The 57671-nt window shown below is 31.9% G+C and carries 51 protein-coding genes and 1 pseudogene (2 of these 52 only partly in view); 15 read left to right on the top strand and 37 right to left on the bottom strand.

Annotation, left to right across the window (positions count from 1 at the left end; genetic code table 11):
* From Z054_RS0106695 to Z054_RS0106665, 7 genes are all read right to left on the bottom strand, one after another.
* Positions 1–464: the 5' portion of a hypothetical protein gene (locus Z054_RS0106695; protein ID WP_024769309.1), read on the bottom strand. It extends 1567 nt beyond the left edge of the window; the window shows 464 of its 2031 coding nt (coding positions 1–464); its start codon is at positions 462–464; the stop codon falls past the left edge of the window.
* Positions 465–629: 165 nt separating this feature from the next.
* Positions 630–1376 carry a 3-oxoacyl-[acyl-carrier-protein] reductase gene (gene fabG / locus Z054_RS0106690; RefSeq protein WP_024769308.1) on the bottom strand — a complete coding sequence of 249 codons (747 nt, stop codon included), beginning with the start codon at positions 1374–1376 and terminating at the stop codon, positions 630–632.
* Positions 1377–1518: 142 nt separating this feature from the next.
* Positions 1519–4500, bottom strand: a complete 2982-nt coding sequence (locus Z054_RS0106685; RefSeq protein ID WP_024769307.1) for a M16 family metallopeptidase — start codon at positions 4498–4500, stop codon at positions 1519–1521.
* 420 nt (positions 4501–4920) lie between these two features.
* A complete protein-coding gene (locus tag Z054_RS0106680) occupies positions 4921–5517 on the bottom strand; it encodes a hypothetical protein (RefSeq protein ID WP_024769306.1) in 597 nt (198 codons plus the stop codon).
* 159 nt (positions 5518–5676) lie between these two features.
* Entirely contained in the window at positions 5677–6462 is a 786-nt protein-coding gene (locus tag Z054_RS0106675; RefSeq protein ID WP_024769305.1) for a hypothetical protein, read from the bottom strand.
* 168 nt (positions 6463–6630) lie between these two features.
* The gene (locus Z054_RS0106670) at positions 6631–9372 is read right to left on the bottom strand and encodes a CHAT domain-containing protein (protein WP_152538481.1); all 2742 of its coding nucleotides are present in this window, start codon (positions 9370–9372) and stop codon (positions 6631–6633) included.
* Between the two features lie 8 nt (positions 9373–9380).
* On the bottom strand, positions 9381–9767 hold the full coding sequence (locus Z054_RS0106665; RefSeq protein WP_035090789.1) for a hypothetical protein: 387 nt from the start codon (positions 9765–9767) through the stop codon (positions 9381–9383).
* Between the two features lie 115 nt (positions 9768–9882).
* Between Z054_RS0106665 and Z054_RS0106660 the strand changes: the two genes are divergently transcribed.
* Both Z054_RS0106660 and Z054_RS0106655 read left to right on the top strand, forming a co-directional pair.
* A complete protein-coding gene (locus Z054_RS0106660; protein WP_024769302.1) occupies positions 9883–10446 on the top strand; it encodes an RNA polymerase sigma factor in 564 nt (187 codons plus the stop codon).
* The gene (locus Z054_RS0106655; protein ID WP_024769301.1) at positions 10443–11240 is read left to right on the top strand and encodes a tetratricopeptide repeat protein; all 798 of its coding nucleotides are present in this window, start codon (positions 10443–10445) and stop codon (positions 11238–11240) included. The genes Z054_RS0106660 and Z054_RS0106655 overlap by 4 nt, the downstream gene beginning before the upstream one ends.
* 83 nt (positions 11241–11323) lie before the next feature.
* Here the strand turns inward: Z054_RS0106655 and sucD are convergent, their stop codons facing one another.
* The 8 genes and pseudogenes from sucD to Z054_RS0106620 form a co-directional block, all read right to left on the bottom strand.
* On the bottom strand, positions 11324–12196 hold the full coding sequence (gene sucD / locus Z054_RS0106650; protein WP_024769300.1) for a succinate--CoA ligase subunit alpha: 873 nt from the start codon (positions 12194–12196) through the stop codon (positions 11324–11326).
* A 74-nt stretch (positions 12197–12270) separates the two neighbouring features.
* Positions 12271–12687 (bottom strand): nuclear transport factor 2 family protein, encoded by a 417-nt coding sequence (locus Z054_RS32420; protein ID WP_241461395.1) that lies wholly within the window; start codon positions 12685–12687, stop codon positions 12271–12273.
* A pseudogene (gene lpxD / locus Z054_RS27960) lies at positions 12670–13608 on the bottom strand (UDP-3-O-(3-hydroxymyristoyl)glucosamine N-acyltransferase); the annotation flags it as partial. The pseudogene lpxD (Z054_RS27960) and the gene Z054_RS32420, both read right to left, overlap by 18 nt.
* A 24-nt stretch (positions 13609–13632) precedes the next feature.
* Positions 13633–14199 (bottom strand): elongation factor P, encoded by a 567-nt coding sequence (gene efp, locus Z054_RS0106640; RefSeq protein WP_024769298.1) that lies wholly within the window; start codon positions 14197–14199, stop codon positions 13633–13635.
* A 42-nt stretch (positions 14200–14241) separates the two neighbouring features.
* Positions 14242–15024 carry an acyl-ACP--UDP-N-acetylglucosamine O-acyltransferase gene (lpxA, locus tag Z054_RS0106635; RefSeq protein ID WP_024769297.1) on the bottom strand — a complete coding sequence of 261 codons (783 nt, stop codon included), beginning with the start codon at positions 15022–15024 and terminating at the stop codon, positions 14242–14244.
* A gap of 12 nt (positions 15025–15036) precedes the next feature.
* Positions 15037–16440 carry a bifunctional UDP-3-O-[3-hydroxymyristoyl] N-acetylglucosamine deacetylase/3-hydroxyacyl-ACP dehydratase gene (locus tag Z054_RS0106630; RefSeq protein WP_024769296.1) on the bottom strand — a complete coding sequence of 468 codons (1404 nt, stop codon included), beginning with the start codon at positions 16438–16440 and terminating at the stop codon, positions 15037–15039.
* Positions 16433–17461 (bottom strand): UDP-3-O-(3-hydroxymyristoyl)glucosamine N-acyltransferase, encoded by a 1029-nt coding sequence (lpxD, locus tag Z054_RS0106625; RefSeq protein WP_024769295.1) that lies wholly within the window; start codon positions 17459–17461, stop codon positions 16433–16435. The genes Z054_RS0106630 and lpxD (Z054_RS0106625) overlap by 8 nt, the downstream gene beginning before the upstream one ends.
* 24 nt (positions 17462–17485) lie before the next feature.
* A complete protein-coding gene (locus Z054_RS0106620) occupies positions 17486–18715 on the bottom strand; it encodes an HD domain-containing protein (RefSeq protein WP_024769294.1) in 1230 nt (409 codons plus the stop codon).
* Positions 18716–18860: 145 nt separating this feature from the next.
* Here Z054_RS0106620 and porX point away from each other — a divergent pair, with 145 nt between their 5' ends.
* The 4 genes from porX (at position 18861) to Z054_RS0106600 (ending at position 22635) form a co-directional block, all read left to right on the top strand.
* Positions 18861–20411: a T9SS response regulator signal transducer PorX gene (gene porX, locus Z054_RS0106615; protein ID WP_024769293.1), complete on the top strand. Its 1551-nt coding sequence runs from the start codon at positions 18861–18863 to the stop codon at positions 20409–20411.
* Between the two features lie 48 nt (positions 20412–20459).
* Entirely contained in the window at positions 20460–20861 is a 402-nt protein-coding gene (gene tsaE / locus Z054_RS0106610; protein ID WP_024769292.1) for a tRNA (adenosine(37)-N6)-threonylcarbamoyltransferase complex ATPase subunit type 1 TsaE, read from the top strand.
* 95 nt (positions 20862–20956) lie between these two features.
* Positions 20957–22159: an alanine dehydrogenase gene (locus tag Z054_RS0106605; protein ID WP_024769291.1), complete on the top strand. Its 1203-nt coding sequence runs from the start codon at positions 20957–20959 to the stop codon at positions 22157–22159.
* A gap of 101 nt (positions 22160–22260) precedes the next feature.
* Positions 22261–22635, top strand: a complete 375-nt coding sequence (locus tag Z054_RS0106600) for a DUF4258 domain-containing protein (RefSeq protein ID WP_024769290.1) — start codon at positions 22261–22263, stop codon at positions 22633–22635.
* Position 22636: 1 nt separating this feature from the next.
* On the opposite strand, the gene Z054_RS0106595 is transcribed toward Z054_RS0106600, so the two are convergent.
* The 7 genes from Z054_RS0106595 to Z054_RS0106565 all read right to left on the bottom strand — a co-directional run bounded on the left by Z054_RS0106595 (position 22637) and on the right by Z054_RS0106565 (position 27880).
* A complete protein-coding gene (locus Z054_RS0106595) occupies positions 22637–24538 on the bottom strand; it encodes a tetratricopeptide repeat-containing sensor histidine kinase (protein ID WP_024769289.1) in 1902 nt (633 codons plus the stop codon).
* A gap of 305 nt (positions 24539–24843) precedes the next feature.
* Positions 24844–25365 carry a GNAT family N-acetyltransferase gene (locus tag Z054_RS0106590; protein WP_024769288.1) on the bottom strand — a complete coding sequence of 174 codons (522 nt, stop codon included), beginning with the start codon at positions 25363–25365 and terminating at the stop codon, positions 24844–24846.
* Positions 25366–25371: 6 nt separating this feature from the next.
* Positions 25372–25902 carry a GNAT family N-acetyltransferase gene (locus Z054_RS0106585; RefSeq protein ID WP_024769287.1) on the bottom strand — a complete coding sequence of 177 codons (531 nt, stop codon included), beginning with the start codon at positions 25900–25902 and terminating at the stop codon, positions 25372–25374.
* Between the two features lie 51 nt (positions 25903–25953).
* On the bottom strand, positions 25954–26415 hold the full coding sequence (locus tag Z054_RS0106580) for a GNAT family N-acetyltransferase (RefSeq protein WP_024769286.1): 462 nt from the start codon (positions 26413–26415) through the stop codon (positions 25954–25956).
* 29 nt (positions 26416–26444) lie between these two features.
* The gene (locus Z054_RS0106575) at positions 26445–26750 is read right to left on the bottom strand and encodes a DUF1272 domain-containing protein (RefSeq protein WP_024769285.1); all 306 of its coding nucleotides are present in this window, start codon (positions 26748–26750) and stop codon (positions 26445–26447) included.
* A 12-nt stretch (positions 26751–26762) separates the two neighbouring features.
* A complete protein-coding gene (locus Z054_RS0106570) occupies positions 26763–27212 on the bottom strand; it encodes a pyridoxamine 5'-phosphate oxidase family protein (protein ID WP_024769284.1) in 450 nt (149 codons plus the stop codon).
* An 8-nt stretch (positions 27213–27220) separates the two neighbouring features.
* Positions 27221–27880, bottom strand: a complete 660-nt coding sequence (locus tag Z054_RS0106565) for a pyridoxamine 5'-phosphate oxidase family protein (protein ID WP_024769283.1) — start codon at positions 27878–27880, stop codon at positions 27221–27223.
* Between the two features lie 83 nt (positions 27881–27963).
* Between Z054_RS0106565 and pdxR the strand changes: the two genes are divergently transcribed.
* Positions 27964–29469 (top strand): MocR-like pyridoxine biosynthesis transcription factor PdxR, encoded by a 1506-nt coding sequence (pdxR, locus tag Z054_RS0106560; RefSeq protein ID WP_024769282.1) that lies wholly within the window; start codon positions 27964–27966, stop codon positions 29467–29469.
* Positions 29470–29564: 95 nt separating this feature from the next.
* On the opposite strand, the gene Z054_RS0106555 is transcribed toward pdxR, so the two are convergent.
* The 3 genes from Z054_RS0106555 to Z054_RS0106545 all read right to left on the bottom strand — a co-directional run bounded on the left by Z054_RS0106555 (position 29565) and on the right by Z054_RS0106545 (position 31827).
* The gene (locus Z054_RS0106555; protein WP_024769281.1) at positions 29565–30134 is read right to left on the bottom strand and encodes a pentapeptide repeat-containing protein; all 570 of its coding nucleotides are present in this window, start codon (positions 30132–30134) and stop codon (positions 29565–29567) included.
* 19 nt (positions 30135–30153) lie between these two features.
* Positions 30154–30531 (bottom strand): VOC family protein, encoded by a 378-nt coding sequence (locus Z054_RS0106550; RefSeq protein ID WP_024769280.1) that lies wholly within the window; start codon positions 30529–30531, stop codon positions 30154–30156.
* A gap of 123 nt (positions 30532–30654) precedes the next feature.
* Positions 30655–31827 (bottom strand): proline dehydrogenase family protein, encoded by a 1173-nt coding sequence (locus Z054_RS0106545; protein ID WP_024769279.1) that lies wholly within the window; start codon positions 31825–31827, stop codon positions 30655–30657.
* Positions 31828–31977: 150 nt separating this feature from the next.
* On the opposite strand from Z054_RS0106545, the gene aroB reads away from it, so the two are divergent.
* Positions 31978–33048 (top strand): 3-dehydroquinate synthase, encoded by a 1071-nt coding sequence (gene aroB / locus Z054_RS0106540; RefSeq protein ID WP_024769278.1) that lies wholly within the window; start codon positions 31978–31980, stop codon positions 33046–33048.
* Between the two features lie 75 nt (positions 33049–33123).
* Here aroB and Z054_RS29940 read toward each other — a convergent pair whose 3' ends face one another.
* Positions 33124–35862 (bottom strand): ATP-binding protein, encoded by a 2739-nt coding sequence (locus tag Z054_RS29940; RefSeq protein WP_024769277.1) that lies wholly within the window; start codon positions 35860–35862, stop codon positions 33124–33126.
* Positions 35863–36063: 201 nt separating this feature from the next.
* Here Z054_RS29940 and Z054_RS0106530 point away from each other — a divergent pair, with 201 nt between their 5' ends.
* Positions 36064–36777: a hypothetical protein gene (locus Z054_RS0106530; protein WP_024769276.1), complete on the top strand. Its 714-nt coding sequence runs from the start codon at positions 36064–36066 to the stop codon at positions 36775–36777.
* Between the two features lie 65 nt (positions 36778–36842).
* On the opposite strand, the gene Z054_RS0106525 is transcribed toward Z054_RS0106530, so the two are convergent.
* The gene (locus Z054_RS0106525; protein WP_024769275.1) at positions 36843–38945 is read right to left on the bottom strand and encodes a M12 family metallo-peptidase; all 2103 of its coding nucleotides are present in this window, start codon (positions 38943–38945) and stop codon (positions 36843–36845) included.
* A gap of 578 nt (positions 38946–39523) precedes the next feature.
* Here Z054_RS0106525 and uvrA point away from each other — a divergent pair.
* From uvrA to Z054_RS0106505, 4 genes are all read left to right on the top strand, one after another.
* Positions 39524–42352, top strand: coding sequence for an excinuclease ABC subunit UvrA (uvrA, locus tag Z054_RS0106520; protein WP_024769274.1), 2829 nt, complete (start codon positions 39524–39526; stop codon positions 42350–42352).
* A 24-nt stretch (positions 42353–42376) separates the two neighbouring features.
* Positions 42377–43066 (top strand): LOG family protein, encoded by a 690-nt coding sequence (locus Z054_RS0106515; RefSeq protein WP_024769273.1) that lies wholly within the window; start codon positions 42377–42379, stop codon positions 43064–43066.
* Positions 43067–43227: 161 nt separating this feature from the next.
* Positions 43228–46056, top strand: a complete 2829-nt coding sequence (locus tag Z054_RS0106510) for a gluzincin family metallopeptidase (RefSeq protein WP_024769272.1) — start codon at positions 43228–43230, stop codon at positions 46054–46056.
* Positions 46057–46258: 202 nt separating this feature from the next.
* Positions 46259–48673 (top strand): alpha-ketoacid dehydrogenase subunit alpha/beta, encoded by a 2415-nt coding sequence (locus Z054_RS0106505; RefSeq protein WP_024769271.1) that lies wholly within the window; start codon positions 46259–46261, stop codon positions 48671–48673.
* A gap of 4 nt (positions 48674–48677) precedes the next feature.
* On the opposite strand, the gene Z054_RS0106500 is transcribed toward Z054_RS0106505, so the two are convergent.
* The 3 genes from Z054_RS0106500 to Z054_RS0106490 are packed head-to-tail and all read right to left on the bottom strand — an operon-like array spanning position 48678 to position 51056.
* Positions 48678–49289: a hypothetical protein gene (locus Z054_RS0106500; RefSeq protein ID WP_024769270.1), complete on the bottom strand. Its 612-nt coding sequence runs from the start codon at positions 49287–49289 to the stop codon at positions 48678–48680.
* A gap of 60 nt (positions 49290–49349) precedes the next feature.
* Positions 49350–50165: a hypothetical protein gene (locus Z054_RS0106495; RefSeq protein WP_024769269.1), complete on the bottom strand. Its 816-nt coding sequence runs from the start codon at positions 50163–50165 to the stop codon at positions 49350–49352.
* A 48-nt stretch (positions 50166–50213) separates the two neighbouring features.
* Positions 50214–51056, bottom strand: coding sequence for a 1,4-dihydroxy-2-naphthoyl-CoA synthase (locus tag Z054_RS0106490; protein WP_024769268.1), 843 nt, complete (start codon positions 51054–51056; stop codon positions 50214–50216).
* Positions 51057–51216: 160 nt separating this feature from the next.
* On the opposite strand from Z054_RS0106490, the gene Z054_RS0106485 reads away from it, so the two are divergent.
* Positions 51217–51627, top strand: a complete 411-nt coding sequence (locus Z054_RS0106485) for a hypothetical protein (RefSeq protein WP_024769267.1) — start codon at positions 51217–51219, stop codon at positions 51625–51627.
* Between the two features lie 49 nt (positions 51628–51676).
* On the opposite strand, the gene Z054_RS0106480 is transcribed toward Z054_RS0106485, so the two are convergent.
* The 7 genes from Z054_RS0106480 to Z054_RS0106450 all read right to left on the bottom strand — a co-directional run bounded on the left by Z054_RS0106480 (position 51677) and on the right by Z054_RS0106450 (position 57389).
* A complete protein-coding gene (locus Z054_RS0106480; protein ID WP_024769266.1) occupies positions 51677–52186 on the bottom strand; it encodes a ferritin in 510 nt (169 codons plus the stop codon).
* A 93-nt stretch (positions 52187–52279) separates the two neighbouring features.
* Entirely contained in the window at positions 52280–52591 is a 312-nt protein-coding gene (locus Z054_RS0106475; protein WP_024769265.1) for a hypothetical protein, read from the bottom strand.
* A gap of 100 nt (positions 52592–52691) precedes the next feature.
* Entirely contained in the window at positions 52692–53525 is an 834-nt protein-coding gene (locus Z054_RS0106470; RefSeq protein ID WP_024769264.1) for a CvfB family protein, read from the bottom strand.
* A 110-nt stretch (positions 53526–53635) separates the two neighbouring features.
* Positions 53636–53977 carry a DUF2853 family protein gene (locus Z054_RS0106465; protein ID WP_024769263.1) on the bottom strand — a complete coding sequence of 114 codons (342 nt, stop codon included), beginning with the start codon at positions 53975–53977 and terminating at the stop codon, positions 53636–53638.
* Between the two features lie 105 nt (positions 53978–54082).
* Positions 54083–55807 carry a 2-succinyl-5-enolpyruvyl-6-hydroxy-3-cyclohexene-1-carboxylic-acid synthase gene (gene menD / locus Z054_RS0106460; protein WP_024769262.1) on the bottom strand — a complete coding sequence of 575 codons (1725 nt, stop codon included), beginning with the start codon at positions 55805–55807 and terminating at the stop codon, positions 54083–54085.
* A gap of 63 nt (positions 55808–55870) precedes the next feature.
* The gene (locus Z054_RS0106455; protein ID WP_024769261.1) at positions 55871–56962 is read right to left on the bottom strand and encodes a chorismate-binding protein; all 1092 of its coding nucleotides are present in this window, start codon (positions 56960–56962) and stop codon (positions 55871–55873) included.
* 1 nt (position 56963) lies between these two features.
* Positions 56964–57389 carry a PaaI family thioesterase gene (locus tag Z054_RS0106450; protein ID WP_024769260.1) on the bottom strand — a complete coding sequence of 142 codons (426 nt, stop codon included), beginning with the start codon at positions 57387–57389 and terminating at the stop codon, positions 56964–56966.
* An 87-nt stretch (positions 57390–57476) separates the two neighbouring features.
* Between Z054_RS0106450 and Z054_RS29935 the strand changes: the two genes are divergently transcribed.
* Positions 57477–57671, top strand: partial view of a TetR/AcrR family transcriptional regulator gene (locus Z054_RS29935; protein WP_024769259.1) — the beginning only. Its footprint extends 369 nt past the window's final position; the window shows 195 of its 564 coding nt (coding positions 1–195); its start codon is at positions 57477–57479; its stop codon lies off the right edge, out of view.

Genomic DNA, 57671 nt, shown 5'->3' with positions numbered 1-57671 from the left:
TCTGTGATCACAATTGTGGGTGCAATTGTATTTTTATGAATTTGCTCTAATTCTTCTAACGCTTTCGATATATTGGTCTGCTTTTGATCAAAAGAAAAACGTAGAGAATCATTTAATTTATCAGAAAATGAATAGTAAGTAATATCAAACCTTTCATTGAGTTCTTCATTCTCTGCAATTTGATTTGCAAACTGAGTAACTTCCTGATCTTGCTTAAGATATTTTATTGAAGAAGAATTATCCACTGCAACCACCAAAACCGGTTTCTCTATATAGTAGGTATTCTGTTTGAAGGTAGGGTTAATTAACAACAATAGCAGTGCAAAAACACTAAGGAAACGCAAAAAAGCAAAAAACAGGATATTTTTTTTCCTGTTTTTTGTCTTATACCAATATTGAAACAATGCAACAATTAATGCTGTTATAAAAGCGGCTATGATCAATAAGATTATTTGTGTTTGCATTCTATAAATTACAATATACGATGGTTGAGTTACGGATTACAGTTTATTTTAGAGTGTTAAGTGCAACTCTTTTCATACAAGTTGAAATTTAATGACTTTAAAATCAAAAAATATTAAAATATTCAAAAAAAAATGATTCTGAAATCGCTAATCGTAATTCTAAAATCAGGTAAGCATTCCTCCATCCACATTAAGTACTTGTCCTGTAATATATGCGCTTAAATCACTTGCCAGAAACAAACATGTATTTGCAATATCTTCTGGACTACCGCCTCGTTTTAGCGGAATAGCATTACGCCATCCTTCGACAACTTTTTCGTCAAGTTTTTCAGTCATTTCAGTTTCAATAAAACCAGGTGCAACTACATTACTTCTAATATTTCTAGATCCAAGCTCTAACGCAACAGATTTTGAAAAGCCTATAATTCCAGCTTTTGAAGCTGCATAATTAGCTTGACCTGCATTACCTTTTACTCCAACAACAGAACTCATGTTTATTATACTTCCTTTACGTTGTTTAAGCATAGTTCTTTGAACAGCCTTAGTCATATTAAATACGCTTTTCAGGTTTACTTCGATAACTTTATCAAAATCTTCCTCACTCATACGCATTAAAAGGTTATCCTTTGTAATACCTGCATTATTCACTAAAACATCAATACTACCAAATGTTTCTAAGACATCTGCAGCTAATTCCTGCGCCTGATCGTAATTTGCAGCATTACTTTGATATCCTTTAGCTTTTATTCCTAATCCATTTAATTCTTTTTCTAATGTCTTAGCTGCTTCAACAGAAGAACTATAAGTGAAAGCAATATTGGCTCCTTGCTGTGCAAAAATTTCTGCTATTCCTTTGCCAATACCACGAGTAGCTCCAGTGATAATAGCTGTTTTACCTTGTAAAAGATTCATTCGTTATGTTCTAATTTTTGTGGTATCTAAACCAGTTATAATTTGCAATGTGAATTCAAATATAAGAATTACAAACAGGTCAACAGCAATAAACCCTGTGATTTCTCACAGGGTATATAAATTAATAATCGTTTATCTGATTTTACAGTTTTATATCTTCATTTTTCTTCTCGTAATTAAAAAGATAATCAACATCCATTTCTTTAACTACACCTAATTTAGATAACGCATCCATATTTACATCTTTTTTATTACCAACTACAAGTACGTTATAGGTTTCTCCTTTTATATTTTCATTAAAGAAAGACTTAAGATCTTCTAGAGTCATATCTTTAATGGTATTATACATCTCTTCTCGATTATCATTATCGATTCCTCTTTTTTTCAACCCTTCATAAGTCCAGAAAATTTTAGATTTAGTTATACGCTGAGCAGCAATTTTCTTTAATGTTGCTTCTTTTGCAGCGTTAAACTGTTCTTCTGCTTCTGGCATATTAGTCATTAAATCCATCATTGCATCTACTGCCTGAGGCATTTTATTTGCCTGGGTACCTATATATGCATATACATAATTAGAATCTCCTTTTTCTGATGCTGTTGAATATGCAGAAAATGCAGAATATGCTAATGATTTTGACTCTCTAATTTCTTGAAACACTATAGATGATAATCCACTACCAAAGTATGTATTAAACAATCTTGAAGCTGCCATTTTACCAGAATCAAACTCTGATCCTTTTGCCAAAAATATCATTTCACTCTGTACCATATCATAATCAACAAAATACACATTACCTCCGGTTTCTTTTTGGACGTATTTAACTTCTTCTGGATAGTCTAACAATTCACCCTGAATCTTATGATTTTTGTTTATAGAAGCTATTGCCGCATCTACATCTTTACCATAATAAAATATACGTTGTTTAAAATTACGAAGCTCTTTAATTTTATCTACTAATTCCTGTGGATTAACAGCCTGCAACTCTCCTATTGTATAGATATTACGTAAAGGAGAATTATCACCATACATACCATAGCTCATCAACCCATTCCACAAAATGTTTCCTTTTTGTGTTTTCGAATCCTGACGTCCTTTTGCGATCTGATCTACATATTTCGCATATGTTTCCTGGTTAGGAACTGCATTAGTCCATAAATGCTCTAATAAAGCCAAGCCTGCATCAAGGTTTTCTTTTAACCCAGAAATACCGACATAAGTTTTATCAGAACCTGCATTTACAAAATAATCAATTCCTAGTTTATAGAATTCCTTTTTTAGCTCTTCTGGAGAGTATTTATCTGTACCTAAATAATCTAAATATCCTGTTGCCAGAGAAACTTTACGATCATTATCTCTTCCCATATCAAAAATGATACTAAGGTTAAATAAGTCATTATTAGGGTTATCAATATAGGATACTTTTAATTCACTTGTTGTCTTAGTTTCTTTAATCGCTGATTTATAATCAATATACTTAGGGGTTAAAGCAGGAGTTTCTTGCTGAGTAAATGCCTTGATAAATTCTGATTGTTTATCTCTGTTTAACTCTACAGGAGTAATACCAGGGTTTTCTACTTTAGTAATGTTTTTATCTTCTCCTTTACGCTTGTATATCACTACATAATTATCCTTATAAAAAGAATTTGCAAAATCTACTAATTCTTGTTTTGAAACTTTCTTAAGTTCATTTAAAAATTCGACTTTATCTTTCCAATCTTCTCTATGAATAAATGCATTGTAATATGCCGAAGCTAATGCAGTATTATTTTCATATTCTCTTGTTTGGCTAAGTTTTAAGTCATTAACCACTGCAGAAATCATCCACTCGTCAAACTCTCCTTTTTTTAACTTATCGATTTGAGAGAGCAATAAATCTTTCACTTCATCCAGAGTCTGATCTGCTTTTGGTGATCCATAAAATTGATGGTATCCATAATCATTTAAAAATGTTGGTGAACAACCTGCATTTTGAACCGCTTGCTTTTGATTTAAGTTCAAATCAATTAGACCAGCATTACCATTAGCCAATAACATATCTGCTAGTGTTAGAAGTTTTTCTTCTTTTGTTCCTATAGCACCTGAACGAAATGCTACAGAAACAGATTCTGCAGTAGGTCCAAATACTTCTTTAATAACCGGACTGGTTATTGGTTCTTCTTTTGGCAATACAGGATGAACAACTTCTTTCTTCTCAAAACCACCAAAAGCTTTGTTTACTTTCTGTATAGTTTGATCAAAATCAATATCTCCAACCAATACCATAGCCATATTATTAGGAACATAATACTTGTCAAAATAATTATGTATCGCTACCATTGAAGGGTTTTTAAGATGCTCAGAGGTTCCTATTGTTTTTTGTTGCCCATATGGGTGATTGGGAAACAACCCTTCTAGCATTGCAGCATATGATTTCCACCCATCGCTATCCTGTCCTCTATTAAATTCTTCATAAACAGCTTCTAGCTCTGTATGAAACAAACGCAATACCAGTTGACTAAATCGCTCACTTTCTACATTAAGCCATTTATCTAGTTCATTAGCCGGGATTTTGTTTTTATATACAGTCTCTTCAAACCATGTATGTGCATTGGTTCCTTCTGCTCCTAAAGAACTAATCATTTTATCATATTCATTAGATATAGATATTTTTGAGGCTTCAAAAGAAACTTCATCAATCTTCTTGTATATCTCCTTCTTTTTATCTTCATCTGTTTCTGCTTTATGTTGTTCATATAAATCAGAAATCTGTTGTAGTAATACTTTTTCTTTTTCAAAATCCTGAGTACCTATCTCATCAGTACCTTTAAAAACCATATGCTCTAAATAATGAGCAAGCCCTGTAGCTTCTTTAGGGTCATAATTTGAACCAGCTCGTACGGCTATAAAAGTTTGAATTTTTGGTTCTTCTTCATTTTTAGCTAAATATACTTTTAAGCCATTCTCCAAGGTATATAATCTTAACCCTGTTGGATCGTTAGTAACAGTTTCATAGTTGAAACCTGCTGTGTCGGTATGTTGTTCGACTTTAATTTCTTGCGAAACACTCGTTTCTGATGATGATTTTTTACAATTGCTAAGACAAATAACTGACAGCAATAACAAAACCGTTTTAATTAATTTCATATGTTATTTTAATTGTTTTATGGTGTCTTGTAAACACACCAGAGTTGATTATATGAGTTAGTTTATAATTAATGTACTATAATACGTGTAGTAATTATCAATGTTACAAATATTAAGAATATTTTAACAGGAATAAAATTTTCCAAGAAGAGTAAATTATGGGTAGTAAGCTGCCTCGATACTGGTATACTAAATATTCAATAAAAAAAAGGTTTCTCAATAAAAACCCTAGATACTCAAACTTTTCTGCTTATAAGAAGTTAAGCTTGGTAAACTGAGCTGTACGAAATTAAACGAGGAGTTTTCAAAATGCTTCTGTAGTACAATTAGATTACATTATAGGATTTTCTAAAAAAGGAAATACTGGTATTGAAGATATATTAATACAAAAAAAATCATTAAATACATCAAATAGAATTTTTACAATTCTTTTATTTTTAAATATTCAAGAAAAAAATCCGCTGGATAATAAGATAAGTATTCTTCATTGGTTATTAACCTTTCATAACCTTTTAATTTTTTGCCAATAGGTTTTACTGTAAATTTTTTATTGTTAGCAAATACTAAAGCATTATAAACAAATTCTGAGCAATACAACCCCAAATTGGTTTTAGGGTCAAAATCAAAATGAATCTTTTCTTTTTCAAGTTTTTTTATATACTCTTTCAATCTTTCATATTCTTCTTTACTAATTGGCAATGACCAAATTCTATTATCTTTATTATTTGGTGAAGACCAAAAGAAATCTATTCTTTCTTTAATTAAAGAAGACCCAAAACCATTTATACTATCATAGCTAACATTGTAAACATACGCATCTATATCTTTGCTAAAAGTGATACCAATATGTGAAATGTCGTTAGGAGTTGAATTGTATTTTAAAACTAAATTACCCTCTTTACTTTTTGAGTTTCGTGATACAATATATAAATGCCCATCATAATTAGTACGATCACAACTTAATAACATAAGAGTTAGTAAAAAGAATGCAGCTATTTTGACTAAATAAATTTTCATAATTGTGTATAAAACGAATTCTAAATATTATGTTCCAGTAATTAAATGTAATCTGTATTTTTAAATAGCGTGAGTTTGAATTATGAAAGCTGTTTTAGTTTCATAATTCAAACTCACGCTATCTAAAATTGGGTTATGCTATTTATACAAACCAATCCCTTATTTATTGTCTGGATCTGTATAGGTATAAGCTGTTGAGCTTGCAGTCACTCCTGTAGCTATGGTCCCCGCCATTGTACCGCCAACATCTGCAGCACCTACTATTAACCATTGCCACCATTTTCTCTTCTTTGCAAGTGAATTATCAGCTACTCTTACAGAGCCATAATAATTATACCAGTAACATGTTGAGTATCTCGCCGTAGAAATAGCAGATAAAATTGTTTTTCTCTCCTCTCTAGTGTAATCTTTATTTCCAAGAGCATTATTCTCGAATCTAATTAAATCCCTCTGAACTGTATCAAAATTAGGTTCTCTCTCCGAATATGCGCTATCAAACAGATAATCAATTAAAACTTTTAAATCATTTTTTGCACGTGATGACAATCTCAGGTCGTTTATAATGTTATGAAAATTATTTCCAAAATCATCAATTCCTCTCAATATATCTGATGGATCTACAGGGGTTTCCTCACCCTCAATACTTAAAAATCTAGGATTCTCATTTGCTAAACCTTCAACAATACTAACTATTTCATCTACCGACAATCTTTTTCCCGAATAGTTAAGAACAAATTCATTTAATATTTCATTATGTATTTCACCAACATAATTATAAGGGTTTTTCGAATCAGCTATTGTATTACAATATTCAGTAGCATTTTTAGAGCTATCAGAAATAGTTTTTAATTGATTTTCTTGTAAATCATTATTATTATCTTCTGCACAAGAAAACAGTAAAAAACCTAAAAGGAACGTTATTATAATTTTTGATTTGTGTAACATATTTATTATAATTTTAATTGTATTAATACTATAAACATTTAAAGACACTCATAGTGTATGTCCATTCTTCGCGAAAGAATTTTTATGATATAATTAGAAAAGAAAAGATTCTCTTTTAATAATTATGCTGTCCTGTGACCATAACTAGTATTTTGTTACCCAAAAAAATTATCTTTTTTTGATAAAAAACAGTAAAATACTGATTATCAATACTAAAAAAAGGAATGAAATAATCCCATAGAAGAGATTATTGGATGGAAATAATTTGGTTTCTGAATCACCAATTAATACAAATGTTGCCCAATAATGTGGAGAAGCGTCTGATAAAGAAGTAGAGTTTATATATTCAATTTTGGCATTATGCAAAGCTTTAGATTTAGTTTGCCCCTTATCTAAATTACTATAAAAGCTTTCCATTATTTGAGCTGTAGATTTATCATTAGCATTCCATAGAGATGAAATCACCGTATTAGTCCCTGCATAGAAAAATCCTCTAGCCAAACTCATAACACCTTCTCCTTTAGCTATTTTTCCTAAAGACGTATTACAAGCACTTAATACCACTAATTCTGCTTGATTTCTGGACGTATATAACTCATGATATTCTAGACTAGTATCATTAAATGCTATTTGAAGGTTATCCGAAAAATTAGCATGCGTAGCCAGGTGGATTATTTTATGATTCGTTGTTTTGGATAAAAAGTTTTGTTTAGATGCTTCCTTTTCTAGGTAACTATTTAAGGATATATAATTATCTATAGCATTAATTTCATTGATACTGTTGGTAATATCATCTAAATCACTATGTGCAAAAGTTACTGGAGCAAAGGCTACTAAATCCATAGATGGTTTTCTCTTTACGGTAGCATTATGCTGTAAAAAAGACATAGAATACCCATAACTTATTTCGTTGTCTTCTATAAGATATCGATTGGTATTCTTATCTACTACTAAGGATTCAAAAGGAATATATTGTAGAGTACCATCAGGAATTATAATAAGGTGTTTTTGATTCAAAGACGTTGAGATTTTGCCTTTTGGAATCAATAAAGTATATAATTCGGAAGCTATTTCCTGAAATCTTAATCTATCTTCTTCTGTCTCAAAAGGTTTAGATAATTGATTTCTGTATGTTCTGATTAGCTTTTCTACAGCTTTTAATTCGCTTATTCTTATTATTTCTGTTTTGGTATTAGAAACCAAAACAGCATACAATTCACTAAAAGAATCATCATCATCATCCCTATTACTAACATAAGATATGATAACACTGTCTTTATCTAAAGTTTCTTGAATTTTCTTTAAATCAATTATGCTAGTCGTTTCTTTCTCTTTGTAATAGTCTGGAAATGCTATTTGTAAAGAATCTTCTTGTTTCTGATATTCTTGTTTTAATTCAAAACGCTTATACTCTAACTTCTTAATACTATCTCTATTTTTCTGAGAAGAAATTAAATTTTCTAAATCTAGAATCTGTTTTTTAAGCTCATTTTCTTGTTCTAATATTTCACCTGGTAATTGCCATTTATCAGTATTCTTAAGGATATCTTCTGTTAAAAGTAATGCTTTCTTTTTTTCTGAAAAGTAAAAGGCTTTTTCTTCTTTATCAAGAATTTCACAAACCAGTATTCCTTTTAGATAAATTTCTGAAGCTTTTTTTCGCCAGTTTAATCTTGATTCTTCTTCCTTACTAACATCGAGTAAAATATCAACTAATTTATCTGCTGATAACAAATTAGAAAGCGCAAGTTCAATATGTTTACTATTATTTTCTTTCTCATATAATTTTATAAGAATAGTTGCTTTCTGGATCAAGGCTAATAAAACATAGTACTGATTATCCGAAATCATTAAATCATTCTGCCTAGGTAAAGCTGAGATATTCTGATCCAGACGAATACTCTCAATTAAAGATTTTTGAATATTAACAAGTGCATCGTGATACTCATTCTTATCTAAATAATAATTACTCAATTGATGGTATACAATAGACTTCTCTTCTCTTCTTCGAGAATATTTCAATCCATTATTCAAAAAGAAGAGAACGCTGTCTTTTTGTGTTTCATCTTTAGCATCTATATACAATCTTCCAAGGTTGGTATACGATGTACATATAAAAGTAGAATCATTATCCTGTATGGCTTTATTTAGGTTTCGATAGCTATAATACCTGGCTTTATGAAAATCTAATCTTTCTTCGGTAGAATAATAATTTGCATAGTCATTGTTCAAAGTACGATAATCGTTTAATGAATAATCTTGAACAAGAAGAAAAAGTTGATTAGTCTTATTCATCACTTCAAACATTTGGTCCAGACTCTTTTTAGTGTCTATCCCAAATAAAACATGATAATAATCTATATATTTTTTTATTAAAAGTTTCTTTTTATCAAATTTTTCTAAACCAGTAACCCCACGAGAATAGTAATCTTTTGATCTAAAAAAATCTCCTCTTTTATAATAATACTTTCCTAATTCGCAAAATGCCTTGGCGGTACTATACTCATCGGTATTAATATCAACTACTTCTTGATAACAAGTTATAGATTTTTCAAAATTCTTTACAAGGGAATAAAAAAGCCCTAAATTATATAGAGCTTTTGCATACATATTATTTCTTAAACTTAACTTTCGGTATACTGATATTTCGTATTCTACATAGTTAATTCCCTTTGTATATAAATCTTCTCGATAGAGTTTTCTAGAAAATTCATGAGCGATTTTAATACTATGTAAATACTGTTCTTTTTTCTCATAAAGGTCTATAATACTATCAACTTCTTTTTCAATACTAGAAATAGTGATGTCCTTACGATCCCATAAAGATTCGTAATATTCATACAGGTCCTGAGCATTTCCACTTATTGTTATGCACAAGAATCCTATCCATAGAAATTTATACGATTTCAATATTAATCTTACTTATAGTCTTTACAGTTAGCATTCAATGTCACTTTATCCATATCTTCTTTATCAGGATTGGTAAGTGGTGCAGGATCTTTTGCATAATAAATTTCAGCATTTACTACCCAAACTTCAACATCGTCATTATCCTTAATTTCACATTCTTCCCAACTTAACAGCAGCCCGGTGCGGATGTAATTGCCACGAACTTTTTCCTTATTATATTCCGAAGTCCCTTTTCTATATTCAATTAAAACTTCCATAGTTCTAACAGCACGTACCTGCTTCACATCTGTTTTTTTAGTAACATCATAAGGTATATCAGTATCATATGTACAACTTACTACAGACAAAAATGCACATATAATCAATACTATATTCAAAAAAAAACTTCTTTTCATCACTATAATTTTATAAATTAATTTACTTTCACCTTATCAGTTACCAAAACATCAATTTTGTTACCCAAACGAAGATAAAAAAATTATTTTCGCATAATAGATTCACAATTTTTTGATGACGGAAAAAACACAACACCTTACTAGTTTACTTAATAATGATTCTAAAGGAATCATGAACATCTATAACCTGGTATTTCCTAGAGTTAGAAAATTTATTATACAAAATAAAGGACAACAACAGGATGCCGAAGATATTTTTCAAAAGGCTTTGTTACAGATTACCGTTCGATACCGTAAAGAAAGATTCGAAATCAAAAGTAGTTTTGAAGCCTATTTATTTACCTCTTGTAAAAATTTATGGCGTAGAGAATTAAAAAAATTAAAAAACAGGGTAACAAATAGTGAAATTATTGAACTAGTACCTGCTGAGCGTAATCTCGCATTATCAATTCTAGAACAAAAAAGATGGGAATTGTTTACCGAAAAATTGAGTTTAATCTCAGATAATTGCAAAAAAATATTAACCCTATTTTTTAATAATACTTCTTATAAAGATATTGTAAAAACAATGGGTTATAATTCTGAAACCGTTGCCAGGCAGCGTGTTTTTAAATGTAAAGCAAAATTATCTGAAGTAATCAAAAACGATGAGCGTTATAATTCTCTAAAAAAACTATGAGTATAGATGAACATATATTAATTCAGGATTTTCTAAATAACAAACTCACAGAAAAAGAAAGAGATCTGGTTTTGTCAAGAATGGAAAGTGATAAAGATTTTCTTGAAAAAGTTAATTTTGAGAAACAACTCATTCTTAATTTAAATGATTCTGAATGGAGTATTAGTAGTAATATTCATCACCCTGAAATTGATGAGTATGAGAAAATACTTAGAAGTGAATCAACTCAGACACTAAAAGACACATTGTATGCTGTAAATTCTAAATATCAGCTAAAAGAAAATAAAAGAAACCGGTCTTGGATTCTATACACTGGTATCGCGGTTATTTTGGTTATCATTGGTCTTACTCTTTTTTCTCCTTTTAAAACTTCTCCTAATGAACTATACGCATATTATTTAGATTTATCAGAACTACCTTCTTTAGTAGACCGGGGCAATAGTGAACAAAAATTACTAATCAAAGCGCAAAAATTATTTGAAGCTAAAGAATATGAGCAATCATTGGGTATTTTAGAGAAGGAGTTTTCTACTGCTCAAGAGAATAGAGCAACCATATATCTTTATACTGGAATTTCTCAAATGGAACTAGGGCAATTCGATAAAGCAGAAATCAGTTTTAATACGTTAATAGAAAACAAATTTATAGACAGTCCTAAAGGACAATGGTATAAAGCTTTATTATTTCTCAAAAAGAATGACTTGTCAAAAGCAAAAAACATATTACTTCAAATCACAGAATCTTCAAGTAATTACAAATTTAAAGAAGCATCAGAACTTCTAAGTAAGCTATAAAAAAAAACTTATAATGAATTTTCATTATAAGTTTTTTTTAAGCGATAAACTAATCCCTTTTTTTGAGACCAATCGTATAATTTCTAACCGAGTACTTCGGCTACTTTTTTACCTATTTCTGCAGGAGAGTTTACTACATGAATTCCGCATTCTCTCATAATTTCTTTTTTTGCTGCTGCAGTATCTTCACTACCTCCAACAATAGCTCCGGCATGTCCCATGGTACGTCCAGCAGGGGCAGTTTCACCAGCAATAAAACCTACAACAGGCTTAGAGGTTCCACTTTCTTTTATCCATTTTGCAGCATCTGCTTCTAATTGACCTCCTATTTCACCAATCATAACCACACAGTCTGTTTCTGGATCATTGATCAATAATTCAACCGCTTCTTTTGTAGTGGTACCAATAATTGGATCACCACCTATTCCTATTGCAGTAGTTATTCCAAGTCCTTGTTTTACTACTTGATCTGCTGCTTCATATGTTAGTGTACCTGATTTTGATACAATACCAACATTACCTTTTTTAAATACAAACCCTGGCATAATACCAACTTTTGCTTCCCCCGGTGTAATTACTCCTGGGCAATTTGGACCAATAAGTCTACATCCTTTATCACTAATATAGTTTGATGCTGTAATCATATCCGCAACGGGAATACCTTCTGTAATTGTAATAATTACTTTTATTCCTGCATCTGCAGCTTCCATAATTGCATCTGCGGCGAAAGCTGGTGGTACAAAAATAATTGTAGTATCTGCATCTACTTCTCTAACTGCATCTTCAACGGTATTAAAAACTGGTTTATCCAAATGAGTTTGTCCTCCTTTTCCGGGAGTCACTCCTCCAACAACATTTGTTCCATACTCGATCATTTGACCTGCATGGAAAGTACCTTCACTACCTGTAAATCCTTGTACAATAATTTTTGAATCTTTATTAACTAAAACACTCATTGCGTTATGATTTTTTATTTTTTTAGAGCTCCAAAAGTAAGCTTTTGAAAATTATGGTTGAAATGAAAAACTAATTATTTTGAAATAAATGACATTATACTTTCTGGAGCATTATCTACTTGTTGACTTATTTGATATCCTTTATATAATTTATCATTCTTAAGTTCCCAAATTGTAATAAAATGAGCTATTGGATCTTCTTTATCTGGTGCTTCGATAGTTTGAACATAATATGTATATCGTATAGTCACTGTATTCCCTTCGGCTATAAGGTGACTAATTTCGCATCTCAAAGTTTCAAAAGACAGGGCCATTTCATTAAACATGCCCATAATATCATTAAAATCTTTCTTGTTGAACCCAAAACTGCTATTCCAATACAATTCAATTTCAGGATGTAAATATTCAGAAAAGGCTTCAGTATTATGAATAAGATCTGTTTCATAAAAAGACCGTACTATATCCTTAACTGTTTTCTCATTTTTTTTCAATTTATCTATCAAATCAGGAATTTGTCGTATTGCAGCAATCTCCTTGTATTTTTTTCTAAAATCATCTGCAGGAGTACCAAAATAACTCTTATTAGCTTCTAAAGATTTACTCACTCCTGATTGCGCAGAAATAATAGCTTTACTACCAATAGTAATAGCACTGGTAATACCAACTTGCCCCCAGATCGTTACTTCATCTTCAATAACAACACAACCAGAAATGCCTACTTGAGAAGCAATTAAACATTTTTTCCCTATTACAGTATCGTGGCCAACATGTACTTGGTTATCTATTTTGGTTCCTTCTTTTATAATAGTATCTCCGGTAACTCCTTTATCTATAGTACATGACGATCCCAAATCTACATTATCCTCTATGATCACACGACCTCCAGAAATTAATTTATCAAATCCATGAGGCCTTTTCTGATAATAAAAAGCATCTGTCCCCAAAACGGTACCTGCATGTATCGTAACATTATTACCAATAATAGTGTTATCATAAATGCTTACATTGGCATGAATAAGGCAATTATCACCAATATTTACATTATTCCCAACAAAACTACCAGGTTGTATAATTGTATTTTTACCTATTTTGGCTGTTTCTGAAATCAAAGAATCAGCTTTTTTAAATGGCCTAAAATATGTTGTAAGTATATTAAAATCTCTAAAAGGATCATCAGAGATTAGGAGTGCCTTACCTTCTGGGCATTCTACTTCTTTATTAATCAAAATTACTGTTGCTGCACTTTGCAATGCTTTATCGTAATATTTGGGATGATCAACAAAAACTATATCTCCTGGAGAAACTACATGTATTTCATTCATCCCTAAAATAGGGAAATTAGAGTCCCCTACATACTCTGACGATATAATAGTGGCTATTTGCTGTAAGGTATGCGCTTGCGGAAATTTCATTCTAAAAATTCGGAATATAAAATGTTATTCTTTTATTCTTTCTTTATACGTCCCTTTTTCTGTTTCGACCTTAATTTTATCTCCTTCATTAATAAAAAGAGGTACCATTACTTCTGCTCCCGTCTCTACGGTAGCTGGTTTAGTAGCATTGGTTGCCGTATTTCCTTTAACACCTGGCTCTGTACCTGTTACTTCAAGAATAACACTGGCAGGCATTTCTACAGAAAGAGGCATTTGGTCTTCAGAATTGATAATAACAGTTACCACTTCTCCTTCTTTTAATAATCCAGGAGCATCCAAAGTGGATTTCTCTAATGTGATTTGATTATAATCCTCGGTATTCATAAAATGAAAAGTATCTCCCTCTGCATATAAGTACTGAAACTTGTGTGTCTCTACTCGCACATCATCTATCTTATGTCCTGCAGAAAATGTATTATCAATTACTTTTCCAGTAGTTACACTTTTTAGTTTTGTACGTACAAATGCAGGTCCTTTACCAGGTTTCACATGTAAAAATTCAATAACTTTAAAGATGTCGTGATTGTATTTGATACACAATCCATTTCTGATATCACTAGTACTTGCCATTATTCCTTAATTTCTTATGATTATTATCTATTATCGAATTATTTAATTAGAGAAATATCCTTTCATAATTCCTCTCTGAGAATTTTTAATAAATTCTAAAACCTCATCTCGTTCTGGAGTTGCTTCCATTTCGGCTTCAATAATCGCTACTGCTTGAGTATTATTATAATTCTGTTGGTATAATATTCGATAAATATTCTGTACTTCTCTTATTTTTTCTGTTGTAAATCCTCTTCGGCGTAAACCTATAGAATTAATACCTACATATGATAAAGGTTCTCTGGCAGCCTTAACAAATGGAGGGACATCTTTACGAACCAATGATCCTCCTGTTACAAATGCATGATTACCTATACTGCAAAACTGCTGTACCGCAGCCATACCAGCCAAAACAACATAATCACCAACATTGATATGACCTGCTAGTGTGCTGTTATTAGAAAAAATACAGTTGTCACCAACAATACAATCGTGGGCTATATGGCAATATGCCATGATCCAACAATTTTTTCCTATTTTGGTTTTCATTCTATCGGTCGTCCCTCTATTGATTGTAACACACTCTCGAATCGTAGTATTATCTCCAATTTCGGTTATGGTATCTTCATCATTAAATTTTTTATCCTGAGGAGTAGCAGAAATAACAGCTCCTGGAAAAATACTACAGTTTTTTCCTATGCGTGCTCCTTCCATAATAGTAACATTAGAACCTATCCAGGTTCCTTCTCCTATCACCACATTATTATGTATGGTTGTAAAAGGTTCTATTACAACATTTTTTGCAATTTTTGCTCCTGGATGAACGTATGCTAATGGTTGATTCATCTATTTTATTGATTATTTTGATTTTACAATTTGCGCCATAAGTTCTGCTTCGGTAACTAATTTGCCATTAGCATAGGCAAAAGCCTGCATATGACAAATACCACGACGAATGGGTGTGATAAGTTCTAATTTAAATATCAAGGTATCGCCTGGTAATACTTGCTGTTTGAATTTTACTTTATCTATTTTCATAAAATAGGTAAGGTAATTTTCTGGATCAGGTACAGTACTCAATGCTAAAATACCACCTGTCTGAGCCATCGCTTCAATCTGAAGTACTCCTGGCATTACTGGTGCACCCGGAAAATGTCCTACAAAAAATGGTTCATTCATAGTTACATTTTTAAGGCCGACCACATGTTTATCAGACATTTCTAAAATCCTGTCTATTAACAAGAAAGGAGGTCTATGCGGAAGCATACCCATTATCTTATTAATATCCATTAAAGGTTCTTTGGAAAGATCAAATTGAGGAACTTTATTACGTTTTTCAATTTTTATAATCTTCGAAAGCTTTTTAGCAAACTGAGTATTCACATAATGCCCAGGCTTATTAGCAATGATTTTTCCTCTAATCCTTGTTCCTATCAATGCTATATCTCCTATAACATCCAATAGTTTATGGCGTGCAGCTTCGTTTGGGTAATGTAATGTCAAATTATCCAAAATACCATTAGGCTTTATAGCAATAGATTCTTTTCCAAATGCTACTTTAAGTTTTTCCATAGTACTTGGACTTAATTCTTTATCCACATACACGATAGCATTATTTAAGTCTCCTCCTTTAATCAAACCATGTTCTAGCAGCATTTCTAATTCATGTAGAAAACTAAAGGTTCTAGCATCTGCAATTTCTTTTTTAAAATCCGACAGACGCTTTAAAGAAGCATTTTGAGTCCCTAAAACTTTGGTCCCAAAATCAACCATTGTAGTCACCTGATATTCATCAGATGGCATTACAATAATCTCACTACCAGACTCTTCGTCAATATAAGATATTACATCTTTTACGATATATTCTTCTCTTTCTGATTCTTGTTCTACAATACCAGCTTGCTCCAGAGCTTCAATAAAAAACTTACTAGAACCATCCATAATTGGAGGTTCTGATGCGTCTAATTCTATCAAAAGATTATCAATCTCTAATCCTACACAAGCTGCAAGGACGTGTTCTGATGTCTGAATACTGACTCCGTTTTTCTCTAAATTTGTCCCTCGTTGTGTATTTACAACATAATTAGCATCAGCTTCAATAATAGGATTGCCTTCAAGATCGATTCTGCAAAATGCATAACCATGATTCTCGGGTGCCGGTTTAAAAGTTAAATTCACTTCTTTTCCGGTATGTAGGCCTACACCTGTAAGCTTTATCTCCTTTTTAATGGTTCTTTGTTTTCCTACGACAATATCACTCATTATTGTTTATCTTTTTCTCTAGTTTGTATATTCTATCCTCTAATTTGGGAAGATTTTTAAAATGTACATAAGATTTATTAAAGTCAGAATATCCTAAAGCAGGGGAACCCTGAATAGCTTCTCCGTCTTTTATATTTCTTCCTATACCTGATTGCGCCTGAATTTTCACATTATTACCTATAACAAGGTGTCCCGCAATACCTACTTGCCCACCAATCAAGCAATGTTTACCTATTTTGGTAGATCCTGCAATTCCTGTCTGAGCAGCAATTGCTGTATGTTCTCCTATTTCTACATTATGAGCAATTTGTATTTGATTGTCTAGTTTTACTCCTGTACGTATGATTGTAGATCCAAGTGTAGCTCTATCAATCGTTGTACCCGCTCCTACATCAACATTGTTTTCTATTACAACATTACCTGTTTGGGGTACTTTACTATATTCTCCTTTTTCATTGGGTGTAAATCCAAAACCATCGGCTCCTACTATAGCTCCGCTATGAATTACACAATCATTTCCGATTATAGTCTCTGAATATATTTTTGCTCCGGCAAAAACAATTACATTATCCCCTATAGTTACATTGTCTCCTATATATACATTAGGAAAAATCTTGGCGTTTTCACCAATTTTAACATTGTCTCCTATATATGAAAATGCTCCAAAATAAATACTTTCTCCAAAAGATGCTGTTTCAGAAATAAAACTCGGTTGTTCTATTCCTGCTTTATTCATCTTTACCATATTATAGTACTCCAGTAGTTGGGAAAAAGCTTTATATGCATCATCTACCCTAATAAGAGTTGTTTTAATTTCGGACTCTGCCTCAAAGTTTTTATCTACAATAGTTATTGATGCATTAGTAGAATAAATATATTGGGTATATTTAGGATTTGACAAAAAGGTTAATGAACCTTTAGTTCCTTCTTCAATTTTAGCTAGTTTAGATACTTCGACGGTTTCATCCCCTTCGATTTCCCCGTTCAAAATACCCGCAATTTGTGTGGCTGTAAAAATCATTCTAGCAAAAGTATAAAAAATGTGTTAATGTTTGTACTTTGGATAGCACATAAAATATTTGGTTACTGGTTTTGATAGGGCTTCAAGATTAAACTCATCTGTAGCTTTAACTACATCTACAATTTTTCTTGACTTATATAAAATATTTATATTCTGCTTGTTAAGGTGGTAAGCCTGGTTAGAAATAGTCCCTTCAAAAATAAAATAACGAGCTTCTTCATCAGAAATTTTATATTGTTTCTTAAATTTTTCGATATGATTTTCTTTTTTATGATTCTGAAAAGGCTTCTTTTTAATTTTTATTTTCAAAAGATCCCTATCAATAATCATCGAAGACAACGTGCTTAAAACAAAATCTTCTGAACGTGACCATTCTTTCATTGCCGAAATAATATCATAATCATCTAATCTAGAAAATGTTTCCAAAACTTCGGAAGTGAAGTTTTCTGCTGTTATCTTATTTTTGAGAAAAAACGTTAGTGCTTCACTTGCTTTTAGTGTCACCCCAGTATCTGCCAATTCTTTAGCTCTTTTTAATACTCTAATCAATAAATTCTCTGCTACTAAGCTTGTTTTATGAAGATATACCTGCCAATACATTAAACGCCTAGCTAGTAAAAACTTCTCAACAGAATAAATTCCCTTTTCCTCTACTACTAATTCATCATTAACAACAGTAAGCATGGTAATCAAACGCTCACTATTAATATTTCCTTCGGCTACACCGGTATAAAAACTATCCCGTTTCAAATAGTCCAAACGATCCATATCCAGTTGGCTCGAAATCAACTGGTGTAAAAAATTACGATGGTATTCTCCCTTAAAAATCTGAATTGCCAGCGTTAAACTACCGTTAAATTCTTCATTAATCTTCTCCATAAACATGAGGGAAATAGATTCATGATTCACCTCATTTACAATACTATGTTCCATCGCATGAGAAAAAGGACCATGACCAATATCATGTAATAAAATTGCTGCACAAAGGGCTTCCTCCTCTTCTTCAGAAATGGTAACTCCTTTAAAACTAAGAACTCTCACAGCTTTTCGCATAAGATGCATACATCCTAAAGCATGGTGAAATCTAGTATGATGTGCTCCCGGGTATACCAAATATGAGAGCCCCATCTGAGATATACGACGTAACCTCTGAAAATACTTATGTTCGATCAGATCAAAAATTAGTTCATTCGGTATCGTAATAAAACCGTAAATTGGGTCGTTTAATATTTTAAGCTTATTTCTTTTTTTCAAGTTCATCTTGCATTTACGGGAGCAAATATACATATATGCTAGGCATATAAAACATTTCAAAATGAAATTAAATTATTAAAGTTTTCTTAGTAAAGTGAACAAATAGGCTAAATATTAAGTTTATAAACAAAAAAAATAAAATTTGATGAGTAAAATAAAGATACTTTGGGTAGATGATGAGATTGATTTGCTTAAGCCACATATATTATTTTTGGAACAGAAAAACTATGACGTAACCAAGTGTCAAAGTGGTACTGAAGCATTAGATATAATAGACGATAATAATTTTGACATCATTTTTTTGGATGAAAACATGCCTGGACTTTCTGGGATAGAAACATTATCAGAAATTAAGGAAAAAGAAGATAGTATTCCTGTAGTAATGATTACCAAAAGTGAAGAGGAATATATCATGGAAGAGGCAATTGGTAGTAAGATTGCTGATTATCTAATCAAGCCCGTTAATCCAAATCAAATACTTCTAAGTTTAAAGAAAAACCTGGATAACTCTCGTTTAGTTTCAGAAAAAACTACAGCGAATTACCAGCAGGAGTTTAGAAAGATAGCTATGGATATGGCTATGGTAAATTCATACGAGGAGTGGTCTGATTTATATCAAAGACTAATTTACTGGGAACTACAACTAGAGAATATTGAAGATACCGGGATGTTCGAAATTTTAGAATCACAAAAAGTAGAAGCCAATTCGCAATTCTGCAAATTTATCGATAAAAATTATCCCGATTGGTTTGATAAAAAAAATGAGGCACCAATAATGTCTCACACTTTGTTTAGAGAAAAAGTAGTACCCGAAATTAGTAAAAATCAACCTACTCTTTTGGTAGTGATTGATAATCTACGATATGACCAATGGAAAGCTTTTGAACCTACGATAAATAACTATTATAAAAAGGAGCAGGAAATTTCGTATTGCAGCATTTTACCAACAGCAACTCAATATGCCAGAAATTCAATTTTTTCTGGTCTTATGCCCTCTGAAATGAAAAAAATGCATCCTGATCTCTGGTTAGATGATACAGATGAAGGAGGAAAAAATATGCATGAGAATGATTTTCTAACTGCACAATTAAAACGATTGGGCATGGATATCAAACATGAATATTATAAAATCACTAATGAAAGATCGGGAAAAACTTTAGCTGCAAATTTCAAAGGATTAAAAGATAATGATTTAACAGTCGTAGTATATAATTTTGTGGATATGCTTTCGCATAGCAAGACAGAAATGGAAGTTATTAAAGAACTTGCTTCAAACGATAAATCGTATAGATCTTTGACTCAAAGTTGGTTTAGAAATTCTCCTTTACTGGAAATGATACAGCAAGCGCAGCAACTAGGATTTAAATTACTGATAACCACAGATCATGGTACAATAAATGTAAAAAACCCATCTAAGGTAATAGGTGATAAAAACACAAGCCTTAACCTACGATACAAGACAGGAAAAAGTCTTACCTATGAAAGAAAGGAAGTTTTGGAAGCTACAAACCCAAAAGAAGTACATTTGCCATCAATAAATATGAGCAGTTCTTTTATTTTTGCAAAAGGAGATTATTTCTTTGCATATCCCAATAACTATAATCATTATGTTGGTTATTATAGAAATACATATCAACATGGTGGAGTATCTTTAGAAGAAATGATCATTCCTTTTATAGTATTAAATCCAAGATAATTTCAAGATTTTTGTAGTATTCTGGATTTAGAATATCGAATTATTAAAATGACAATAGAATATACCTTGCAGGACCTTCCTGATGTGGCAGAAAAAATAATCTCAAATGCAGCGAGTAAAATAATTCTCTTTGATGGTGAGATGGGAGTTGGTAAAACTACTTTAATAAAAGAAATATGTAAACATCTGGGGGTAAAAGATATTATCTCCAGTCCTACCTATTCTTTGGTCAATGAATATGAAAGTAATAAAGGATTAGTATATCATTTCGATTTCTACAGAATAAAAGAAGAAGAAGAAGCGTATCAAATAGGGTTTGAAGAATATTTGGATTCTGATGCATGGATATTTATAGAATGGCCACAAAAAGTTTCTAGCTTATTGCCAGAAAACTGTGTTACTATTACTATCCATTTACTTGATGATAAAAAGCGTATTCTTTCGTTTTAGACGTATTGATTATTAAGTTTATACTATCAAATAAGCGATCCTATTTGTTTTCTTGGCATTTTTATTCGTAATTTGAGTTACAGAATTTCACGCAAATGAGTACACCAAAATCTCCTTTTACCAAAGAGCAGCTGCTACCGCAGGAAGAAATGATCGAAGTAGCCCGCAAAAAAGGAAAACTTTTTATTGGAATCCCAAAAGAAACCCATTATCAAGAAAAACGAGTATGTCTTACTCCAGATGCTGTGGCTGCACTAACAGCACATGGTCATCGAGTTTTATTAGAAACCAATGCTGGTATTGGAGCTAGTTTTACCGATAGAGATTATAGTGAAGCTGGTGCAGAAATCACTAATGATAAAAGAAAAGTTTTTGGATGTCCGATTATTTTAAAAGTAGAGCCGCCTTCTTTAGAGGAACTTGAGTTTATAAACCCACAAACCGTACTAATTTCTGCTCTACAGCTTAAAACACAGTCCAAAGAATATTTTCAGGGACTTGCTAAAAAAAGAATTACAGCACTTGGTTTTGAGTTTATTAGAGATATCGATGGTGCCTATCCTGCTGTAAGAGCACTTAGCGAGATTGCAGGAACAGCAGCAGTACTCATTGCTTCAGAATTAATGAGTAGTGTCACAACTATGGGGTCAGGATTAATGATGGGTAATATTAGTGGTGTACCTCCTGTAGAAGTCGTTATTCTTGGCGCAGGTACTGTTGGCGAGTTTGCTGCACGTTCGGCTATTGGGTTAGGTGCAAATGTAAAGGTCTTTGACAACTCTATTACCAAACTTCGTTGTATACAAACTAATGTAGGCAGGCCATTATACACATCTACTATTCAACCAAAAAATCTATTAAAAGCTTTACGCCGTTGTGATGTGGTAATTGGAGCTATAAGAGGAAAAAACCGTGCTCCGATTATAGTTACAGAAACAATGGTAGAAGCTATGAAACAGGGAGCAGTAATCATTGATGTAAGCATAGATATGGGCGGATGTTTTGAAACAAGTGAAGTTACTTCTCACGACCACCCTACTTTTGAAAAACATGGAGTTATACATTATTGCGTACCCAACATCCCTTCTCGATATGCCAGAACATCTTCATTATCGATAAGCAATATCTTTACACCTTATTTATTACAAATTGGTGATGAAGGAGGAATAGAAAATGCCGTACGCTTTGATCGAGGACTTAAGAATGGGTTATATTTTTATCATGGAATTTTGACCAGCAAACCTATTGCTGATTGGTTTGATCTTTCTTATAGAGATATAAACCTATTAATTTTATAGCATTTATGTTCTAATTTTTTTACAGTAAACTTTGCAACTCATAAGAGTATAATTCTTTAAAACTTTACTTACTTTTGGCATCATAATATTGCATTCTGTTTATGAAATTAGCACAACGATTATTTTATTACTTAGGTGGATTTGCCATCGGTCTTATTCTTTTATTTTTCTTTTTGGGCGGAAAAAAAGCTTCTTGTGATTATGGTCCCTCGGCCAGGGTTCTTAAAAACATCAGAATAAAGAAAAAAACTTTTTCTGAACAAGCATCAGACAACATGCTGAAATACCAAATAGACACTGCAGATATTGCATTATTATTAACAAATGGAGATGTAAGTTTTTCTAAAAGTAATACCAAACTAGATTCCTGCAAAATCTATTTCATTGAAGGTTCTGTTAAAGAAAAAAATATTAGCATGCTTATTGAAAATTGTGATTCTATTGCCAGAGTTAATGTGTTGGATATTATTCAATAATTTAACTATACTTACTTATTCTTATCGGAAGTTCTACGCAAATTACCGTACCAATACCATAGTTAGAATCTATTTTTATAAGTCCATTATTATCTGATATTCTTTGTTTTATACTTCTTAATCCAACTCCCGAATTGTTTTTTTTAGTATTAAAACCTCTACCATTATCTTCAACTATCATATTCACTATATTACTTTCTTCATGAATTGCAATATTTATGGATACTTCGGTCGCCTGGGCATGCTTATTTATATTAGTTATCAATTCTTGAATAATTCTATAAATTGTTAATTGTAGACTTTCTGATATACTATTTAGTTTTTTCTCAGGATGAATATAATATTTATACTCTATATCTTTACTGGTAGAAAAACCAACTAGTTCTTTCATTAAATCTGTAAAATACAAGTGATTAATATTTTTTGGCATTAAGTCATGAGAAATGGATCGAATTTCATTGTAAGTAGAATCTACACTAGTAATTATGGGCTCTAACTCTGAAGGCAACCTATTCTTTATACGATTCAATCGCATCTTGATAGCAGCTAAACTCCCTCCAATGCCATCATGTAAGTCTTTTGAAATTCTTTCTCGTTCTTCATTTTGACCATCAACATACGCCTTGATTTTTTGCAACTTATGTGTATCTAATAAATTGCTAACCTTTTCCTCGTTTAGCTCTTTCTGATTCGTATATAATAGTTTTTGACTCTTCAAACGTTGTATATACATATATAATATCATACTTAATAGCATGACCAATACTATAGCAATAACGATATGTGTTCTTTGAGTAAGCACCAACTCTTTTTGACGTGCTATTTCTAATTCTTTTTTTGAAGTTTCATATTTAGCCTCTATTTCAAATATTTTTTGATTACGGTTAAAATTATATAAACTATCAATTGCATTACGATATCTAACGATGTATCGCCTAACCTTTTTAATATCGGATTGCAAAGCATATACAAGTATCATATTATTTGCAACTGTAGAAAGTGCCTGATAATTACCAGTCTCCTTAGCCAATTCTTCAGCTTTTTTTAAATAAACTAATTCCTTTTCATAATCTTTTTCTTTATGATATATCACAGATAGATTAATCAGAACCATGCTATATAAATTTATATAGCCGAATTCTTTAGTCAATTTACTTGCTTCAATTAGATATTCTTTAGACTCCTCAATCTTTTTTAATTTGTAATGCATCGCTCCTAGATTGATTAAAATCTTACAAATATTATTGTTGTCTTTTAGTTCCTTATACAACTCTAAGCTTTTTAAAAGATTAGCTTTTCCGTTATAATAATCCTTATTACTATATTGAATCAATCCCAAAGAGTTATATGCAGCTGCCAGTAAATGATCTAATTCTGTTTCTTCGATGATAAGCTGTAGATAATGCTTTGCTTTATCAAAACTCGCTAGTTCTCTATGTACCTCAGAAAGTTTATAATACAATTCATGTTTTTGTTTTGGATTTGGATTATCTTCTATTTTCTGTAGTGCTTCAAAAATTAACTCTACAACTTTTTCCTGATCTCCGCGTATACTATTTAATTGGCTCATTCTTATTACTGAAAAAGCAAACAAAGTATCACTATCAACGGTTCTACTTATATCAAGAGCTTTGTCATAAAACACAACTGCAGAATCTGACTTCGCTAAATTCTCATAAGCGGTGGCTAGTTTTACATAACTACTAACCATGTAGGTATTATTTTTAGATTTCACACTATAGTCTACCATCCCTCGAGCATGTAGTAATGCTTTATCAGATGACTCGTTCTCAATACTATCAAATTGCCTCTCAAGAGTTTTGAAATAATCCTGCTGACTATACAGATGGAACGTTGAAAGAATAAAAACTAGGGTAAGAATATTGTTATGAATGCAATTCATTACACAAAAATAAAGTTAGGTTTATTCACATTGTAGTTACACTCATAAAAAGAAATAAATGAGTTAGGTGGTAATATACTAATTGTTTAGATATAAAATTGATCTCCAAAAGGAATTCGGACAAAAATATCCGAAAAAAGATCACTTTTTACAGAACTACATTCATATTTGGAATAAAAAATTAAAACTGAGTAACTGTAATTTACAATAAAGAAAAGCCTAAATATTCTCCTCTTTTCTTCAAAAATGTGGTTGCTCGACTTCGAATCTTTTATTCAAAAAAAAGCAACACATATCTTTATTCTTTAACTGAGTTTTGTGAAGAAACCAAGTTTCATGGTATACACCCAATATCTTTTTCCTAATCGTTCAATTTCTTTTACTCTTTTAAATCCTTTTTTCTCATACATGATCCGAGCAGCATTCATAAACTCTGATGTATGAAGTGCAATGATTTTTTCTTCGCTCTTTTTTGCATACCTTATACAGAAATCAACTAGTTCTTTTCCTATTCCAAGACCTCGATATTTTGGATCAACACCCAAGAATCGTATATAGCACCAATCAGATTCGTACAATTCTGTTGGGTTTCCATTTGGAATGAAATAAATCATCCCAGCTATACCCGAATCTATTTCACAAATAAAAATTTTACTAATTTCTATAAGATTTAATACATTTTCTTCGCTTTCTAAAATAGCACTCAATATGTTCCAGTTCTCTGTACTTAATACATTTGAAAACTCTGCATATGAAATTTTCCCTAATTGTCGTAATCCATCCAGGTCATTTATATCGGCTACTCTATACTTCAAATCTTTACTCATTAAGAATTATTTCAGTTTAGTTTTCATTGCCCAAAACTCAAAAGTTTCATCGCCAATAGTAAAGTTATGTTCTCCTGCAATTTGATAGCCTTTCTTTTTATAAAAAGCAACAGCTTGTTTTTTTAGTTTCAGATTAGATAACCATAGGTAATTGTGCTTACTATCAACAGCAGCTTGCACAATATACTGATGTAACTTCCCTCCTATACCTCTTGCCTCATATCCTTGTAATAAATATATACGCTGAAGCTTACAAATATTCTCTTCATCAATAAGTTCTGAAGGGGAATCTAATTTTAATTTGGCATATCCAATTGGTAATGAGTTATAAGTGTCAGTAACCAACCAATATAGATTTTCGGGTTTTGTCAAACTATTTTTGATTTTTTCAATAGAAAAAGCCCAATCCAAATAACTTATCAGGTTATTCTTATTATTAAAAAATTCTCCATAAGATTCATCAAAAGTTTTTCTTCCTAAAGACGAAATCTTTTCTGCATCCTCTATAGTTGCTCTTCTTATATCAATCGTCTTCATTTTTTATCATCTTTTCTTCAGTAAATTTATTTAAGTTACTATTTTAGAATCTCAATTATTTCTAATAGTGTAACTGTATGCATAAAAATCTTCATCCTTTACAAATCCAATCTTTTCATACAATCTTTGAGCTGTAGCATTATCTTTTCCTGTTCCTAAATCTACTCTTATAGCTCCAACTTGTTTTGCTAAATCAAAAGCTGAATTAATTAACCGTTCTGCAACTCCTTTTTTACGATACTCAGGTACCACAAATAAATCATTCAAAATCAATATTTCCCCCTGTGATACTGAACTAAATGAATAGTAATTTAATACGAAACCTGCAGGGTTTCTAGTATTATCATCTAAAGCTAAATAGACTGTTGCCTCTTTATTTTGAAGCCTTTCTTTTAGATAAGACCTGTACTTGTTTGTATCTGAAGGCTTCTTATAAAAAACCATATATTGATCAAATAATTGTGTCAAAACATCTAATTCTTCAACAGTAGTTTCAATAATTTTAATATTCATTTTTTGTAGTATGTTACTTAGATTTGTTCTTATCTTTTTCTCGGTTCTATGTTAGTAAACTCTTTCAAAATCTCTTTAAAAGCATTTTTATTAATTGGTTTGTATACTACTCTTGTACCTACAGGGTGTTTTTCAACGCAATTACCCGTTAGGCAATTTACCGGTCGAGTTGGTCTTTTTTCAAAACCACCTCCGCAATTAGGACATACATTATGCAGAACAGTATCCACACAACTAGTACAAAAGGTACATTCATAAGAACAAATCATTGCCTCATCACTATCATTAGGTAAAGCTTTATTACAATGCTCACAATTAGGTCTTATTTCTAACATATCCTTGTTTTTTTATGGTTTGTATTGCTTTAGCGCACTTTGTATTTGTTGCCCTTCAGTAGTTTCTGGATATAAAATATATTTTGGTGCTAGTATTCGCTTTACCTCTTTAACAACAATATTTGTGATTGTTGCGAATGGAAACTTACCACCCGTTATCTGTAACAAAGGGGTTTGGATAGAAGTATAATCTGGATCATCCTTTGCCACAATATTAGCCACTCCTTTTAACTGAAAACCTTTTTGAACAAAGACATCTATAAAACTAACACATACATTATTATTTTCTCTAATATTTTTAACGGTTTGTGGAGAAGCAATATTGGCAATAATAATATTAGTATTACTATAATACGTAAAAACTTCTTTGGGTGATACATTAGGAATATTATCCAATGAAGATGTAGCTAACCAGCATAAAACACTTTTATTAACATATTCTTTTATTTCGGTAGTAAGCATTTCTATTATTATTTATTATTCTTCACATAATTTAATACTGCTTTTGGCACTTCTATATTTTTTGGTAGATCATTATCAGAAATCGCATCAAAAGCTACTTGTTTAATAGGAACTACTCCAGCCCATATCGGTAAATCAAGATCACTAGGTTCATCATTTACTCCTTCTGCTCTTACTTTTGCTGAAGCCGTTTCTATACTAATTTCTAAAACTAAAGTTCCTTTAAATTCTTTTTCGTTTGGTTGCCTCACATTATCCCAATGACCAGGAACCATATGATTAAGTATGCATTCCAGAGCGTCCATTTTTTCTTGTGGATCTTCTACTTTTTTCACTTTACCAAATACATTCACCGATCTATAATTTGCAGAATGATGAAAAGCCGACCTTGCTAATACCAATCCATCAAGATGCGTTACTGATATACTAGCTTCTCCCGCATCCAACAAACTCAACATCATGCGGTTCTTTAGTGATCCATGCAAATAGAGCTTATCATCCTTTCTGGCGTATGCCATAGGAATCACAATAGCCTGATTTTTAAAAACATACCCAACATGACATAAAAATGCATCATCCAATATGGAATTAATAGTATTTACATCGTAATTTGCTCTTTTTGGACCACGAACTACTTTATTAAGTTCTGAAATTGAATATTCTACCATAATTTGTTTTATTTCTTACTCAAAAATAATAGTTTTATGGTGTGTTAAAGTAATCCAGTTTATAAATAATTAGTAGTCCAGTTTTGTTTCCATTTAAAAATAACATAATCCTTGTCAGAAATAGTAATCGCAATCTATACCTTCAATTATGTGATCAGATTATTGGATTCATAAAATCTGGAAAGCTACCGCCTTCTACAAAATTGCCAGGGTCTCGAAAACTAGCTAACGATCTTAACATTCATCGCAAAACAGTAATTTCGGCATATGAAGAACTTATCTCACAAGGATGGGTTGAGGCTATTCCAACAAAAGGTACCTTTGTTACCAGTTCTCTACCTGTAGTTAATCCTAAAAATTTTGTTCAACCAGCTCCAAAAAACAACAGAAAAGAGAAAAGCGGTTTCCCATTCCTGACTCGACCACATTTAATACGTAAAACTAAGAATAAAATCAATCAAAAAATGCTAGTTGTTGATGATGGATGTCCCGATCATAGATTAGCACCTATAGAGGAAATTGCAAAAATATATCGAAACATTACTAAAAAAAGTTACCATGAAGATTTACTTACCTATGGTTCTACATATGGAAATTTAGAACTTAGAAAAGCTTTGGTTACTTATCTTAATCAAACCAGAGGATTGCATATTACTATTGATAATATTTTAATTACTCGTGGAAGCCAGATGGGAATCTATTTAAATGGCCAATTACTACTTTCTGCAAAAAATAAGATTATTGTTGTTGGCAATACCAATTATATGACTGCTGATAATACATTTAGAGAGGCAGGTGCACATATAGAGCAAGTACCAGTAGATAACCAAGGATTGGACACCAATGCCATCGAAAAACTTTGTAAAACCAAACAAATTAGTGCTGTTTATGCTACTTCTCACCACCATCACCCAACTACCGTAACGCTTTCTGCAGAACGACGCATGCATTTATTGCAATTAGCTCAATATCATAATTTTGCAATTATCGAAGATGATTATGATTATGATTTTCATTATAGTAATGCTCCAATTTTACCCTTAGCCAGTAATGATGACCACGGAAATGTAATCTACATTGGAGGGTTCACCAAGATCATCGCCCCCTCTATTCGGATTGGATATTTAGTTGCTCCAAAAGATTTTGTTGACGAAGCTGCCAGGTTAAGACGGATTATCGATCGGCAAGGTGATGCTCTGCTAGAACAAACTCTGGCTCAAATGATTAGTACAGGAGATGTACAAAGACATTGTAACAAGGTTCTTAAAATTTATAAAACACGAAGAGATCTGTTTTGCTCTTTATTAAAAGAAAAATTAGATGATTATTTTGATTTTGAAATCCCTAAAGGCGGAATGGCGATATGGATAAAACTAAACAAAGCATACCATTGGGATACAATATGTGCTGAAGCCGAAAAACTAGACATGGAGCTTAACCCGGATTGGCGTCGCTATGATAATGATAACTCAAGACATAATGGAATTAGAATGGGATTTGCTTCATTAAATGAAGAAGAGATTCGCGAAGTCATTGAGCGATTGGTAACAATTTTTACATCAATTAATATCACATCCAATTCTAATTGATATGATAATCATCAATATATTCTTTTGGATATCGTTCATAAAGAATTTTAAGATGTTGATTTTTCAACCTCTTTATCTTTAAAGCCCTAAAAAAACTACTCAATATCCAAATCATATTTTGTCAACAACCCTATAAGTCCTGATGCACTAAATCTGGCTTTCTTTAGCTTATTGATTTCTGGATCAATTGTAAAGTTTTTAGAGGTTCTAAAATCAACTTTATCGGCAATAGTTCTTTCAAAAATTGCTCCTAATAAATTACAATTAGACAATATTGAACCAGTAAGGTTGGTATCTGTAAAATCTGCTTCTTTTAAGCTACAATCGTTAAACCTAGTATTTTTCATAGAAAAACCATAAAAAGATATATAATCAAGGTTGCAGTGATCAAATTTTACTTCAAATAGAAAATCATTGCATGTACCAAAATCTAATCCCAGCATTTTACAAGCTTCGAAAGTAACTTCCTGAAAAGAAGTCTCTTTCATCATTACAGTATTAAAATTACAGGTATCAAATCTACATTCTAAAAAAGTAACCACAGACATATCTGTCTTAGAAAAATTACAATTTATAAATATGCAATTATCATATTCTCTTGATGGTAATTTTTGATTAGAAAAATCCTGATTTTCAAAGGTTTGATCGATGACTGGATTACTCATAAAAATAGGTGTCAATACGTTAGTTTATTCTCCAGGGTGGATTTTTTCTATTATTTCCAGCAAAATACAAAATGATTAGGTTACCATCAGGATCTTTAAGTCTTGCTTCTCGCCATAACCATCGTTGATCTGTTGGCAGTAAGTCGAATTGCAGTCCTTCACTAGTAAGACGCTCTACTTCTTTATCTAATTTTTCAGTTTCAAAATATATATGTACACCATTATTTCCGGGCAATGCATCAACCAGGTGGATAGAAAAAGTAGCATCACCATCTACACATTCAAAACGCGCATACTGCGGTAATGATTCAACAATAAGATGTAAACCTAGTTTCTTATAAAAAGAAATAGATGTTTCAACATCAAGGGATGGGATGGTAACTTGGTTTAGATTCATTTTTATATTCTTTTTAACTTATAAAAACAGTACTATATACCTCATTTTATCCCATATACATCTTTTAAAATCTGTAAATACGAGAAATTCTGAAATTTCGTTTTCAAAATTTCTAAGGTATACCTATAGTCTTCTTCTTTTCTTCTCTTGAGAAAGTAAATTTAATTCTCTACTGGTTTGTCCAGCAACCGAAGTATTTTCCTCTGCTCTTCGAATTAGGTATGGCATTACATCACGTACAGGGCCAAAAGGCAGGTATTTTGCCACATTATACCCTTCTTCTGCCTGATTAAAACTAATATGATCACTCATACCATATAATTGTCCAAACCAAACTCTAAAGTCATCTTTGGCAATATTAAGTTCTGTCATTAATTTCATTGCCAAGTAACTACTATCTTCATTATGCGTTCCTATAAAAACAGAGATATCTTCTATGTTTTTAAGAATATATTTCATTGTAGTATCAAAGTTCTGATCTGTATGTTCTTTATCTTTACAAATAGGTGTAGGATATCCTTTTTCATTAGCACGTTCGTTTTCTTTTTCCATATACGCGCCACGTACAATCTTTATACCAATCTTAAAATCATATACCCTTGCTTCTTCATGTAGTTTTTGTAAATACTCCAGGCGATCATGTCTATAAAGTTGCAATGTATTATATACTATAGCTTTTTCTTTATTATACTTTCTCATCATTTTAGCCACCAATTCATCTGCAGCTCCCTGCATCCAGCTTTCTTCTCCATCGATTAGTAAAGCTACATCGCAATCATGGGCTTTTTTGCATACCATATCAAAACGTTCTTCGATACGCTCCCACTCTTTTTCTTCTTCTGCATTTAAAGGAGTGCCTTCGGTTTTCTTTTGCCAAATTAAAAAACGACCAAATCCTGTAGGTTTAAATACCCCAAAAGGCATTGCATCTTTTTGATCTGCAAACTCCAAAAGTTTTATCGTTTTCTCTAATACGGCATCAAATTGTGCCTCCTCTTCTTTTCCTTCTACCGAATAATCTAATACAGAACACACCTTTTTGCCATACATGTTATCTACTACCGATAAACAATCTTCTTCACTAACTCCTCCACAGAAATGATCAAAAACAGTTGCTCTTATCAACCCTTGAACTGGCAAATGTGCTTTTATGGCAAAATTTGTAACCGCAGTTCCTATTCTAACCAAGGGTTCATTAGAAATCATTTTAAACAGAAAGTACGCTCTTTCTAGCTCTGAGTCGCTTTTTAAGGTAAATGCAGTCTCAGTATTATCAAACAAATTGTTTTGGTTCATCAAAAGTTAATTTTAAAAATATGCACGTAGAAATATGATTAATTTCTATGCATACATTGCATTTATTTTAAGATATCTGCAAATATAGAACTTGCGAGTTTATTTTATTATAAATTCTGCTTAATTTCGCTCCTCATAATTTAATACTATATGAAGCCCATAGTTTCAAAAGATTCAGTCGTTTATTTTGGTCAGGAATGCTATACTGCATTAAACACTTACCTCTCAACAGCAAACCATTCAAAAATATGTATTCTGGTGGATGATAACACCCATGAACATTGTTTGTCTTTATTGATGAGTAAGATTGAAAAAGAATATGATATCGAGGTTATTGAAATAGAGAATGGTGAAATTCATAAGAATATTGAAACGTGCAGTGGTATCTGGAATGCTCTTTCTGAATTAGGTATGGATCGAAAAAGTTTAATGATCAATCTGGGTGGTGGTGTTATTACAGATCTAGGTGGTTTTATAGCTTGTACCTACAAAAGAGGAATTAGCTATATCAATATCCCAACTTCACTACTGGCAATGGTAGATGCTTCTGTAGGAGGAAAAACCGGTGTTGATCTGGGTAACTTAAAAAATATGGTAGGTGTAATTAGTGAATCCGAAATGGTTCTTGTTGATACAGAATACCTGGGAACCCTACCAGTAAATCAAATGTGTAGCGGGTTTGCAGAAATGCTAAAACACGGCCTTATTCAAGATCGAAGTTATTGGAAAAAAATAAGCGATCTTTCTCAACTTAATTTTGAAGATCTGGATCAAATGATCTATGACTCTGTGGTGATTAAAAACAAGATTGTTTCTGAAGACCCTACTGAGCAAAATGTTCGTAAGTATCTTAACTTTGGTCATACACTAGGTCATGCTATCGAATCTTTCTATCTAACTCATCCAGAAAAACCTACACTACTACATGGTGAGGCAATTGCTATAGGAATGATCATGGAAGCTTATATATCTACAGAACTACTATCCTTAGCAAGGGAAGATTTGCAATATATTGGAGCAGTAATTTTGGCTACGTTTCCAAAAATAGATATTGACGCAGGAGATTATAAAAGTATTATGGAACTTCTTATTCATGATAAAAAGAATGAAAAAGGAAATATTTATTTTGTTCTATTAAATACTATTGGTGAAGCAAAATATAACTGTGTCGTATCTGATGAGTTGATTCTTAAATCCTTTGAGTATTATGCTTCTTCATAATGTAAGAGATACAGTGTGTTTATTTCATGATTAACTAGTGCTGCGATATAGGTTTCATTATCACATTCTTTTTCTTTAAGCAGGGATATCGATTTCAATAATGGTACCTCTATCAATCATAGTATCTATATGCATGTTACCACTTAGCGCCTTAGTACGGGACAATATATTATTCAACCCTATTCCTTTTGAAATGTTTTCTGTATCAAACCCTACTCCATTATCTTCGATAATAAACTTAATTCGTTTGTCTAGTATAGTAAACTGTAAATTTACCTGATCTGCATGGGAATGTTTAATAATGTTATTCATTAATTCCTGGGTAATTCTATATAGCTCAATTTTTATCTTATCTGTTAGTTGATTAAACCTTGATGATGGATAAAAATCATTATTTATAATGAATGAGCAGGTTTTGGATAGATTACTCAAATACTCTTTTATTAATTTCTCAAATGAACTTTTTAGGATTTTTGGAGGTATTAAATCATGAGAAAGCGTACGAACCTCATTATATGTTCCATCAACATTTTTAATTACTTTTTGAAGCTCACGATTAGAGTTATTTGACAACTTAGACAAATCAAGCTTTATTGCAGCAAGATTCCCCCCGATACCATCATGTAATTCTTTTGCTATTCGTTCTCTTTCTTTTTCTTGACCATTGATATTAGCGTTTATTGTTTCTATCTCTTTTCTTGCAATAATTTTTTGTGTTTTTAATCGTTGTCGATAATACATTAATGCAAAAAATGAAACTATAAGAGCTAGGACTCCACCACCTATTATAATATTTCTGATCAGCAATTCTCTCGCTAAACGGGATTTCTGTATACTTAGCTGGTTATTTTTGATTTCTTTTTCTGCAATCTGCAGATTATTTTGCATATTTAACTGTTCGATCTCGCTATGTTTTCGAGCCGCTTTTAATTGAATTATATCACGTTCTTTTCGCTCTCTTTCTAAATCTTTTTCCAGATTTACTCGATATAACTCATTCTTTTGACTATTAAATAAAATGGTTTGATACTCCTTTTCTTTTTGCAAAAATAATATCTCTTTTTCCTTTTTATCGGTATCATACTTTATCTGTATATCTGCAATTTGCTTAATCTTATTAAGATTAAAAATACTATCTTTTACAATAGAGTATTTTTTATAGTACTCTAAGCCTTTTTCATATTTATTTAATTTTTCATAACATTTGGATAACCAAAAATAATTATTCTTGACTTCCATTTTAGATTTCATTACTATAGATGTTTTTAAGCTTTTCTTAAAAAACATCTCTGCCTTTTCGTATTTCTGAAGTTCGTAATAAATTGTACCTAACCTTGTGTATGATTCTATTTCTGGTTTTTTAAATTCTTTCAATTTATCTTCCATATTCAAAACCTGAAGCATTAAATCGAGGGCCTCTTCAATTTCACCCTGATTATACTTACATTCTGCCATAGTATTATAGTAAAGTATCAGTTCTCTAGAGTTACCCATTTTTTTCACCTTATCATGTGCTTTTTCTATATACAACATAGCTTCTTCAAATAGTTTTTGTTTCACTTTTAAAGCTCCCAAGTTCAAATAAGAAACCGCAATACCTTTCTGATCCCCCAATTCTTCGCATAACACCACCCCGTTTTGATAATTTTCTTCTGCTTTGCTAAAATTATTTAATCGGTAAAAAGCTTCTCCAATATAGTTATACAGTACAGATAGTGAACTTTTATCATTTAACGTTTCATAAAAACCTAAACTTTTATATAAATACTCAATGCTTTTTTCATAGCTCCCTTGTTCTATATGTATAGCCCCAATTTTTCTATATATACTAGCTTTCCCCTTTTTATTATTTGTTTTATTTACTACTCTTAAAGCTTTAACAAAATAATTCATAGCTTTCTCATAGCCTCCTTTACCAAGGGAATTTTCTCCTAGACCAGAGTATACAAGTATTATCCTATTATGATATCCATACTGTTCGCATGTTTTTAAAGCATCCATAAAATACTTCTCTGCTTCCTTAAATTTCTCATAGTTGCTAAGAGTTACCGCCCAATTGATATTTATTGCACTACTTGCTCTTGGATTCTTCTTTTCTACCGCTAACTGAAGAGCTCTTTGATAATGCTCACTTATCTTATCTAAATCTCCATGTTGATAAGCGATAATATCGGCAATCTTTACATGTAGATTAATCTGTAAATTTTTATCTTTTAATGATTTAGCTAATTTTAATGCTTCCAGTGCAGAGCTTTCAGCTTCCTCCATTTTCCCTCTTTCAAGATAAATACTCACAAGATTATTAATACTCCATGCAATCTTTTTTTTATCACCTATTTTTTTGCTAATTTTTAATCTCTTAAGATAATATTCCTCAGCTTTGTCGTAATTATTTGTTTTAATATATAACTCTCCCAAGTATCCATATAAATCAACTTCATCTTTTTCACTTTTAACCATAGAAAATACATCTTTTGCTTGTTCAAGATGTTTTTCAGCTTCGTCAAATTTACCCGAGACAGTATATGCATCTCCAATTAGAATATGAGCTCTTCCCATATTTAACTGATCATTATATTTTTCACTTAACAGTATGGATTTGTTTGCATACCTAATGGCTTCTTTTTGCTCGCTGTTCTGGTGACATTTGGCCAATGCTAATAATATAGAAATACGTTCTCTCTCATTAGAATTAGCTAATCTAGTAGTAAGACTATCAATAACATCAAGGTTTTGTGCCTGAACCACTGGAAACGATAAAACAAGTATAAGAAAGATTTTAACGAAGAATTTTGATTTTAAAATATTTTTCAAAACACAAGGGGTATTTTTTGGTGAGTACGCTAAAATAAATAATTCACCAGTTAAATCCTATAAAACTAATTTCGTATACACTATAGCTACTTAATTGATCAGAAGTAGTCTGTGCCTCTTCTATAACTTAATATTAAAAAGTCATATTCTTAGTATTTTATTACATTCGTAAAAGACAAAACACACTAAAATCATAACCTCTTGAGAAAAAAACTAATAAAGCTTCTTAAAATACTATTGTTAAGCATACTTGCATTGGTGATTATTACTGTTACAACTTTGTATTTTTCTTTACATGAAAAACTTCCTGAAGGGAAATCTGGACCAGAAGCTGATGAATTTGCATTAAAAATACTAGATGCCGTTAAACATGATAACTACCTGAACACTGATTATTTGCAATGGACTTTTAGAAGTAAAAATCACTATCTATGGGATAAAAAGTCAAATACGGTAACTGTAAAAACAGAGGATAACTCAGTACTTCTACATTTGGATTCTCCAGAAAAAAACCGAGTACTAAGTACAATGTATTTTAATGATCAGGAAAAGAAAAAAATGGTAGAAAAAGCATTGATGAATTTTAATAATGATTCTTTTTGGTTGATTGCTCCTCATAAACTTTTTGACAAAGGAGCTATTCGTAAATTAGTAACCTTAGAAAATAATACTAAAGGATTATTAGTTACTTATCAGTCCGGAGGAACTACTCCTGGAGACTCTTATCTCTGGAAAGTAGATACAAACTACAGGCCAACAAGTTACAAAATGTGGGTATCTATCATCCCGATTGGAGGTCTCGAAGCTTCCTGGGAAAACTGGACAACTACAAAAACAGGAGCCCACCTCTCTCAACAGCATAAATTACTTGGTTTCGGAATCCCAATAAGTAATCTTAAAACCTGGAATGACTAAGACATAAAAAAAGGGTGAAACATATAGTTTCACCCTAATATAATAGCCCAAATGTTACATTATAATTATTTTATAGACACTTTCTGGGTAACTGTCTTTTTAGAATCTGTTACCTGAATAAAGTACATTCCCGGAGAGAGAGAGCTAACATCAATTGTATGACGATCTTTTCCTCCCGGAGGGGTATCTAAACCAACAACTTTTAGCACTCTACCATTGATATCTTTAATAGATAATGTAGAAGAAGTATTTAATACGTTACTTACTTCAATAGTAAGAACTTCATCAGCTGGATTAGGATACGCTTTGATACTTAGTTCTCCCGAAATCTCATCTCTTTGTAGAGAAACTCGAGTAGCAGAACCACAAGACCCAAGATTTTTCCATCCAGTAGATGTTCTTTCATATAAACTTCCTTGATACGTCACCTTATCTCCTACAGAATATGTTGTACTGCTAGAATATGGCTGCACTCCTGCACATGGATCATTTGGATTAGTTGGGCATGGTCCCAGGTTTTTCCAACCTGTAGATGTTCTTTCATATAAACTTCCTTGATATGTTACTCGATCTCCTACAGAGTATGTTGTACCACTAGAATATGGTTGCACTCCCTCGCAAGTGATTCCTCCACCGTCATTACAGTTACCCGTAGAAGCATAACTATCTTGACTACATTGAATCGTAAAAGAATCCACAGTAGCATTAGACGAGTTTTTAGCCTCCCAGCTTGCTCCTCTAGTAGTTGAAACCTGTCTGGATTGACCAGAATTAATCGAAAACTTAGAGCTATTATTTGTAAAATACTCTAAAGTACAATCTGTATTATTATTAAACGTTACAGTTGCAGAATCACCAGTATTACACCCGGTAGTACCACATGCCTGAAGGCAGCTTGAAGAACTGATCTTGTTACGAATCACATTACCCGGTTGAGTACCAAATCCTTTAGTGAAGTTGATTCCTGCACTAGTAAGATGACAATAACTCATAATAGTACCTCCATCTGATGGGATTGCTGGTCTAGAACAACTACCTTCTACATTATAGCAACCATCAATTGCAGTATTATTACCGTTCCAAACACAAGCTTGAGTATGATTTGAACCCAGGTTATGCCCCATCTCATGCGCAATTACCATTACAGAAAATGAGTATGTAGGTACATTACTAAAAGTTTTATTAATACCAGAAACTCCATATCTATAATTTGACTGACAAACACCACCTAAATATGCCACACCGCCAGAAAAATTATAAGTAACAAAATGTCCAAGATCTGCTCCATTAAGACCATTTTGCTCTCTATAACTTGAATAATCGGATAACCCACTAAAAGGGTTTTGAGAAGTCCACGCGTTTATCTGCGATATTTTCACAGTCACATTATCATTTGAATATAATATAGCTACCTGATTAAATATAGATTGTAAATAATCAGAAGCCTGCTGACTTCCTCCTTTATCCGTTACAACATCATTTCCTATATCAAAGTATACTTTAACACACTTTTCTGCCGCTTTACTGGTAGAAGGATTGTCTGAAAGCTCTTCTTCTGTATAACCTTCATAATTCGCTTCGGTATTACAAGTAAAGTCTTGTAAATGAAGTAAATTATTATCCTCATACATAATGTGTTCTGAACTATTTTCTAATCGTCCCATAACGAGGTTCCCATTACCGCCATCAATACTGATAACCCCAGAAACTTCGCCGTCTAATAAACTAACAGCCGCAATAGAGTTTGTTTTACCTCTTACTACTCCTCTATAATGAGAAACAGTTTTTGTCGATTTAACAACTTTACCCGAGGGCATTTCTACAACTTTAAAATCATCTGTAGCGATATCTACTTTTACTAATTCTAGTACCATCGAAGATTTTTGCCCTGGGATTTCCAAATTCATAGTTTTGGGAGCATTAGACTTCATAGATACTAATTTTTTAGTGTCTAAAGAAAATAAAGTATAATCTTTAACCTCTTTTGGTAATTGAACATTTGCTTTTTGTTTAGCAGTCATTAAACTAAACAAATTAACTTCTTGAAAATCGGAACCCTGTGTTTTTTGTTGTTTTACCAACTCACCAGGTGTATGCTGCCGCTGTTGAGCGTGCATAAAATTTATTACCATGAAAAAGGTAATTGCAATTTTGAACATGTTTTTCATCGTGATTAGTTTTAATTTTGAAGAATTACTCTATTGACTTTATTGGGCTATTTATACTATCAATAGTAAAAACTTCAAAGAGTTTGTGAATAATTAAGTTACTAATTCTGCATGCCGTTTTAACAAAGTTTATGGATAGTTTTAAAAAATAGAAATCATTCAATCTTTTAGTTAAAAAACTAAAAGATTCTCATTACAAGAGTTGTTTGGATAAAAAAAAATATCAAAAAAGAGCATAGTATTGGATATATATACTTCCAAAATTTGGTCATAAAATCAAATAAATACCTAATAATTGACAATAAAAAAATTTGAGAATGCAACCCATTCAAAATTTCACAAAACTTCTTACTTGTTAAAAAAAAATTCTTACATGCACTTTAAAATGAAAGAAAAATAATACATTCAAACTATGTTTTTTCCATACACAAGATATTGTTTTTCAGTTATTTAAAATATTTTAAAAAAAATAAAAAACTATTATATCTAATAAAAATGTTGATTTAACATAACTGAAACTTATCCAATTTCACAAAACGCTGCCAAATAACTACATTTGCAATCTTGGTTTAAAATTTATGGTAGCATCAGAAGAAAATATTGAGGTTTTAGGAGCACGTGTTCACAACTTGAAAAATATAGACGTTACCATACCTCGTGAAAAGTTAGTAGTGATTACAGGTTTATCAGGGTCTGGTAAATCTTCCTTAGCATTTGATACCATATATGCAGAAGGACAACGACGTTATATAGAAACTTTTTCTGCCTATGCCAGGCAATTTTTGGGAGGATTAGAACGGCCAGATGTGGATAAAATTGACGGGCTTTCTCCCGTTATTGCAATCGAGCAAAAAACAACCAGTAAAAGCCCACGCAGTACCGTTGGAACCATTACAGAAATCTATGACTTTCTTAGGTTATTATTTTCTAGAGGAAGTGATGCCTACAGCTATAATACCGGAGAAAAAATGGTAAGTTATAGTGATGAGCAGATCAAGGATCTAATTTTAAAAGATTTTTCTGAAAAAAAAATCAGTATCCTGGCTCCTATTATTCGTTCTAGAAAAGGACATTATCGGGAGTTATTTGAGCAAATTGCAAAACAAGGCTTTGTAAAAGTACGTACCAATGGTGAGATCAAAGATATCACCAAAGGCATGAAACTTGATCGCTATAAAACTCACGATATTGAAATCGTTATAGATCGATTAATGGTTACCAAAGATCAGGAGAATTCAAAACGCCTGATGGAAACAATCAATACTGCAATGTACCATGGTAATGACGTATTGATGGTAATCGAACAAGAATCTCAAGAAGTACGTTTCTTCAGTCGAAATTTAATGTGCCCATCTAGTGGTATTTCATATCCTAACCCAGAACCCAATAATTTTTCATTTAACTCCCCAAAAGGAGCTTGTCCCAAATGTAATGGTATTGGTAATTTATATGAAGTAAACTTAAAAAAGATCATCCCAGATGATTCTATATCTATAAAAAATGGAGGATTAGCTCCGCAAGGACCTCAAAAAAACAATTGGATTTTTAAGCAATTAGAATTAATTGCGCAACGATATGATTTTAAATTAAGTGATCCTATAAAAAAGATTCCCAAAGAAGCCATGCAAATTATCCTTCATGGTGGAAAAGAAAAGTTTACTGTAAACAGTAAATCTCTTGGGGTTACCAGAGACTATAAAATTGATTTTGAAGGAATCGCTTCGTTTATCGATAATACATATAGAAATAATGACTCCACTTCATTACGAAGATGGGCCAAAGATTTTATGGATAATATTCAATGCCCGTCTTGTGAAGGGTCAAGATTGCGTAAAGAGTCCTTATATTTCAAAGTAAATACAAAGAATATAGCAAAATTATCTGCAATGGATATTAATGAACTTTCCGATTGGTTTAAATCTCTTCCAGAACATTTAAGCGAAAAACAAAATAAGATTTCGGGAGAAATATTAAAAGAAATTAATGCCAGACTTCAATTTTTGGTAGATGTAGGGCTCACCTATTTATCTTTAAACCGAAGTAGCAAATCACTCTCTGGCGGCGAAGCACAACGTATACGACTAGCTACTCAAATTGGATCGCAACTCGTAGGAGTTTTATATATTCTGGATGAACCCAGTATTGGTTTACATCAGAGAGATAATCAGAAACTAATTAACTCACTAATTCAGTTACGGGATATTGGTAATTCTGTTATCGTTGTAGAGCATGATAAAGATATGATTGAGCGTGCTGATCATGTTATCGACATAGGTCCTTTGGCAGGAAAACACGGTGGAGAAATTATTAGTGAAGGTACTCCCGAAGAATTACAAAAACACAATACACTTACAGCTGATTATTTAAGTGGCAAAAAGCAAATCGAAACCCCTTCCAAACGAAGAAAAGGGAATGGAAAAACTATTTCACTAAAAGGAGCTACCGGAAATAATTTAAAGAATGTATCTATCGATATTCCTTTAGGCAAAATGGTTGCCGTTACAGGAGTTTCGGGTAGCGGAAAATCTACACTCATTAACGAGACACTCTACCCTATCTTAAATGCGTATTATTTTAATGGTGTAAAAAAACCAATGCCATATAAAAGTATCAAAGGTCTCGAACACTCTGATAAAGTAATTGACATTAATCAATCTCCTATAGGTCGCACACCACGATCTAATCCTGCAACATATACAGGTGTTTTTTCTGAAATAAGAAGCTTATTTGCCAAAACTCCCGAGGCTATGATTCGCGGATATAAACCAGGACGTTTTAGCTTTAATGTTCAAGGAGGAAGATGTGAAACCTGTAAAGGTGGTGGATTAAGAGTGATAGAAATGAACTTCTTACCCGATGTATATGTTGAATGTGAAACTTGCCAGGGAAAACGATTTAATAGAGAAACTTTAGAGATTCGATATAAAGGAAAATCCATTTCTGATGTCTTAGAAATGACAATTAATGAATCCTGCATATTTTTTGAGCATATCCCAAAGATTTCAAGAAAATTAAAAACTATCCAAAATGTTGGCTTAGGATATATTACCCTAGGACAACAATCAACTACACTATCTGGTGGTGAAGCACAACGTATCAAACTAGCAACAGAACTATCAAAAAGAGATACCGGTAACACTTTTTATATTCTTGACGAACCTACAACGGGTCTTCATTTTGAAGATATTCGTGTTTTGATGGACGTACTAAATGAATTAGTAAATAAAGGAAATACAGTTTTAATTATTGAACACAATATGGATGTAATCAAAATGGCTGATTATATTGTTGATATCGGATATGAAGGAGGAAGAAATGGAGGGAAAATCGTAGCTAAAGGAACGCCAGAAGAAATTATAAAAGATAAAAAAAGTTATACTGCACAGTTTTTAAAGAAAGAACTGTAAGTAACAATATAAAAAAATAAATTTATGAGAAAAGAGCAACACCATAAAGGCTGGAATGAAATAAAAACAAATGATTCATGGGCAATCTTCAAGATTATGGGAGAATTTGTTAATGGGTTTGAAAAAATGAGTAAAATAGGGCCTTGTGTATCTATTTTTGGATCTGCCCGTACAAAAACAGATGATAAATACTATCAATTAGCCGTAGATGTCGCCAAAGAAATTGTAGATCAAGGCTATGGAGTTATTACTGGTGGAGGTCCCGGTATAATGGAAGCGGGAAATAAAGGAGCACATTTAGGAGGAGGAACTTCTGTTGGGCTCAATATAGATTTACCTTTTGAGCAACATGACAATCCATATATCGATAGCGATAAAAGCTTAGATTTTGACTATTTTTTTGTGCGTAAAGTGATGTTTGTAAAATATTCTCAAGGATTTGTAGTTATGCCAGGAGGGTTTGGAACTTTGGATGAATTATTCGAAGCAATAACATTAATACAAACCAAAAAAATTGGGAAATTTCCTATTATATTGGTAAGTACCGAGTTTTGGGGAGGACTCATCGATTGGGTAAAAAGCACATTGTTACAAAAATTCGGAAATATAAGCCCCGGGGATTTAGATCTAATACACATTGTAGATACCCCAGGTGAAGTATTAGGAATTTTAGATGATTTTTATGGAGAGTATAATTTAAGTCCGAATTTCTAATTCATTTTATTATCAATCAATCATTAATATAAAATCGATTTTGAAGAGTATCATAGTAAGGCATTGCTATAAGTAATAAAGTTTTGATAGATAAATCCAGATGGGTAACATTATTCCTTTTTGATTTATATCATAAAAATGTCTTTAATTAAATATAAAAATTGAATATTTTAAAAGTATATAGTTTTATAATTATCTTTTTTGTGCTAACCATAGGGTCTGCTCAACATAATATCATTATAAATGCTAATCTGGATACCAAAAAAAAGGTAGTAACGATAGAGCAGGAAGTTACATATACAAATTTATCAAAAGATACACTTACACAAATATTCTTTCATGATTGGGCCAATAGCTTCTCTGATAAGACCACTCCTCTTGGTAAAAGGTTTGCAGAAGATTTTATAAAACGTTTTTACTTTGCCAAAGATGAAGAACGAGGGGGAACTATAATCCAAAATGTTAGCAATAAAGAATCACAACCCCTACAATGGGGTCGACATGCTGGAATCCAGGATATTATATGGATAAAATCTAATAAGCCTATTTATCCGGGAGAAAATCAAACTTTTCTATTAAAATATCAAATCAAAATTCCCAGTAACAAATTTACCAGATATGGATATCACGCAAACGGGAATTTTAGTTTAAAATACTGGTATATACTTCCTGCTGTATACGATACAAAATGGAATATCTATAGTCATAAAAATTTGAATGACTTATATGCACCTATAGCAGATTACCAACTCAACTTCACTTTACCATCTGCGTATGAAATAGTTAGCGATCTAAAACAAAAAAACACTATTTTATCAGAGGACGAAACAACCAAAACTATACAATTTGAAGGCAACAAAAGAAATGAAGTAAACTTATACATAGAAAAGGTATCATCTTTCTACAGCTTCCCATCTGATGGTGTTCAGTTTATAAGTAATATAGATGATAATGATTTAATGCCAAAAATGAAATCGGTAGCGACCGATAGGATTATTGGTTTTTTACAAAAAAAATTAGGTCCATATCCTTTTGATAAAATTGTTATTTCTGAAAATGATTACAAAAACAATCCCGTATATGGACTAAATCAACTACCAGATATATTAAGACCTTTTCCCGATGGTTTTCAATTTGAAATTAAACAACTTAAGACAATTACCGAAAATTATCTAGAAAGGACTCTTATCATAAATCCTAGATACGATGCCTGGATAAAAGATGCAATACACATCTATTTAATGATGGCGTATACAGAGCAATATTATCCCGAAATGAAAATTATCGGTAAACTTAGTAAAGTGATTGGTCTACGATGGTTTCATGCTGCGGACCTGGATTTTAACGATCAATACTTTTTAGCTTATAAAAATATGGCTCGATTGTTTTTAGATCAGCCCTTATTACAGCCACAAGATGAGCTGGTAAAGTTTAATAAAAATATAGCAAATGCATATAAGGCAGGAGTAGGATTTAAGTATCTCGAAGATTATCTCGGTGATGATAATATTGTGGATTTAAGTATTAAAAAATTTTATACTCAAAATGTATTAAAATATACAAATTCTGAAAAATACAAAAAGGTACTTATCGATATAGCTCCCAAGGACATAGAATGGTTTTTTGAGGATTATGTACAAACCAACGAAAAGCTAGATTTTAAAATAAAGTCTGTAAAAAAAGGAAAAGATTCGATTGAGGTTACAATCAAAAATAAAGGCAATAACACAATGCCAGTTTCACTTTATGGGTTTAGAAAAAAAGATATGGTTTCTAAAACCTGGGTTACAGGTATCACAGGCACCAAAAAAGTAAAAATTGCCAATGAAAATATTAGTAAACTGGTAATAGATTATGATCAGAACATCCCAGAAGTAAATAGACGTAATAATTATAGAAACCTAAAATGGATATTTAACAAACCTATACAATTTAGGTTTTTACAGGATATAGAAGATCCAAGGTATACTCAAGTATTTTTTATTCCCGAAGTAGAGTTTAATGTATACGATGGTTTTTTGTTAGCTTCAAAATTTTATAATAAGACTTTCATAAAAAGAAATTTTCAGTACAACCTATCCCCTGCTTATGGTTTCAAATCCAATAAACTATTAGGATCAGCATCTATCTCCTATAGACAACAACTGTCTGATTATGGATTATATAAAGTACAATATGGAGTAAATGGTAGTATGTTTAGTTATGCTCCCGATTTATTATTTAAACGATTTTCATCATCTATAAGTTTTTATTTTAGGCCCGAAGATCTTAGATCCAATAAAAAACAAAGACTTCTTCTTAGAAATATTAATGTTTTTAGAGATCGAGACAAAGAAAACCCTGTTACTACCCCTGATTATAGTGTATTTAATGTAAGATATCGATATTCTGATTTTAATCTCATTAATTTTCTAGGATATACTGTTGATTATCAAATATCTAAAAACTTCAGTAAGCTATCTGCGACTGTAAATTACAGGAAGTTGTTTCTTAATAATCGCCAATTAAATTTGCGTCTATTTGCAGGATCTTTTCTTTTTAATGATACAGAAAAAGATGGTGATTTCTTTAGTTTTGCTCTAGACAGACCTACAGATTATTTGTTTGATTATAGTTACCTGGGACGTAGTGAAGATACTGGTTTGGTAAGCCAGCAAATTATTTTGGCAGAAGGCGGGTTTAAATCTCAACTCGAATATCCTTTTGCTAATCAATGGATCACTACCTTTAATGCCAATACCAATATATGGAACTGGATTTATGCATATGGAGATGTAGGATTGGTGAAAAATAAAAATATCTCTCCAAAATTTGTCTATGACGCAGGAGTTCGACTCAGTTTAGTAGCCGATTACTTCGAAGTCTTTTTCCCTGTAGTATCTAACAAAGGATGGGAAATATCACAACCAAATTACGAACAGCAAATTCGGTTTATCATAACATTAAGTCCAGAAACGTTAATAGGTCTTTTTACCAGAGAATGGTATTAATTTCTTTGTGAAAAAATATACTGAAAAATAAATGTGAAAATTTTGAACATTTGTTAACCAATCCTTAAAATACTGTTCAAAAACTATAATTCATCAATAAAAACACAGTTTTAATGAATTATACTCAAAAAAATTAAGAGTTTCTGCCTTGCAAATGGCTAGGATTTTAGCTAAATTTGCAAAACATTAAAACACCGTTCACATGCAGCCTGAAACCATTACTTCATCTAATATTTCATTCGAAGAATATAGAGATCAAATACTTAAAGACTACAAAATAGCATTAATTAGTAGAGAATGTAGTTTGCTGGGAAGACGAGAAGTATTGACAGGTAAATCTAAGTTTGGAATTTTTGGAGGAGGAAAAGAGTTACCGCAACTTGCGATGGCCAGAGTTTTTCGTGACGGTGATTTTAGATCAGGATACTACAGAGATCAAACATTTATGATGGCTATTGATCAATATACTGTAGAGCAGTTCTTTGCTGGCTTATACGCTCATACAGATATCAATAAAGAACCTTTTGCTGCAGGAAGACAAATGGGAGGACATTTTGCAACTCACAGTCTTAATGAAGATGGCACATGGAAAAACCTGATGCAGCAAAAAAACTCAAGTGCAGATATCTCTCCTACTGCTGGTCAAATGCCTAGGTTATTAGGCCTAGCTCAAGCATCAAAGGTATATCGTAACGAAAAAAGTGTTTCTAATCATTCTAACTTCTCTAATCAAGGAAATGAAGTAGCTTGGGGAACTATTGGTAATGCAAGTACCAGTGAAGGCTTATTTTGGGAAACTATTAATGCAGGAGGTGTTCTACAAGTGCCAATGGTTATTAGTGTCTGGGATGATGAATACGGTATCTCTGTTCATGCAAAGCATCAAACTACCAAAGAAGATATTTCTCTTATTCTGGAAGGTTTTAGACGTGATGAACATCATGAAGGCTATGAAATATTAAAAGTTAATGGTTGGGATTATCCTGCTCTCATGGATACCTATGAAAAAGCTGAAAAATTAGCACGTGAAAAACATATTCCTGTTATTATTCATGTTAAAGAATTAACACAACCACAAGGACACTCTACTTCTGGTTCTCACGAAAGATACAAAAGCGAAGAACGATTAAATTGGGAACGCGAATATGATTGTAATAAAAAGTTTAAAGAATGGATCATTGAACATAATATTGCAACAGCAGAAGAGCTTCTGGATTTTGAAAAAACTGCAAAAAAGAAGGTAAGAAAAGGAAAGGCTGAAGCTTGGAACGCATATTTGTCTGAAATCAAATCAGAACAAAAAGAAGCATTAGAAGTTCTAAAATCTGTAGAAAATAAAAGTGCAAATAAAAATTTCATTTCTCCTCTGGTTAATGTATTAGCTTCTAAAGAAGAACCTATACGTAGAGATATTCTTGAGGCTACAAGAAAAACATTACAATATATCACTAAAGAAGATTTTGCAGAGAAATCTACACTTCAGGAATGGATAAATAATTATATTTCTCTTATTCAACCAAAATACAGTAGTCATTTATATAATGAAAGTGATTCTAATGCTATACATGTTAAAGAAGTAAAAGCTCAATACGACACCAATACAGAACAAGTTGACGGTAGAGTTATTATAAGAGATAACTTTGAAAAATTATTTAGCAGAATTCCTGAAGCACTTATTTTTGGAGAAGATAGCGGTAAAATTGGTGATGTAAATCAAGGCCTTGAGGGACTTCAGGAAAAATTTGGAGAAACAAGGGTATCCGATGCTGGGATTAGAGAAGCTACGATAATAGGACAAGGAATTGGGATGGCCATGCGAGGATTAAGGCCCATTGCAGAAATTCAATATTTAGATTATATTTTATATTGCATACAAGGATTAAGCGATGACCTTGCTACGTTGCGATATAGAACTTTTGCAAAACAAAAAGCGCCTTTAATTATAAGAACACGAGGACATAGACTAGAAGGAATATGGCATTCTGGTTCTCAAATGGGTGGTATTGTTCACCTACTAAGAGGTATCCATATTCTTGTACCTCGAAATATGACCAAAGCCGCAGGTTTTTATAATACATTAATGGATAGTGATGAACCTGCTTTAGTTGTAGAATGTCTTAATGGATATCGTCTAAAAGAAAAAATGCCTACTAATTTATCCGAAATCAGAACACCAATTGGTATTGTCGAAACAGTTAAAGAAGGAACAGATATTACCTTGGTATCCTATGGCTCTACATTGCGATTGGTTGAACAAGCTGCAAAAGAATTACTATCGGTAGGAATTAATGCCGAAGTAATTGATGTACAATCCTTACTTCCTTTTGATCTAAATCATGATATTGTAAAAAGTGTTGCTAAAACCAACCGATTATTGATCATTGACGAAGATGTACCAGGTGGTGGTACTGGATATATTTTACACAAATTGATTGATGAGCAAAATGTGTATCAATACTTGGATAGTAAACCACAGACCTTAAGTGCTCAACCACACAGGCCGGCTTTTGGAACGGATGGAGATTATTTTAGCAAACCTTCTATAGAAGATATTTTCGAAAATGTATATGCCATTATAAATGAAACAGATCCAGTTAATTTTCCTAAATTGAGATAATTAACTACTGAAAGTCTTCAATTTTTAATCGTTTTCCATCTTTATAGGATATTACAAATATTCTCTTATCAAACCCTGAGGCTATTAGTGTTTTTCTAAAATCCTGAGCTTCGGCTAAGGTTTCAAAAATACCTAAACTCATTTTATAGAATGAAGTATCACTATAAATAAGTGTATTTGTAAATTTCTCAGAAATAGCAGGAGTGTTTTTTGCATTAAACGCTTTTAACTGCACCGAATACACAGTATCTTTTTTAATCAAACTTCTATACAAATATAGATTTTTGATTTCTTTAAGGTTAATCTTTTCTTTTTTTAATGCTTTTAATTCTTTCTTAGCAGAGGCCAATTCTTGTTTTACTACAGAAAGTTCATTAATTCCTGCTTCATCATTTTTTGATGGTGGTTTGCTAAAATAAAAAGCATTAGCAACAAGAAAAATAGTTAATAGAAATAGAACTAGTGAGAATGATCCAAATAGTCTATTAGATTTCTTACTTTTTTTTAGCCTATCCGACTCTTCATCCAGAAGGTCTTCGAGCTTTTTCTGTTTAATTTCGGCTTTTTCTATCTGGTAATGTAGAGATAGAAGATCCTCATCTTTCATAACTTTCATTGTGGGGGGTAGCTTCAAAAGTTTAGTTAGTTATTCTAAAGATATATTTTTAAACAATGCTTAAGGGAGTTTCTGTTCGGTTATTTTATATACTATTCCATTATTAATTTCCAAAATTAAAACAGGTTTATCTGTAATTACTTTCTGGAAAGCCTTCAATGGAAAACCGGAAGAAATTTGATTAATATTTTCAATCTTCACCCTCGCCTTATCGTCAAGTTCTAATATTTTAGACCTAGAACTCTGGTTATGAATATAATAATTATTATATAAAAAATACAATGTATCTCCATTTTTATCTAAATCATATTCAGCTTCCCCTAATTCTTTAGCTTTTTTAACTGCTTTTCTACCCTGATAATACTCTATAATATCTGCTTCTATAAAAACAACATCGTTGCTTTTATAAACTCTATTTATGTAACAATATTTCCTTTCAAATTTTAGTTTAGATTTTCCATCCGCAACATCTTCTTCTCCTTTTTTTATACTTCCAATATTACCAGAAAGAGAAGTTGTAGTATCTACCTTATTTGATAATTCTTCATTTTGATATTTAGAAATATCTGTTTTAAGTTTATCCACTTCCTTTTGTAAAGAATCATTTTCAAATATAAGTCGCTGTACATCTACATCCCCTTCTAAAGACTCAATTTTAGTACTATTTTCTTTTTCGCCAAGGATCACATAAAGACTTCCCGCAGTTAGCAACAACATCAAAATAAGAATAAAAATAAAGTAAAAATTACGTCTTCTTTTACTTCTCTTCAAGTCTTCAGAAATAGAGATAAGACGATCCTCCAGCCGTTGCTGTTTGATATCAGTTTTTTCCATCTGATAGTGCATCGATATAAGCTCTTCTTCTTTTTTATCCATTGTATACTAAGGTAATTCTAATTTTAAAAAAGATCGGTAATTATAAAATTATGGCATCCATTTAATGTTCTTAAAATCTGGCTTTCGCTTTTCAAGAAATGCATCTCTTCCTTCTTTGGCTTCCTCTGTCATATACGCTAGTCGTGTTGCCTCTCCTGCAAATACCTGTTGTCCTACCATACCATCATCTGTAAGATTCATTGCGAATTTTAACATTTTGATAGATGTTGGTGATTTTTCAAGGATTTCTTTTGCCCATTCATACGCTGTATCTTCTAGATCATCATGAGGAATCACAGCATTTACCATTCCCATTTCATAAGCATCTTGCGCAGAGTAATTTCTTCCTAAAAAGAAAATTTCACGTGCTTTTTTTTGCCCAACCATCTTTGCTAAATAAGCAGAACCATATCCTCCGTCAAAACTTGTTACGTCTGCATCGGTTTGTTTAAAAATAGCATGTTCTTTACTTGCAAGAGTAAGATCACAAACAACATGAAGACTATGCCCTCCTCCTACAGCCCATCCAGGCACTACTGCAATAATGACTTTTGGCATAAACCTAATAAGCCTTTGAACTTCTAAAATATTTAATCTGTGTCTACCATCATCTCCAACATACCCTTGATGACCTCTAGCCTTTTGATCTCCTCCACTACAAAAACTATACACTCCGTCTTTTGTCGAAGGGCCTTCTGCAGAAAGCAGAACCACCCCTATAGATGTATCTTCTTGCGCATCATAAAAAGCATCATAAAGTTCACTTGTTGTATTTGGCCTAAAAGCATTACGTACATTTGGTCTGTTAAATGCTATTCGTGCAACACCTCCCGATTTTTTATAGGTGATGTCTTCGTATTCTTTTACAGTTTTCCAATCTATTGAACTCATTAATATATTTTTTTGTATCCTCAAAAATACTACAATATACTATATCTCACTGCATCAATTATGGGGTAAATCCCCTAATTTTTGATTTTATTTTAAATAAAAAACAGATTTTAGTATAGTTTTTGAAGGTTTTATCTGAATTGATAATATATTTACCATTATGAAAGTTTTTTTAGCAATACTTATCGGAGGCATCAGCTTTTTATCATATGGACAAGAAGATGTACCACATACAATATCTATAGAATGGGAACAATTAAGTGCCCCATTAGTAATGAATAAAAAAGAGCTTAAAACTAAAAAGTATCAATTACAGGAAGTAGATTTGACCGTAGACTTAAGACAGCAAGCATTTAAGAAAAGCTATACAATGTACATTGACTCTCCGAAGTATAAAGATATTTCGTCAAAATATAATGTTGCAATCCCTCAACCAAAAACATCTGGTTTTAGATTATCAGGTAATGGCTACAACACTAATACAAATATTGGGGGTATAAAAAATACAGCTTATAAGGATGCTAGTCTATATAGTGGTGCTTTCTGCCCCATTACCGGTTTAGCCTATTAAGCCTATTTATACAAAAAAAACATCTTAGATTAAATTTACTATATATAAATTATTTACCAACAGGGATTCTTTCATCAATGAATTGAAGTGGCATATCTCCTGATAAATCAAACATATCTAAAATATCTTTAATAGTCTCTTCTTCCTCAAGCTGCTCTTCTACAAACCACATTAAGAAGTTTTCTGAACCAAAATCATTTACTTTCCTACATTTTGCAACAATTTTATAGATAGACTGTGTGATGGATATCTCATGATTTAATGCAGTTTCAAAAATTTCTCTAAGAGAAGAAAATTCATGAGTTATATTAGAAACATCAGGAGAGTAGGCTGATCCACCTGTATCATTAATAAACTTAAAAATTTTCATCATATGCTCTCTTTCTTCCGCTGCCTGCTTATAAAAAAAGGAAGCACTATTTACAAGCGTTTTTTGATCACACCATGAGGCCATTGCTAAATACAATGACGAAGCTCTTTGTTCTTTCTCAATTTGCTTATTAAGCATATCCATTACTTCAAGATTAATGCTTATTTCTTGTCGTGTAAGATTTTCCATTTTTCAAATATTTTTAATAAAAGTATAGAAAATCTAGATGTAAAACTTAATTGATACCCTATTTATAGTAAGTCTAAATCTAATAATAAAATATCATGATACTAGCATAGCATTTAATTCTATCATTGCAAATGTTCCTTTCATAAAATCTACAAAATCCAACACCATTAATGTGTCTAATAAAATCAAATGTTCTTTATCACATAAAGACAATACTACTGTATCATTATGGTTAAGTAAATCATCTATATACTCAAATGAGGACATTTTTTTTGCCTTATACCTTAAACTAAGTAATTGACAGAAAGAAGTTTTAACCATTTTATGGCCAAAGTCAATATAATAACATCGCTCTGCTGATGATTGATATGAGGAGTAGTATGTTGAAGAAAAAATTAATTCCATATTTAAAGGCCGCTAAAATACTTTTTATTTAGATTTAATCCAAATAAAACAAACAAAAAGTAACTTCTTCTTTGATTATCGGTACTGATTTTATTTTGGCCTACTCTACCAAGCGTATTCCCTCTTTCTCGATAATAATTTTTCTTTCTTTATACAGTGATCCAATAGCTTTTTTAAAACTTTTCTTACTCAATTGAAAAACCTCTTTAATATCTTCGGGATCTGATTTATCATTAAGATCAATAAAACCACCGCTAGATTTTAACTCTTTTAAAACCTGCTCTGCATTTGGCTCTATCCCTCTAAATCCGTGTCGTTGCAATGTAAGATCTATCTTACCATCAGGGCGAACTTTTTTCACAAACCCTTTAAGTTGATCTCCTGGTGTTATCTTTTGAAAAATTTCATCACCATATACTAATCCTAAATGCTTTTGATTTACAATCATATTCCAACCTTGTGGTGAAGGATGAGAAGCGATAAGATCAACTTCATCATATGAAGACAGTAAAACTAAAGAATTATCTAAAAAAGCATTGGTTTTACTTGATGCAACTAGTCGATTGGTTTCTTCATCTAGGTACACATAAACAAGATACCAACTACCTACTCTCATTTTTGAAGATTGTTCTCTAAAAGGAACAAAAAGATCTTTTTCTAATCCCCAATCCAGAAAAGCGCCAATTTCTGACACATTTGTACATTTTAAATAAGCAAAAGATTTTACAGTTGTAAAAGGCTCTAAGGTAGTAGCAACAACACGCTCTGAGCTATCTAAATACACAAAAACCTTTAAAATATCTCTTATTTGAAATTGTTCTGGCACATACTTATTGGGCAATAAAACCTCATCCCCTTCTTCGTCACAAAGATAGACACCTTGATCTCTTTCTCTAACAACCTCTAACATATTATATTCCCCAAGCTTAAGCATATCTCTATTTTTGCGCAAATATAATTCTTTAATCCTCCTGTTTATCTAAATTCTACAAAAAAAGGTGTTCATTGCAATGAACACCTTTTTTTGCTGTAGAAAATCGTATACTATTTGTAAACAGATTCTTTTCCAAAATGTTTTGTTAAAAGATAATAAACCACCGCTCTATACTTATTACGGTTTGATTTACCATAAGCCTCAACTACAGAAGCAATACCTTCATCTAGTTTTGGTCCATCAGAAAGACCAAGTTTCTTGATCAAAAAGTTTTTCTTTACGGTATCTAATTCACTTTGATCCGAACCAGATACTGTAGCTGCATCTGCATTGTAAATTGAAGGACCACATCCAATTGTAACTTTGGTTAAAAGATCCATGTCTGGAGTCTGACCAATTTTATCTTTGATATCTGCGGCGTATTTTGTGATTAATTCATCTCTTTTACTCATAGGATAATTGTGTTTTTAGGTTTTTAGTTCACTTTTTTTTCCAGATCAAATATAGAGGAATTATTCATTAATAATTCATCTGCAAAGTATATTAAAACAAGGATATTAGACAAAATACCTAAAATAATCGACTAAAGTACTATCGTTTTCTTTTCGGGGAGTAAAAACTTCAAGCAATTGGGGCGTATTATTATTTTTGTATATCTTTTTAGATTCATGAACTAATTCTTCAAGTGTATGTGCAGTATGATATTCTAGACCAAACATTTTGCATAAATGCATTGCTGTAAGATGATGTGTTGTCTCAAAATATTTTTCAAAATTAACACTCTCCTCTTTTCCTGGTAAGATTCTAAATATCCCACCACCTTCATTATTAATAACAATAATTTTAAAATCTGAAGGGATATAATCATTCCATAACCCATTACTATCATAGAAGAAACTTAGATCTCCCGTTATCAAGGTTGTAGGTACTCCCGAAGCCAGAGCCGCACCAATAGCGGTAGATGTGCTTCCATCGATACCACTTGTTCCTCTATTACAAAACACCTGAAAAGTTGGATTTAACGTAAATAATTGTGCATAACGAACAGTAGAGCTATTACTTAATTGTATCATTTGCCCATCTGCAATACCATTAAAAATAGCTTCAAATGCTTTAAGATCACTAAAAGAAATTTTATCAAGATATGCTGCATGCCGTACTCTGCGATGGTCTCTTATAGAAATCCAAAAAGGTTTATAGGTACTATCGACGCTCTTCATGTTTTGAAAAAAACGCGAGAAGAATACATTGGGCTGCAATTTTATATGTTCTGTGAGACAGAAATAGGTATCATATGCTTTTTTTGAATCAATATGCCAATGTGATTTTGGCTGATATTGTCGCAAAAATGCTTTAATCCGTTTAGAAACAACCATACCACCAATGGTTAAAAGAATATCAGGCTGCAATGTTTTAAATTCATCTTCTTTTAAAGTAGAAATTAATTGATCGATACAATTAATGTGTGATGCATGATGAATATTAGATGTCGTTTCTGTTAATACCAAAACCGAAGGATCATCGGCAAAATACTCTATCCACTTTTGCTCAACTGTTCCTGGTGAATTAACACCTATTAATACCATTTTACGTTTTGCCTGACTCCACTCTTCATGCATTTCTGATTGTAAATCTTCAGAAAACTGATGATGTGGCTTTTCTACAGGAATATTTCTGGGAATAATAGTAGGTTGATCCAGTTTATCATATAAAGGTTCGTAAAAAGGTACATTAATATGTACTGGTCCTTTTTGCTCTATTGCTTTATTTAATGCCAGATTGATTTCTCTTTCATTATGCTTTTGAGCTTCATGTTGTTTTTGGCGTACTTTGGGATCATCAATTTTTGTTTCGGCAACAACTTCAGAATATAAATTAGCCGAATACAAAATATGGTTCTCAAATACATTTTTTTGACGAATCGTTTGCCCGTCCCCAATATCAATTCTTTCAATAGGGCGATCTGCACTTAAAACTACTAAGGGTATATCACTATAAAATGCTTCTGAAATTGCAGGGTAATAGTTTAATAATGCACTACCCGAAGAACAAACCAAAGCAACTGGTTTTTGGATCTGTTGTGTAATACCTAATGCAAAAAAAGCAGCACATCGTTCATCTACGATACTATAACACTGCATACCTGGATGTTCACTAAAACCAATTGTTAGCGGTGCGTTACGAGATCCTGGTGAAATAACAATATGAGTGATTCCTTTTGCTTCGCATAAGGTAACAATAGATTGTGCTAAAGGAATTTTTGAATATAAGCGTTTCTTCATTCGAATCGCTAAATTACAATATCGAACTAATTTACACCAGAATTTTAGGTAATTTAACCCTGGCTAAAACAAAACTCTTTTCATTGTCTCTGTTTTCTTTACAGTTTCCTCCCACTCTTTCTCTGGATCAGAATCTTTTGTGATCCCTCCTCCTACATAAAGAATTGCTTTTTCATTACTCAACTCCATACAACGAAGGTTCACAAATAAATCCGATTTAACAGCACCTTCTTTATTCATATTGAGTTCCCCCAGAAAACCTGTATAATACTTACGATTGTATCCTTCTGTAGTAAGAATAAAAGATTTAGCTTCGTCTTTAGGAAGTCCACAAACAGCCGGGGTTGGATGTAACACCTTAATTATTTTTTCTATGCTTGAATTTTCATGATCCAAAACCCCGCTAATATCGGTACGTAGATGTAAAAGTGTACCTGCTTTATGCGTGTAAGTTTTAGAATATTGTATATCATTAATAATTGAAGATAATTCATTAGTAACAAAAGAAGTAACCATTTCCTGTTCTACTAGTTCTTTAGTTCCCCAATCAACATCTATAGTATTTATATATGGCTGTGTCCCTGCTAAGGCCATTGTAAAAAAATCATTGTTTTTTACCCTAATTAAAGTCTCTGGAGTCGCTCCCATCCATGTACCAATTTTGGGATGATACCACAGGTATACAAAGGCCTTTGGATAATAGTCTATCAGGTTTTTAAATATATGTAGATTACTAAAAGAATTTGGTATTAAAACCTCTTCTTTTCGTGACAACACTACTTTTTTAAAACGATCAGATTGTATTGCTTTAATTCCTTTTTTTACAAGCTCAATATGTTTTTTTTTAGCTTCAGATTTTACCAAAAAAGAATCTGTTGATGTCTCTGAAGCTCTTTTTTTGCTACTTATAGTTTGTGATGAAATAATAGCATTGTAATAGTTACTTTTTTCTGAAGGAATAATAACAGCTTTGTCAGAAGTATCAAAAGGAGCAAAAACAAATCCCGAAACAGTATAATCCTCTACTTCATATATTTGGTTATTTTCTTGAAAAATAGCATGTAATGTAATAGAATCGGCTTTCCTATACACTACAAAAGGTAGATGTTGATCTAACTGCTCTTCAATTTTAGCATAAACATCTTCTATGCTCATACTATTTGGTTTTAGGAAGTGCAATAGTAGTCAACTTAACTATTGAAACCAGGTTACCTTCTTCATCCTTTATCTTTATATCCCATAACTGGGTAGTACGACCCTGGTGTAAAATTTCTGCTTTAGCAAATACATAGCCTTGTTTAACACTTTTTACATGATTTGCAGAAATCTCTATTCCTCTTATATAAAAATCTTCAGCATTAAGAAAAATAAATGATGCTGCACTGCCCACACTCTCTGCAAGTGCTACCATAGCTCCACCATGCAAAACACCATCTGGCTGGTGTACTCTTGGTGTCACAGGCATTTTAGCAACCAGATAGTTTTCACCAACTTCACAGAAAGAAATCTCCAAAGTTTCCATTAAAGTGTTTTTACACATCTTAGCACATTGTTCTAGCACTTCTTCCTGTGTCAAATTCATAAGCTTTATAATTTAAACCAAAAATATACAATGCTATCTAATAATTCTAACTATATTTGATTATTATTTTAACGAACGTTCAATAAAATGCCAAAGGTAAAAACATCCAAAGAAGAAGTTCTAAAAAAGATAATCCCTATCCTACGCTCCAGAGGGGTTCAAAACAGCAGTATGAGTGAACTTTCTAAAGCCTGTGGCATACAGAAGTCTCATTTTTATTATTATTTCAGCAATAAAGAAGATTTAATTAGAGAAGTTCTTGCAACTGTTCACAGTTATTTT

Source organism: Aquimarina macrocephali JAMB N27, from assembly GCF_000520995.1.
Lineage (GTDB): Bacteria > Bacteroidota > Bacteroidia > Flavobacteriales > Flavobacteriaceae > Aquimarina > Aquimarina macrocephali.
The sequence above is the reverse complement of the archived record's forward strand: the minus strand, read 5'-3'. Positions and strand labels throughout refer to the sequence as shown.

What these genes read in the sequence shown, in the direction of transcription:
- Z054_RS0106475 (WP_024769265.1), bottom strand. Translation starts at nt 52,591, where the DNA reads ATGGAATTAATTTTTTCTTCAACATACTACTCCTCATATCAATCATCA.
- Z054_RS0106655 (WP_024769301.1), top strand. Translation starts at nt 10,443, where the DNA reads ATGAGTATAGATGAACATATATTAATTCAGGATTTTCTAAATAACAAA.
- tsaE (WP_024769292.1), top strand. Translation starts at nt 20,460, where the DNA reads ATGACAATAGAATATACCTTGCAGGACCTTCCTGATGTGGCAGAAAAA.
- Z054_RS0106685 (WP_024769307.1), bottom strand. Translation starts at nt 4,500, where the DNA reads ATGAAATTAATTAAAACGGTTTTGTTATTGCTGTCAGTTATTTGTCTT.
- menD (WP_024769262.1), bottom strand. Translation starts at nt 55,807, where the DNA reads ATGAAGAAACGCTTATATTCAAAAATTCCTTTAGCACAATCTATTGTT.
- Z054_RS0106550 (WP_024769280.1), bottom strand. Translation starts at nt 30,531, where the DNA reads ATGAATCTAAACCAAGTTACCATCCCATCCCTTGATGTTGAAACATCT.
- Z054_RS0106490 (WP_024769268.1), bottom strand. Translation starts at nt 51,056, where the DNA reads ATGAGTTCAATAGATTGGAAAACTGTAAAAGAATACGAAGACATCACC.
- Z054_RS0106585 (WP_024769287.1), bottom strand. Translation starts at nt 25,902, where the DNA reads ATGAAGACGATTGATATAAGAAGAGCAACTATAGAGGATGCAGAAAAG.
- Z054_RS0106600 (WP_024769290.1), top strand. Translation starts at nt 22,261, where the DNA reads ATGAAATTAGCACAACGATTATTTTATTACTTAGGTGGATTTGCCATC.
- lpxA (WP_024769297.1), bottom strand. Translation starts at nt 15,024, where the DNA reads ATGAATCAACCATTAGCATACGTTCATCCAGGAGCAAAAATTGCAAAA.
- uvrA (WP_024769274.1), top strand. Translation starts at nt 39,524, where the DNA reads ATGGTAGCATCAGAAGAAAATATTGAGGTTTTAGGAGCACGTGTTCAC.
- Z054_RS0106665 (WP_035090789.1), bottom strand. Translation starts at nt 9,767, where the DNA reads ATGAAAAGAAGTTTTTTTTTGAATATAGTATTGATTATATGTGCATTT.
- Z054_RS0106555 (WP_024769281.1), bottom strand. Translation starts at nt 30,134, where the DNA reads ATGAGTAATCCAGTCATCGATCAAACCTTTGAAAATCAGGATTTTTCT.
- Z054_RS0106525 (WP_024769275.1), bottom strand. Translation starts at nt 38,945, where the DNA reads ATGAAAAACATGTTCAAAATTGCAATTACCTTTTTCATGGTAATAAAT.
- Z054_RS0106545 (WP_024769279.1), bottom strand. Translation starts at nt 31,827, where the DNA reads ATGAACCAAAACAATTTGTTTGATAATACTGAGACTGCATTTACCTTA.
- Z054_RS0106515 (WP_024769273.1), top strand. Translation starts at nt 42,377, where the DNA reads ATGAGAAAAGAGCAACACCATAAAGGCTGGAATGAAATAAAAACAAAT.
- Z054_RS0106485 (WP_024769267.1), top strand. Translation starts at nt 51,217, where the DNA reads ATGAAAGTTTTTTTAGCAATACTTATCGGAGGCATCAGCTTTTTATCA.
- Z054_RS0106630 (WP_024769296.1), bottom strand. Translation starts at nt 16,440, where the DNA reads ATGAGTGATATTGTCGTAGGAAAACAAAGAACCATTAAAAAGGAGATA.
- fabG (WP_024769308.1), bottom strand. Translation starts at nt 1,376, where the DNA reads ATGAATCTTTTACAAGGTAAAACAGCTATTATCACTGGAGCTACTCGT.
- Z054_RS0106505 (WP_024769271.1), top strand. Translation starts at nt 46,259, where the DNA reads ATGCAGCCTGAAACCATTACTTCATCTAATATTTCATTCGAAGAATAT.
- Z054_RS0106605 (WP_024769291.1), top strand. Translation starts at nt 20,957, where the DNA reads ATGAGTACACCAAAATCTCCTTTTACCAAAGAGCAGCTGCTACCGCAG.
- Z054_RS0106580 (WP_024769286.1), bottom strand. Translation starts at nt 26,415, where the DNA reads ATGAATATTAAAATTATTGAAACTACTGTTGAAGAATTAGATGTTTTG.
- Z054_RS0106495 (WP_024769269.1), bottom strand. Translation starts at nt 50,165, where the DNA reads ATGGATAAAAAAGAAGAAGAGCTTATATCGATGCACTATCAGATGGAA.
- aroB (WP_024769278.1), top strand. Translation starts at nt 31,978, where the DNA reads ATGAAGCCCATAGTTTCAAAAGATTCAGTCGTTTATTTTGGTCAGGAA.
- Z054_RS0106450 (WP_024769260.1), bottom strand. Translation starts at nt 57,389, where the DNA reads ATGAATTTGACACAGGAAGAAGTGCTAGAACAATGTGCTAAGATGTGT.
- Z054_RS0106575 (WP_024769285.1), bottom strand. Translation starts at nt 26,750, where the DNA reads ATGTTAGAAATAAGACCTAATTGTGAGCATTGTAATAAAGCTTTACCT.
- Z054_RS0106455 (WP_024769261.1), bottom strand. Translation starts at nt 56,962, where the DNA reads ATGAGCATAGAAGATGTTTATGCTAAAATTGAAGAGCAGTTAGATCAA.
- Z054_RS0106565 (WP_024769283.1), bottom strand. Translation starts at nt 27,880, where the DNA reads ATGGTAGAATATTCAATTTCAGAACTTAATAAAGTAGTTCGTGGTCCA.
- efp (WP_024769298.1), bottom strand. Translation starts at nt 14,199, where the DNA reads ATGGCAAGTACTAGTGATATCAGAAATGGATTGTGTATCAAATACAAT.
- Z054_RS0106675 (WP_024769305.1), bottom strand. Translation starts at nt 6,462, where the DNA reads ATGTTACACAAATCAAAAATTATAATAACGTTCCTTTTAGGTTTTTTA.
- Z054_RS0106470 (WP_024769264.1), bottom strand. Translation starts at nt 53,525, where the DNA reads ATGCTTAAGCTTGGGGAATATAATATGTTAGAGGTTGTTAGAGAAAGA.
- Z054_RS0106680 (WP_024769306.1), bottom strand. Translation starts at nt 5,517, where the DNA reads ATGAAAATTTATTTAGTCAAAATAGCTGCATTCTTTTTACTAACTCTT.
- porX (WP_024769293.1), top strand. Translation starts at nt 18,861, where the DNA reads ATGAGTAAAATAAAGATACTTTGGGTAGATGATGAGATTGATTTGCTT.
- Z054_RS0106465 (WP_024769263.1), bottom strand. Translation starts at nt 53,977, where the DNA reads ATGAGTAAAAGAGATGAATTAATCACAAAATACGCCGCAGATATCAAA.
- Z054_RS0106590 (WP_024769288.1), bottom strand. Translation starts at nt 25,365, where the DNA reads ATGAGTAAAGATTTGAAGTATAGAGTAGCCGATATAAATGACCTGGAT.
- sucD (WP_024769300.1), bottom strand. Translation starts at nt 12,196, where the DNA reads ATGAGTGTTTTAGTTAATAAAGATTCAAAAATTATTGTACAAGGATTT.
- Z054_RS0106480 (WP_024769266.1), bottom strand. Translation starts at nt 52,186, where the DNA reads ATGGAAAATCTTACACGACAAGAAATAAGCATTAATCTTGAAGTAATG.
- lpxD (WP_024769295.1), bottom strand. Translation starts at nt 17,461, where the DNA reads ATGATTTTTACAGCCACACAAATTGCGGGTATTTTGAACGGGGAAATC.
- Z054_RS0106660 (WP_024769302.1), top strand. Translation starts at nt 9,883, where the DNA reads ATGACGGAAAAAACACAACACCTTACTAGTTTACTTAATAATGATTCT.
- Z054_RS0106500 (WP_024769270.1), bottom strand. Translation starts at nt 49,289, where the DNA reads ATGAAAGTTATGAAAGATGAGGATCTTCTATCTCTACATTACCAGATA.
- Z054_RS0106595 (WP_024769289.1), bottom strand. Translation starts at nt 24,538, where the DNA reads ATGAATTGCATTCATAACAATATTCTTACCCTAGTTTTTATTCTTTCA.
- Z054_RS0106570 (WP_024769284.1), bottom strand. Translation starts at nt 27,212, where the DNA reads ATGCTTACTACCGAAATAAAAGAATATGTTAATAAAAGTGTTTTATGC.